Raw genomic sequence first — 55,969 nt, 5'->3', positions numbered from 1 at the left:
TGATGCTTGCTTTGTGTCTCAGCCCACCCTATCGGTAGCCATCAGAAAATTAGAGGAAGAACTCAACACGCAAATTTTTGAGCGTACGAATACTGAAGTTGCAATGACTAGTCTGGGCGCACTAATTGTCGATCAAGCTCAGAGAGTGCTTGAAGAAGCTAACTCCTTAAAACACTTAGCAAAGCACGGCCAAGATCCTCTATCAGGCCCACTGAGGCTTGGCGCCATCTACACCATCGCGCCCTACTTATTACCTAGCTTAGTGCGAGTTGCACGAGAGCGCTTGCCAAATGCCCCCTTATTTTTAGAGGAGAACTTTACCGTTCGCCTGCTAGAAGTCTTGCGTCAAGGGGCTTTAGATTGTGTTGTGATAGCAGAGCCCTTTGCGAGCACTGGACTCAATCAGATAGACCTGTATGACGAGCCATTTTTAGTAGCGGTACCTAAAGGTCACCCATGGGAAAACCGACCATCAATCCCGCATCGGGAGCTTAAAGAACAAAATACTTTATTGCTTGGTACTGGCCACTGTTTTAGAGACCATGTTCTTGGCGTCTGCCCAGAATTGAATCGCCTTGGATCTGGCGCAACGATTGGAGAGCAACGTAGTTTTGAGGGCTCATCACTGGAAACCATTCGACAGATGGTAGCCAGTGGTATTGGAATTTCAGTACTACCAAGAACATCCGCCTCTGATGCAGCCTCTTCAGATCAGCTCATTCGTTACATCCCATTTGAGGATCCCATTCCAACCAGACGAGTTTGCCTCGTCTGGCGGAAGAACTTTCCACGGGCAGCCGCAATGAATGAGCTAGCTGAAGTGATTCGTCAATGCGCCCTGCCGGGTGTTCAATACCTCTAGAGTCTATTACCTGCTTTAACTCAGATCGGAAACAAGTGAAGCTAAAGTTTCCGGAGACAGTGTCTGTACATGCATTGGGTAACCTTTATGGTCACAACCTACCATCATCTGAGCGCCCGCTTTTAATGCCATCTTCATATCGTTTGTAAGATCAAAGCGCATAAAGTGCACTGCAGAGGTTTTATCAGCGGTAGAACGCTCCAAGTCTTCATCAGCAATTGCATAAACACGCGGCTGACCTTCAACTTCGATAAACATTTGATGCTCAATACCTACCAACTTCGCAAGCGCAACCTTACGATCTGCCTCATTCGGGTATTCAATCATCATGGTAGCCTTGAAATCTGAGCCGCCTGGTACCAAAGAATTGTAGGCATTCAACTCATCCTCAATGCCATCCTCTTCGAATGTTTTTTCTACGCGCAACATCTCTTGAATTTGATAGCGCATTAAAAACTCATTCTCAAAAATCAGTGTTACGTGATCTCCAAGGTGAACAGTTCGGAGACGGCGCTCTTTGATTGCTTTTTCACGAAAAGCTGGACGCTCTTTGTGATAAGCCTCGAGACTTAAAAGACTATCGCGTGTAATGATTCCCATGCTGCTGTATTCCTATTAATAAATTAAAGACCGTATGCCTTAGCAAGCAAAGTTAATGGGTGAGCCATTTCTGATTTTGGTAGTCCAAGCTCTTCCATGCCTTGCTCAATATGATGACCTGCCAACTGGCAGTCAGAACTAATGTAGTTTGGCTCTTCTTCAGCCATTCTCCTAAATACCGGCTTACCAATTTTCATTGCAGTTTCATGAAACTCTTTCTTTACACCCCAAGTACCCGAGTGTCCTGAGCAGCGCTCAACCACATTCACCTCGGTACCAGGTACCAGCTTCAGAGTTTCTGCAGTCTTTTGGCCCACATTTTGTACGCGTGAGTGACAAGCCATGTGATAGCTAACGTGGCCCAACTCTTTACTGAAGTCTTTCTTCAGGAGTCCATCGGAGTTGCGAGCCATGAAGTACTCAAACGGATCCCACATGGCATCTTTTACCAATTGCGTATCAGCACAATCTGGGAACATGAGTGGCAATTCCTGTTTGAACATCAAAGTGCAGGAAGGGATTGGTGTCAAGATGGCATAGCCTTCACGTGCCAACTTCGCCAACTTCGGAATATTTTTTTCCTTGTTTTCTGCAACGGATTCCAAGTCACCGAGCTCCAGCTTAGGCATTCCACAGCAGGCTTCCTTGTCCACCAACTCATAAGGAATTGCATTGTGCTTCAGAATCTTAATGAGATCTTGACCAATGCCAGGTTCGTTGTAATTGATATAGCAAGTTGCATAAATAGCGACTTTTCCAGGCGTCTTAGGACCGTCCACTACTGGCAGGTCCTCAGATTTTTTAGCCAACTGTGGGAATGTCTTTGGAGCGTATTCCGGAATCCAAGCATTCTTATCCACGCCCAAAGCACCTTCCATAACTAAACGAGCAAGGCCAGTACTGTTCACAGCATTGACCGCTTGAGTCACAATCGGAATCCCAGCAAAGTGACCGAGCTTATCTGTCGAAGATAAAAGTTTGTCGCGGAAGCTTGCCTTGTCATCCTTAAAGTTCACAGCCTTTGCACGAAGCATCAGATGGGGGAAGTCGATATTCCAAGGATGTGGTGGAACATATGGGCATTTAGTCATGTAACAAACATCACATAGATAGCACTGATCAACTACCTTTTGGTAATCCGCCTTATCAACCTGCTCCATCTCCAAATCTTCGGTAGCATCCACTAAATCAAAAAGGGTCGGGAAGGATCCGCACAGGCTCACGCATCGACGACAGCCATGGCAAAGATCGAAGACGCGCTCCATCTCCGCTTCCAAATCAGCCTTGTCGTAGAACTTGGGATTTTGCCAATCCAAGGGATGCCTGGTTGGAGCCTCTAAACTACCTTCGCGAGTTGTCATGTATGTCCTCTACTGTTTATGCATATGCAGTGTGTAAATCTGATGCCGCTAGTTTAGGGCTCAGGCGATCGATAGCAAAATTGTATTAATTAACAATCTTCATAGAAAATACCTAATTAACGGCATTGCATTACCCAAAATAGGCCTTAATTGCTATAAAAATCAATAGCGCTCACTAACTTATTTGAAGATATCTGCATTTATTTGCTAAGGTGGCCTGAAATTACCGGCTTAGACCACCCAACCAGCGTTATATTTTATTAATTGATATTTGCTTATCAGTTGTTTTTAGCTATCAAGTCAATACAAAAATATGATTATTCAAATCCTCAGATTTGTTCATAATTCTCTTCAGGTGAACTTTTTAGGGCTTTTTATTTAGCTTAATCACCCAATTTCAACTAACCGTTTTTAGGAGTCAATCATGGCTAAATCCGTAAAAGGTACAAAGACTGAAGAGTCTTTGAAGGAAGCGTTTGCTGGTGAATCACAAGCAAACCGTCGTTATTTGTATTTCGCGAACCAAGCTGATATCGCTGGCGCAAATGATGTTGCAGCAGTATTCCGCTCAACAGCTGAAGGCGAAACAGGTCATGCCCATGGTCACATGGAGTATTTGATCGAAGGCGGTGCAGGGGAGCCAGGTACTGGCATGCCAGCTAAGACAGTTGCTGAAGCATTGCAAGCAGCTATCGCTGGTGAAACACATGAATACACAGATATGTACCCAGGTATGGCTAAAACAGCACGCGATGAAGGCTTTGATGAAATCGCTGACTGGTTTGAAACACTAGCTAAGGCTGAGCGTAGCCACGCTAACAAATTTACAAAAACATTAGAAGCACATTTGGCAAACGCTTAATTAGCTAAGCCATTTATTTGAAACCCCCGAATGAAAGTTCGGGGGTTTTTTTATTGCGTCAATCCACCCAAGTTGGATGCTTATCCATCACTGAATTAAACAACTCAGACTGAAGATGCTGATTAAGCCATCTTTTGAGCAAAGGCAATTGCAGACTCTCAAATAGCTGAGGATTTACTGCAGCAAGCTGTCTGATAAATGGAAAAATAGCAATATCAACCCAAGTTATTCGAGCGCCCATTAAGTAGTCGTTAGCTGCTAAGGTGGCCTCCATGGGTTTGAGCATGATCTCTTGCAACTGGTTCAGCACCTCAGCTTGCCTCAACTCAGGATGTCGATTGGGATACTTGTATTGATCCAACAAAGTCTTAAATGGACCATCATTTTTCTCAACCCATGCTTGAGCGATAAACTCATCAACTGGCGTCCAGCCATCTGGATCTGACTGCATCAGCGCCCAGTGCATGATCTCCAGACTCTGCTCCAGCACGCGTCCCTCGATAGACAAAACTGGAACGGTTCCCTTGGGCGATAAGAGCAACATCGATTCCGGTTTTTTCCTGAGCTCAATCTCACGATGCTCCACCTCAATGCCAGCATATTTCAATGACATGCGAGCCCTCATTGCATAAGGGCACCTTCGGTAGGAATACAGGATTGGCTTCATGAATATATTACTTGGTTACTCTCTGAGAATACTAAAGGAAGCTTACTGATATAACAAAAATGTCCCGGTATTTTCGGGGCATTCTCTTTTATAACGGTAAGAAATGCTTGTATTACAGCTTCTCTGCTTTTACTTTTACTTTTACTTTTGCTTGTGCTTGATGTGCCATCTGCAGTAACTCCGCCAGATGCTTTACCTTACGACCGGTTTCTTGCTCAATCTGCTCTCTACAACTAAAGCCATTGGTAAGGATGATCGTTTCTTGATCGGCAGACCTGATTGCTGGCAGCAATACTAACTCGCCAACCGCTTTTGATATTTCGACATGCTCTGGATTAAATCCAAATGAACCAGCCATACCGCAGCAACCACTATCAATGTAATCTGCCCTAGCACCCAAGGCAGTTAATAAGGCAACATCACCCTTGGTTCCAAACAAAGACTTTTGATGGCAATGCGAATGCACCAAGATATTGCGGTCTAAGGGTGGTGGCGTATAGCCCTGCTCATGTAAGAAATCACCCAGCAAATAGGTGCTGGATGCCAAGAGCTTCGCTCTAGGGTCATTTGGGAAGAACTTTAATAGCTCATCTTTAAAGACTGACATGCAGCCTGGTTCAAGGCCCACTACTGCGACAGGTGAATTTGGATCTGAGTTAATGTCATCTCCGATTGCATCCAAAATCTTCTCGAGCTTTTGCTTGGCCAGATCCAGGTAACCAAAGTCATACAAAGGACGACCACAGCATAGGGGCGTCTTTGGCAGTGTTGCCTCAAAGCCAGCATGTGCCAGCACCTCAACTGCCGCATTGGCAACTTCGGGGTGAAAATGTTCACAGAAAGTATCGACCCAAAGAATGACTTTCTTCTGCCCAATACTTGCGCTCTTTGACTTCTGAAATTGCTTTCTGAAGGATTGGTTTGCAAACTTCGGCAGGCTGCGCTCTTGCGCTACACCACCAAGCCATTTAGCAAGACTTGATAGGACCGGTGTTTGCATGACCCCATTAAGCAGCCAAGAGAACTTGCTGGCTAGAGGAGCCCAATCACCAATACGACCCATAGTCAGAGCCTGACGAGGCCGACTGTTGGTCTCGTGATAGTGAGATAAAAACTCCGCCTTATAGGAGGCCATATCCACATGCGCAGGACAATCGCTTTTGCAACCTTTACACGAGAGGCAGGTATCCAGAGCATCTTTAAGCTCTTTGCTTTCCCAGCCATCCTTAATCACTTCGCCCTGAAGCATCTCCCAGAAAAGGCGTGAGCGTCCACGAGTAGAGAAGCGCTCTTCTTTTGTGGCACGATAGCTTGGACACATGGTGCCGACTTTTTCACTGCGACACTTGCCCATGCCAACACAACGCTCTACCGCCCTCTGAAATCCATTACCCTCCTGGCTCAAGAAATTGAGGCGCGTCTTCATATTGACGACTTTGTACTCAGGTCCCATGCGGAGGTTTTCATCTACGCGATAGGGGTGAACTACTTTTCCTGGATTCAGTTTGTTTTGTGGATCCCAGATCCGCTTGAACTCATGCATCGCACCCATTAACTCTTCGCCAAACATAATGGGGAGGAATTCTGCTCTAGCTTGGCCATCGCCATGCTCACCAGTCAGTGAGCCGCCAAATTCAACAACTAAGGTCGCCGCATCCCGAATAAACGATCTAAATTTGGCAACACCTTCTGCAGAGCGCAAGTTAAAAGTAATGCGTGCATGAATACATCCATCACCAAAGTGTCCATAGAGTGAAGTCTGATAATCATAAGAATCCACTAGCTTCTGGAAAGCACGTAGGTACTCTCCCAAACGCGCTGGATCTACTGCAGCATCTTCCCAACCCACTACAGGATCAGGAGAATTGGGATCAATCGATAAATGGGTAGCTGAAGCACCATTTTCCCGAATTGACCAAATGCGTTTCTGTACTAGTGGGTCAGGCTCTAACCATGTAGATGGCCGCGGGCCTTTCGTTCTTGCCTTGAAATACGCTTCAGCCTTTTGAGCCTGAGCAATAGCACCTTCGATCGTATCATCACCAAACTCAACAACTACCCAAGCGTTGCCAGGGGGAAGCAAATCAATCTCCGCTTTAGCTAAATTACGCTCTTGTAAGCCACGGATAATTTTGTAATCCAAGCCTTCAATCGCTATTGGATTAAAACTTTGATACTCCGGTACCGCATCACCCGCAAGATAAATATCATCAAAGCCCAATACCAAGACTACCCGCTTTGAGGGGCTCTTTACCAAACGTACTTTTGCCGCCAGAGTCAGTGCGCAAGTCCCTTCAGTACCCACCAAGGCGCGCGCGACGTTAAAGCCATTCTCAGGAAGCAATTGATCTAAGTTATAGCCAGAAACACGTCGCTTAATATTCGGGAAACGCGCCCGAATCAAATCCGCATAGCGATCACGCAAGCTCAATAAGTCTTGATAGATTTGGCCTTTACGCCCACCAGCGGCAATAATGTCTTGCAACTCTTGATCTGAGGTTGGGCCAACCCAAAAGCGTTCACCGTCATAGGTCAGAATTTCTAAAGCTTCCGTATTTTCGAGCGTCTTACCCGCCATCACGGAGTGGGCGCCACAGGAGTTGTTAGCAACCATGCCGCCTAGAGTGCAACGGCTATGCGTAGATGGGTCTGGTGCAAAAGTAAGGCCATGCAGCTCAGCAGCATCACGCAATGAATCACAAATCACGCCCGGCTCAACAATGGCATTACCAGCAGTTGGATCTAAGGCGAGAATATGGTTACAGTACTTTGAGATATCAAACACCACAGCGTTATTGACTGTTTGGCCATTCATGGAGGTACCAGCACCACGCATGAGCACCGGCGCTTTATTGCGATGGCAGATCTCAATACCTTTTACAAATTCTTCAGTATTTCTAGGTGTAACAACCCCTATCGGAATTTGGCGATAGTTTGACGCCTCTGAGGCATATACCGCTTGATGGGCTGTATCAAAATGAACGGAGCTTCCAAGAGCTGCTGTAAGCTCAACATTGAGCTGCTCCCACTGAGAAATACTACCCATGATTGTGTCCCTTATACGTTCTAGCGCCCTTTTTGGGTCTCTGCCATTCTAGCAATTCTTTGCAATGTATGAGTTGTATGACTTCATACCAAATGCGGGACTCAGGAGAAGAATCCAGCAAAATGAGCTTCAGCAATATTTTTCAAGCTAATGAATAATCTATCTATGAATACAAAACCAAAAGTTCTTGCATTTGATGTATTTGGCACAGTAGTTGACTGGCATGGGTCCATAGCAGCCGAGGTCACTCGACTCGGGCTGTCAGTGGATCCCGATGCCTTTGCAACAGCTTGGCGACAAGGCTACAGGCCAGCTATGGCACGTGTTCGCTCTGGAGAACTGCCGTGGACCAAGATTGATGATTTGCACCGTATGATCCTAGATGATGTTCTCAGGACCTTCAAAATCAGCTCCTTATCTGAAACCCAAATACAAGACCTCAATCTCATCTGGCACCGACTGACCCCTTGGTCAGAGACAGTCGAAGGCCTACACAAACTGAAAGGTCAGTTCACGATCGTGACCTTATCTAATGGAAACCTAGGCTTATTGGCTGATATGGCAAAAAATGCGGGCTTGCCTTGGGACCTCATTCTTTCGGCTGAGGTTTTCCGTCACTACAAGCCGGATCCAGAAGCTTACCTAGGAGTAGCGGAGACTTTTAATATTCCGCCCGAAGAAGTGATGTTGGTTGCATCACATAAAGATGATCTAGAAGCTGCCCATGCCTGTGGATTACAAACAGCTTTTATTGAACGTCCATTGGAGTTTGGCAAGAATCACCTTCGCAATGATCTCCATATGGAGCAATTTACCAACTATCACGCAAAAGACTTTCTAGATCTTGCGCGCCAGCTAGGCGCATAAGATCTCAGTCTTCATTAAACGTATTCGGCAACCTCTACGAGATTATTGTCTGGGTCACGCAAGTAGACAGAGCGAATTGGCCCAAGAGCGCCACGTCTAGGTACTGGACCAACATCAATGGCAATGCCATTGCTCTGCAGATGAAAAATGAAGTCATCCAAGGGGATGGCTGAAATCAGACAAAAGTCACCAGAACCAATTGTAGGGACTTTGGCTTTTGTAGGCGTTTCTGTGTCTTTATCTTGCAGATTAATTTTTAATTGCCCAAAGCGCAATGAATAACGTGGCTGACCTTCTGGCCCAGTAAAAAACTCTCGCTCGAAACCTAAAGCTTTTTCATACCACTGTGTAGTGCGCTCAATATCTGTCACAGTCAGGACAATATGATCAATGCGATCGATAATATTTTTCAAAGCGGTCTCCAGGATGATTGGCAATAATTAATCCAATTGCAAAATTCATCATACCGAAGAATTTGCAGACTTGCCTAGACCGAGGTCTTGGAGATAAAGAAGGCCTTGGGAACCTCTGTGCACCAAACTACACCATCCCCCACCTGACCTGTTTGGCAAATAGTCACAATGCGATCCATAAAGACTGGTGCAATCTCATCATTACAGACGATTTCAACTTTCACCTTGGCAGAATAATCGGTTAACTCTTCTTTAATATTAAATTTACCGGTGCGGTTCGGGGCACTACAACCTTCTACCTTAGTGACGGTCATACCCGGAAATCCTGGAGTCTCCAGCAAAGCTGTTCTTAAAGCTGCTAATTTATTAGGGCGAATGACCGCCTTCACTTCCATCATGCTTCCACCTCTTTATCTTCAAACCATCTGTATAAGACAGGGAGTACGAGTAATGTTAATGCAGTTGATGTAATGAGACCAGAGATGACCACAGCCGCTAGCGGTCTTGTGACCTCAGAGCCTGGGCCGCCTGAAAACAGCATTGGTACTAAAGCCAACATCGCAACTGAAGCAGTCATCATAACTGGCCTAAAACGATGACCACATCCATGCAGCAAGGCATCTTCCATCGAGTAGCCGTCTTCACGCAACTGCTTAATAAATGAGATCAAGACCACACCGTTCAGAACGGCAATACCCCATAAGTTAATAAATCCTACCGCTGCTGGCACCGATAAATATTCACCAGCTATGAAGAGACCGACTACACCGCCGATCGACGCAAAAGGCAAGACCAAAATAATCAAAGCAGCTAATCGTATGGACTTAAATAACATGAAGAGTAAGAAGAAGATCGCTAAAATAGTCAGCGGAATAATAATCATCAAACGAGCCATAGCGCGTTCCATGTTTTCAAACTGGCCACCCCACTCGAGGGTATATCCCTCAGGCAACTCAACCTGTTTAGCAATTAGAGTTTGAGCCTCCTTCACAAATCCACCTAGGTCACGACCATCGACGTTGACACCAACGACTAAACGACGTTTACCTGCCTCACGGGAAATTTGCGCTGGACCATCTACTAAGGAAATTTCCGCTAGGTCACGCATGAGAACTTGAGCGCCATCAGGTGAATGCAAAATAATGTTTTCGATAGCGTCGACTTTATCTCGATAAGGAGCCGGATAGCGCAACATCAGCGGAAAACGTCTCTCACCCTCATAAACAATGCTGGCCTGCTTACCGCCAATCGCTGTTTCAATCACTTCATTGACATCGGATACATTAATCCCGTATCGAGCAATCGCATCTCGATCAATTTTGATGTTGAGATAATTTTGTCCGGACACTTGCTCAATTCGCAAGTCATTACTACCCTTCATCTTGGTTAAGATTTGACTGATTTCCGCCCCTAGATTCTGTAAGGTCAACAAATCATCGCCAAAAATCTTAATCGCTACCTGCGATCTCACGCCTGAAACCATTTCATCCACGCGTGCAGCAATCGGCTGTGAAATCGCTAATTCAATACCAGGCAGTGTTTTTAACTTATCGCGAATTACTTGAGCGATTTCTTCTTGACTTAAGCTGCGCTCACTCAAAGGTTTTAGGGTCACAATTGGGTCAGATTCGTTGGGTTGACCCGGATCTGCGGGAGACTCACCCCTACCTAGACGCGATACTGCCATCTTGACATCAGGGATCGTCATAATTCTCTTGATAGCCTCAAACTCGAGCTTGATAGACTCATCCAAAGAAATATTCGGCGCGCGCACAATCACAGGGGTAATCGAGCCCTCCTGCATCACCGGAATAAATGCTTTTCCTAAGAGCACAAAACCGACCAAACTTGCTGCTAAAGCCATCAATGATCTTTTAACAACTAACTTCGGATTGGCAAGACTCCAATGTAGCCAGCGATCATAGGGTGCACGAAGACGAGCAACCAGCTTAGTATCGTCCTCACTACCACCCTTCAAAATATAAGAACAGAGTGCAGGAGATAAGGTAAATGACAGGATCAAAGAAATCGCGAGTGCTATTGCAATCGTGATGGCCATGGGGGCAAACATCTTACCCTCCATCCCTTCTAAAGATAGTAGTGGCATAAATACCAAAATAATGATGCCCACACCGAACAGGACTGGGGTACCTACTTCAGAGGCTGCCTCCAAAATGATCCGGTTTTTCGATTCGCCCGTCTTAAGTCGCTCACCTAGCTTGGCAAAAGTATTCTCGACAACCACCACCGAGCCATCCACCATGATGCCGATCGCAATTGCAAGACCGCCTAATGACATCAAGTTAGCAGAGATGCCGTAACGATTCATCACGAGAAATGTCAGTAGCGGCGTCAAAATTAATGTAGCCACCACAATCAAGGAAGAACGAACGTCTCCCAGGAACAAGAAGAGCAAGATGATAACCAAGACCACACCTTCAATTAATACCTTCGCTACGTTAAACATGGCGGCATTTACCAGGTCGGTGCGATCATAAAAAGGTACGATCTGTAGACCATCTGGCAACAATTTACCTTCATTAATTTCAGCTACTTTTAACTTAATTCGGTTCACTACCTCGCGCGCATTACCACCACGAATCATCTGAATGATCCCCGCCACACTCTCGGTATAGCCATTTTTAATCGCAGCACCTTGACGGATTTCACTACCAATCGTGACTTCCGCTACGTTTTTCACATATACCGGAATCCCCTTGACCTCTTTCAGAATAATTTTGTCGATATCTTCTGGCTTGGTAATTAATCCAACGCCTCGAATCAGGTAGCGCTCTGCATAGGTCGGTAGCTGTCCACCCCCTGAATTGGCATTATTTCTGGCGAGCGCTTCATATACTTCGCGCAAACTTACTTGGTAGTGACGCAAGCGCTCCGGATTAACCAGCACTTGATATTCACGCGCATATCCACCTTGAGTATTAATTTCAGCTACCCCAGGTATTGAACGCAGCATCGGACGCACAATCCAATCCTGAATAGTCCGGCGCTCTTCAAGCTCATCTACCGTGAGCTCTCGGTCTCCATCAGAAGGATGATCTAAAGTGTATTGATAGATCTCACCTAAACCGGTCGAAGGTGGCGCTAGCACAGGCGTAATGCCAATAGGCATTCTGGAAGCTACTTCGATCAAACGTTCAGTAACTAACTGTCTCGCAAAGTAGAGCTCTGTCTTATCCGTAAATACCAAGGTAATGACAGAAATCCCATTACGGTTAAGAGAGCGCATCTCTGTAAGGCCAGGTAGACCAGTCATCGCCAATTCAATAGGAACCGTAACGAAACGCTCTACCTCTTCCGGAGATCGACCTGGAGCTTCGGACGCAATCTGTACCTGCACGTTAGTGACATCTGGAAATGCATCAACCGATAAACGCTTGGTTGCTAGCAGGCCTGCCACCATTAATACCAGTGCAATGATGGCGACTAAGAGTCGCTGCTGCAGGGAGAGGCGGACAATTTTCTCAATCATGCAACTTAACCACCGCTCAACTGTCTTTTGCGCTCAGCATTCAGATGAAAGGCGCCATTGACCGCAATATTTTGCCCCACCTTTAGACCCGAGATCACCGGACGATATCCTTTGCCTTCAGGTCCAAGCTTTACAGCAATCATGCGATAGATTTCATCATCTTCTTTAACAAATACATAATCTTTATTATCTTCACGAATAACTGCACTAGTAGGCACCAATAATTTTTCAGTCGGCTGACTCTCAATCATCATGGTTGCCAACATTCCAGGCTTAATCAAACCATCCTTGTTGGGAACTTCCATTCGCACCACCACCGTGCGAGTTTGAGTATTCACGATGGAATCGACGTGAGCAACAACACCTTCTATCTCCGCATTACGCAAAGCTGGAATAATCAAGCTGACCTTCTGACCCTTATGAATTAAATAAGAGTTGCTTTCTGGAATTTCAGAGACCGCCCATAAGGTATTCAAATCAGCCACTGTAAATAAAGCATCAGCAGGCTGCACTACCTGACCCTTATTGATCTTTCTCTCCACAATCTCACCAGGAATACTGGCGATTACGTTATTCGTAGATTCAATCACGCCGGACTTTGCTAAGCGATCGATACTAGGCTGATCCATGCCTTGGACACGCAATTGATCATTTGCCGCGCGATATTCCGCCTTGGCACTACTTGCCTCAGCCTCACGCTTTTGCAGCTCAGCCAAAGCAATCACATCCTCTTTGTACAAAATCCTAGCTCGATTAGCCGCCTGGTCGGCCAATTGACTTGCACTCTTAGCCTTCAGAAAAGAAAGTTGGGATTGCGTTAATTCAGTAGAAGTAATTTTGGCCAAAATGTCACCCTGCTTCACCTTTTGACCTGGAACGGCGAGAATATCTGACACGCGGCCTGTTACGTTCGCACCAATACGAGATAAAAACATCTCATTAAAGTCCACTCGACCAGAAGCACGCAGCTCTTCAACAAATGATCCAGTGTGAACCTCTCCCTCGGTAATCATGTTGCGCAGGTCATCATTCACGATCACCACATTACGATCTTGAACAGACTTGATAGTCGGGCCGCGATCAAAAACATTGAAGTAATTCAAAATGATTAGAAATAGGCAAAACCAAGGAAGGTAAAAAAGTCCTTTTTGCGTCCAGGGAGGAGCTTTATCGTATTGCTGGGCTACGCGCGGCAAGTGGGTAGTAAACCACTCATGGGTCAGTACATACAAATCATTTTGGGCTTTAATGACGATAGCAATCCATTTCTGCGCATAGACTTTTGCAATCGCCATGTAACGGGAGTAGAACTCCTTTAATTTAGTCTTGATATCCGTGAACTCTTGCTTCATTGCTTTCCACTCTCAATTTTTGCAATCCACTCTGGGGTTGCTCTTAAACGCTGAATCTCAGTAACAACTGAAGCTAAGTCAAAGCGGGCTTTGATCAAATCATTACGAGCCAATCTAAATGTTCTTTGTGCATCTAAATACTCGAGCATGCCGCGCTCGCCATAACGATACGAAACTTCAGCAATCCGACGTGCGCTCGATGCCAACTGAACAACATCTTGATCCAGAATTTTTACCTGGTAACTAGTCATCTGATAGAGCTTATATGCTGTCTCCAACTGCTGTTCGAGACTTTGGCTTTGGGCATTCAGTTGATTCTTAGCCTTAGATGCATTAGCTTCTGCTTCCGCAATCTGACCGCCCTTGAAGTCCCAGATAGGAATGCTTACCACCAAGCCATATAGGCGGTCAGTGAAGTTAGGGTCGTTATATTGCTGCGCCTTAATAGATAGCTTTGGTAAGCGAGAGTTCTGCTCAAAGCTCAACTTCGATTCAGTCGCTTCGACCTCTGCTTTTGCCCGCTGCAATTCAGGGCTCTGTGCATGCAATTCACTGAGCAAGATTGGCAAAGCAGGCAAAGGCTCGATCTTGAGAGGCTGAGAAATAACTTCATAGTCTGCTGGCAAGTTATGTCCAACCACCTGCCTTAATTGACCCTTGGCCTGCTCAACTCTGAGCTTGCTAGATTCAGTATTAATTTGCGCATTCAGAAATTCTGTCTGTGCACGAATTAATTCAAATCGAGCGGTCTCACCAACGTCATAACGAATTTGCATGCGATCACGAATTTGCTTCGTCAAACTTAAATCCTCTTCAGCAGCTTTTAATTCTGCATCGCGACGCATCAACTCATAAAAACGTTGTTGCACTCTAGAAATCATTTCAATTTCAAAAGCAATACGAGTCGCCTCGGCAGCTTTTAAATTTGCTTCAGCTGCATTCACACGAGGATAGCGGGTATAGGGCATATCTAGCGGCTGGGTCACAGACCACGATGACACATTGCCAGTAGTCAGCGGTCCAGATACTGATCTTTGTTGGCCAGTATTGAGCTCAAACTCAGGATTCGGAATTGCACGAGCAGAAGAGAGTTGCCCCTTGACTGCCTTAGTTTGATCACGTGCCGCCAGCACTTGAGGGCTCGACTCTAAAGCAATACCAATCAATTCATTTAGCGTCAGTGATTTTTGAGTTTGCGCATTGACTCCGCCTGCAAAAAAAATGCACACAATAAATGTCGACAGAGCCCTTAAAAGATTCATTAACGCAATTTTAGAGAAAAAATAAGATCTTTGATTATCCAGAGCCATAAAGGCTAAAGGGCAACAAATTCCCCAAATCAGGGATTTGGGCACGATTTTTGGAGGGTAAATCAAAGATTGGGGCTGTAAATTCAAAATATAACCATTTATAAAAATTTAAATGGTCTTGCCTTGATGTTAACTCACCCATATACCGGGCCAAAAGGCCGAATTGACGATATATAGGACTCAGATGACTGAGCAGGCTACTCCCCACATGTACAGCTTCAATTAGATCATACCTAGGGCAAATGGATCTAATTAGATCTAACTAGCTCATATATAGACATTTTTGGAAAATCGCCCATATTGCTGACTTTTATGAAGCGCCTTCTGAATCAGCTTATAGGTTCTCTTAAGACACATTTCAAGAGCCGTCCGCCTATCTCTTGCAGTCATACTTACCTCAATTTGCCGATGATCAAATGTCTCTAGGCTAATCAGGCAGTTTTGATTGCAAGAGGCCTTGTCGGGCGAAACAGCAGAATATCGAATCTTAATTTTCCGCACCATCCAAACTAGTCGCTTCAGGGAAAACTTAACCCTATTCTCTGTAAAGACTTTAAATTCTGGCTCAACCTCTTCTTTAGTCTCCAAAATCAGATTCATCATTGTTTCCTCCGTTAAACACAAGCTCAGAATAGATCACATTTCATTCCTGATAAATATGAATTAAATTGACTTTGTATCAGTTTTTAACTGAATATTAATGATCAAATAAAAATGCCCTCAATCTGAGGGCGAAACGAGGACTGAGTTATTAGCTATTTAGTTAGTTGTGGCTATTCATAGACGGGGTAAGCCTGCTATCCAGCGCACGTCTACTAGCTATGTAGCCGCTGATGAGGACACCAAGTACAACGACTACTTGAATCACGTACTCCAAAGCTGGGCTCTGAGATGCAAGCCAATCTTTCGACATCGGCTCAGAAATGATCATCTTTGCAGCAGTCCAAGCCAGCACTCCAGCACCCAAGTAAATGACTGATGGGAAGCGCTCAACTAATTTAAGTATTTGTGTGGAACCCCAGATCACGATAGGAATGCTAATTAATAATCCGAGTACAACGAGCACATAACTACCGTGTGATGCGCCCGCTACCGCGAGAACATTATCCAGTCCCATAATGGCATCTGCGATGACAATAGTTTTCATTGCACCCCAGAAGGTAGTAGAGGCTTGTCCATGCTCATCTTTATCTTGAGAAGGGCTGAGTAAACGATAAGCAATCCAAACCAATAGTAAGCCGCCTATTAGCATCAATCCTGGGATCTTTAGTAGATACACCACTACAAGAGTCATCGCGCTTCGAACTGCAATAGCGCCGATGGCACCCCATAAAATCGCTTTTTTCTGAAGGTGTGCCGGGAGATTTCGTGCGGCCATTGCAATCACAATGGCGTTGTCTCCTGCTAGTACCAAGTCAATCACGATAATTGCCAATAATGCCGAGAAAAATTCCGGACTAAATAACTCCACTTTTGTCTCCTAAATGAATTACCCCTGAACTCCATGGGCTTTAATAGGTCTAATGTAGGCGGATTTGCACTATACTAAAAGCAGATAAATATTGATAATAACTTCGTAAAAAACTGACAATTAAAATGGTTTATAGCTACCGTCATTTGTACTATTTCTGGGTTGTAGCCAAGGAAGGCAGCATGTCTAAGGCAGCTGAGCGCCTGAATATTGCAATTCAGACCATTAGTGCCCAAGTGCACGAATTAGAAAAATCTCTGGGCTATCTACTATTTAAACCAGCAGGCAGAGGGATAGCGCTCACCGAATCTGGCTTTGCGGCATTAGAAATTGCCGATCAAATTTTTCTTTTGGGAGAGAGGCTTCCAGAAGCGGTAAGAGAAGCAGCAAGCTCAAAAAAAATAAAAATAACGGTTGGTGTATCCGATGGTCTACCCAAGCTCGTGACCAAACAACTACTGGAACCCATCCTTGAAAAAAATGATGTGCAACTGATTGCGCATGAAGGGGAGTTTGAAGACCTCTTGGCAGACCTTGCTCTGCATAGATTAGACATCGTGCTTGCCGATAGGCCTGCACCGATCAATAAAAATCTGCACGTCTATAGCGAAGAGTTGATGAAATCATCAATTGCCTGGTTTGGCCCTAAGAAATTACTCAAGCAATCTAAAAAAGCTTTTCCTGCATGCCTAAATGATCTACCCATCCTATTACCAACCTCACACTCAAAAGTTCGATATTTGATTGATCAATGGTTCGAGCAAAATGGCATCAATCCCAATATAGCCGGGGAGTTTGAGGACAGCGCTCTACTAAAAACCTTTGCAGCTAGTGGCTTAGGAATCTTCCCGGCCGGAGAGAGCATCAAAAAGGATTTAAAAGAAACCTACCATATTGAAATGATTGGTAAGTGCGAAGATATCTTCGAATATTTTTATGCCATTCGCTCAGAAAAGAAAATTCAGCACCCACTGGTAGAGGCAATTATTAAGCGTTAGTCGATGGCAAATTTTTTAGATCCAGCAATTCTATTTTTTATATTTGGCGCATTTGCTGGCGCCGTTAAATCAAACCTAGAAATTCCACAGCCGATTGCTCGATTTCTATCGCTCTACTTATTAATGGCGCTAGGTCTCAAGGGAGGCTTTGCTCTACATAAGTCTGGGTTTACAGCAGAGATTGCACTTTCTCTTGGTCTTGCCGTATTCCTAGCCATCCTCATTCCCATCATTGGCTATCAGATTCTAAGGACTAAATTGAATGCGTTTGATGCAGCCGCTATTGCCGCCACCTACGGGTCTGTCAGCGCCGTCACATTTATTACGGCTACTCAATATTTGGATCAATTTAATATTAGTTATGGCGGTCATATGGCGGCAGCTATGGCACTCATGGAGTCTCCAGCAGTCATCTTTGCAATTGTTTTGGCAAATAAGGCGCGATCTGCGCAGGCAAGCCAGCATCAATCTAGCCAGCAACAACCTGGCCTCTCAAAAATACTGCATGAATCCTTTACTGATGGCGCACAACTTCTACTGTTAGGGTCGATGGTAGTTGGCTTGGTAAGTGGCGATGCCGGTCAGAAGCTGATGGCACCATTCTCGATTGACCTTTTCAAGGGAATGCTCGCTTTTTTCCTACTAGATATGGGCCTCATGGCAGCTCGAAATATTAAAGGCTTGCGTGGCAAACCTCCTATCACCCTGCTCTATGCAATTGGCTCACCGCTTTCGCATGCACTGATTGCACTAGGACTTTGTAAACTCATTGGACTGCCATTAGGAAATACCATCCTGCTGATGGTTCTTGCATCCAGCGCCTCTTACATTGCCGTGCCCGCAGTTTTGCGTCATGCACTACCCGAAGTAAATCCAGGCCTGTATATGGGAATGTCGCTAGGCATTACATTCCCATTCAATATTATTCTGGGCATTCCTCTTTATGCCATGATTGCCAAGCTGGCAATGTAAATCGTCTAGCTGGGCTTCTTTTTCAGATTTTGTTTTGCAGCACTACTCTGTGTAGCTGAAAACTGACTCATATTTTCTACGCTCTTCTCAAAGCCCACAAATGAGTCTGCCATTGCTGCGCGGATCAACTCAAAATTCTGAAGTGCGTTGCTAAACGAGGTTTTGAATACAGAGGTGTATGGCTCAATTCCTGCCGGAGCATTCTGAGTAGCCTCATTCACAAAGTGAATTAAATCGTGCTGAGATTCTTTAATCATCGATTCTGCTATTTTCGCCAGTTCTTTATTTCCACTAGCCAGGGCTTGAAAAAGCTGAGCCTGATAGTCAGCCACTTCTTTTGCGGCATCTTGCAAGACTTCCGCGTGGACATAGTCAAATGCTGCTTTAGGGTCTTGTGTTTTCATCAGCTCGGCAACTTTAGCTTGCAATCGAGTAGATAACTCTTGGGCAGCTCGCTGATTTAACTGAGCAATTTCCTGAGCGCTAGTCAACGCTGCCTGGCCAACTGCTTGCGCAGCCTTCATACCTTTAGTCTGACTTGCCATTGCGCCTAAATCAAATGGATTCTTGCTCATTTATGACCCCTTATTTAATCGGTGATGATTTAATCTACTCCCGAATTACCGGTATGGAGATAGAGAAATACCACTAGAGGGATAGTGGAAATGCAAAAGAGCGCCCTGAGGCGCCCTTTTTAATAACTTAGCTTTATTTAGCGTACAACGATATTTGCTCCCTGACGCAATTCTGATAAGAACTCAAATTGCTTCTTCTGCATTAAACCCTTACGAATAGCTGCCTTGGCCTGCTCAAAAGTTGGCGGCTTGCTAGATTTTTTATCTTCCAATTTAATTAAATACCAGCCTTGTGGCATCTGAATTGGCGCAGGTGAAACCTGTCCTTTAGAGAGCGTTACGAGAGCACTGGCAATTTGCGGTAAGGTCTGGCCTGCTTGTACCCAGCCGACAGCCCCACCCTGCACTTTGTTGGGTGCCAGCGAAACACTCTTAGCTACCTTATCGAAAGACTCACCTTTTTTAATTCTAACTAGGGCAGCTTGTGCATCAGCCTCAGTGGCAACAGCAATATCACTGACCTTATATTCAACAATCATGCCTTGTGGACCCAATGAAGCAACCTCACGGTTGTACTCTGCCTGGACATCAGCATCAGTTACTGGATTTTTTGAAATATAAGTAGACAACTCTAAATCCGCTAAATAATTTTGGCGAATGAGGGCCAGCTGACTATTGGCTCTTTCAGAATCTGCAAGGCCGTCTTTTTCAGCCTGCTGGGAAAGAAGAGAAATCTCAATCATCTTCCCTAACACTGCTTTGCGAAGTTCTGGAGAATCCTTTTGACCTTGAGACAAAGCTGCTTGGATCCCCTGTTCAACAGCATCATTTGAAATGATCACTCCATTAACAGAGGCGGCAGCATTAATCGGCAATGAATTTTGCGAATGTGCGGCAGTAACAAAACCTAATGCCATTACAGCACTGATAAAAAAACGAATGGGGTACAGTTTCATAGGGGCTCTTTTCTAAAATATAGGGGCAATATTAACAGCTAGGCCTTGCTAGAAAGTAATGGTGGCAGGAATTGGCTCAAACGGAGCGGCTGATTCAGCACCCTGCGCTTCCGCCTGCTCTTCACCCTCTGGATTTTTAATGTAGCGAGAATCCAATGGCACATTCGGCTTCTGGCTGACCGGCGGCCTCTCCATATACACCGGGCCCGCAGGAGTCTCTATCGGTGCTAAAGGCTGATTATTAAACTCCTGTATTTGCGCAGGGGTGTAAGGCGAATATGTTTGTGCGATTGCGGTCATTGGGAACACAAAAATCAAAGTAAGCCCGCCCACTAACATCGCTTTAACTTGTAAAGAAATATTCATAAACCTTTCTTGTTTCCACTTAGGCCAGTAAGCCGTCAGCAATTAATTTAATGCTTGCCACTAGCAAGAAGAATTGGACAACGATGTAGTACCACTTGGCTGAAATCTTTATGGCTAAATAAAATCCTAAATAGACTCCTACTGGGACTAATGGCAATAGCAGGATTGAAGTAGCTAATTGATTGAAATTGAGTAAATCGAGATGGGCATAGGGTAGCAACTTCCCAAAATTAATCACAGTAAAAAAAATGCCCAAAGTTGAGGTATAAACCATGGGTGCGACTTTTTCTCTCAACATATAGATTGTGATGGGAGGGCCACCAATGTGGGCAACAAAAGAGGTAAACCCAGATACACCACCCATTAATCTTCCAAGCCATGGGAATGGTTTAGCCTCTTGCAAATTCAAACGCGACATCACTAGGTTCTGAATTAAAAATAATAAGGTGAAGATGCCAATTGAGAGTGAAAGAATTTTGGGGGTAATCACAGAGAAAAAGAGGTAGCCCAACAACATGCCAAATGCAGCAGGTAACAGAACTAACTTTAAGATTCGCCAATCGGCATTTTTCAAAAATCTCCTCAAGCCCACTAAATCAATTGCAATCAAGAGTGGCAATAAGATTGCCAGAGCCTCATGAATACTTGACTGACTTGCCATTAGCGGCAATGACAGCACTCCCAAGCCTGCACCAAAGCCGCTTTTAGAGATCCCCACAATGACAACGCTGATAGCAGCCAATATAAAAAAGACTGCAGAGTGGTCATTAAAGGCCTGAGCCAATGAAATCATGAGGGGGTTTTCAAATACAGAATCAATGTGAGTTCATTTTAGAGTTAAAGCTGCGATTTAATATTAATGGGATAAAGCCAATCAATAGCCCACCCAAACCGAGAAGGTTGGTTAATAAATCAAATGTGGGGATGCTGTAGAGAGCAATAAACACCATAAACAACGCAGACATCAGGGGCCAAAGTACATATCCAAAAGCGCTCCCAAACCCAGCGTACATTTTGTGACGATAGTGCCATGCACAAGCAAACCCTGCGAGACTCATATAAAAGCAGATCTGAAACCCAATAGCCAGAATGGAGCTCGATAGAATGACTTTCACTGAAGGCATATATGAAGAGGTAAAGAGCAATAGCATGCCCATAGCCCAGATCACTACCGTTGCCATCCAAGGCGTTTGCCACTCTGGATGAATCTTGGCATACCTAGCGTGCAACATCCTATCTCTCGACATTGAAAAAAGGCTGCGGCTAAATTGCAGAATCTGCGTCTCAATAGTTCCCACAGTACTTAAGATCGTACAAAAGACTGCAAGATAGTTCCAAGGCTCCGGAAAGAGTTTAGTAGCCACGGCAAATAGGACATTGGTATCTGCATTCGCAATTTCTGCGTCTGTCAGCACAATCAATATAACGACGATCATGATCGTAAAAAACAGCATCATATTTAATACAGACCAAAATGCGCCGGTACTTGCGGCGCCGGAAACTTGCTTAGCGCTGGATTTACTCTCCTCGCTCAAGTTCATAGTTACATCCCAACCCCAGAAAAAGAAAATAGCGGTTAATGCTCCAGTTGCAAATAGTTGGGGTGAGAATGAGAACGGTGAAAACCAAATCACCGAAGGCGGGTGCGCCGGTGCGTCCCAGTAATGAACGAAACCCCCAATAATGAGTGCAAGTAATATAGCCGTTTCAAAAATAGTAAATGTGATTTGTACATAACTTGAATGCTTAATGCCGCGGGTAACTACAGCGGTAATTAAGGTTAACCAGATGGCTGCGACTCCAGCAACCGCTTCGGTATTTTCTGTATATGCTGGCGCAAGCAACAGAAGTGTTGAGGTAGCTGCAGGAATAGTCGCCGAGACCATAAAAAACACTGAAGCGATTAAAAGCCCCCAGCCTGCAAAAAATCCCCAAGTTGGACCAAATACATGACCCACCCAGGCATACGCGGCTCCAGCATTCGGCGTGATCTTGCTTAAGTGAATAAAGGCTAAGGTAATGCCAAACATGATGAGGCCACAGTAGAGGACGCTAGCGACCGATAAAACGCCCACTGCAGACACAATGGTTGCCGTTGTGACCGCAACACTAAAAGCTGGCGCAGTCCCAGCAATGCCCATCACAAAAGACTCGAAACCACCGAGGGTATTTTTTGCTAGTTCTGGGTTCTCAGGCATATTACGTGATGCTTTATACAAGTAAGTAATGGGGGTATCCTAAACCATCGCACTATATTGAGTGGGTATCCATGAATCTACCGGCAAGTCATACAGATAAGTTACATCCTTTAGGTAATGGGAAAACGTATGCGATTCGCCCAATTCATCCGGACGATCGCGATCGAATCATTGATCTATTCAATCACCTCTCACCTGAAAGTCGCTACCTCCGATTTGCCCACGCAATCTCTAAACTGCCAGATGCATTTCTGGATGACATTTTGCATTTAGACTACGTAAAAGAAATGGCTCTAGTTGCAGTCATCCCAAGTCAAAACGGTGATGAAGAGATTATTGGCATTTCACGTTATGTGACTCCACCCAATAAAAACGTTTGTGAGTTCTCGCTTAGCGTAAGCGATCACTATGCAGCACATGGAATTGGTACGCATTTGATGCTTGACCTAATCTCATATGCAAAAGAAAATAAATTGAAAGAAATGCTTGGGTATGTCCTGAGCAAGAATCTAAAAATGTTGCATCTGGTTTCTGAGTTGGGCTTTCAAGTTAGCAATCTTGATGATGATCCCGACTTTAAAACTGTCAGCCTTCTACTGTGAGCCCAATAATGAAAACATCCCATCAAATTCATGCAGAGTCATCCACCCTAATCCTGATTGATTTGCAGGGGCGTCTGATGCCCGCAATTGATCAAGGTGAGTTGGTGCTAAATCAATGTATCCGTAGTGCCAAAATTGCCCAACTCCTCGGGATTCCAATTATTGGCACCGAACAAAGCCCAAAAAGCCTAGGAAGCAATATTGAATCTATTAAATCTTTTTGCAGCCAAACAATCAGCAAAGAGCATTTCAATGCCTGTGCAGATGGCCTTACTGCAGCCATTCCGACCAATCGCCAGCAATGTATTCTGATGGGATGCGAGACCCATGTGTGCTTAATGCAAACCGCACTGAAATTAATCGATGAAGGTTATGACGTATCCATAGTGGTGGATGGAGTTGGCTCACGCCGAGCGCTCGATAAACAAATCGCTCTTGATCGACTGAGTGCTGCTGGAGCCAGACTGATTACTGGAGAGATGTTGGGATTTGAGTGGTTAAAGAGCGCTCAAAATCCAGTCTTCAAAGAAGTTCTAGCCCTACTGAAATAATAGCGCTGGGCTAGCGAGAGTTTATTTGCTATTCTGCAGCATCACTTAAAGGATTCCTATGACCAATGACACTCAAACCCAAAACGACGAAGATTTTGACTATGGGTGCGAATGCGCCATGACACTCTTAAATGAGCCCACAGAAGATTGTCTCAACGACCTGATTGATGAGCTTGATGAAGATGGCATGATCGCTACTGAAGTGGTTTATGGCTTATTAGCCACCATCCTCATGAGCATTACCTCGGAAGATGAAGAGGATGAAGAAGTTCAGTAAAAAGAATTAAGCTTGAACTTGTAAAGCATATCGATCCATGGCGCTTGCCATGGCGATATCAAGCTCAGTCAAAGCCTTCATGGAATGGGTGCTCAAACGTACTGACACCCTATTCCAAGAATTAGACCAATCGGGATGATGATCCAGTTCCTCGGCAAAGTTTGCGCAGAGCGTCATAAATTCAAAGGCCTCTTTAAAGTCTTTAAACTCAAATACTCGAGTTAACTCCTGAGCGTTCTGATTCACCTGCCACTCGGGCAGTATTTTTTCAAAATCAAAATCGCTTGCAACTAGCTTTGGCTTAGGCACTAGGGGCATCCACACTCTTAGAGAGCTTCTGTATATCTTCTGGATAAAGCCAACGCCATTCACCTTCCTTCAAATCGGCAGGCATACGGTATTGGCCGATTTCAGTACGGTGTAGTTTGGCAACATGATTGCCTACCGCAGCCATCATTCGTTTGACTTGATGGTAGCGGCCCTCAACGATAGTCATAGCCAAAGTATTCTCACTAAGCTGTTTACAAGCTGTCGCATAACAGGGCTTTGGGTCATCGTCCAGTAAAACGCCACTTAACAAGTGGTCCATCTGCTTTTGAGTAATGGGTTCAGGCGTAGTTATCCCGTATACCTTGCCAATATTTTTCTTTGGCGTAGTCATCTTATGAATAAACTGGCCATCGTCCGAAATCAAAATCAGGCCAGTGGTATCAAAATCCAAACGCCCGACGCACTGCAAGCCCCGCTCTACAAACGGCTTTGGTAACAAACTGTAGACGCTGGGGTGATGTGTAGTTTTATGAGAGCACTCATAGTTTGGTGGCTTATTAAAGGCAATATAGGCTTTTTCATGAAACTCCCAATCTTTGCCTTCTACATTGAGCATCAAACCCTCAGTCGCAATACGCTCCTCGGGATCTTCTGCCAAAACACCATTGACTTTGACTAGGTCAGCATAGACTAAATCGCTGCAATAGCGCCTAGTGCCAAATCCTTGGCTAAATAATATTTTTTCGAGAGAAATCGGTTTGGCCATATGATGCCGAGAATACTACAAAGCAGGCTGACTCCGCGACAGTGAAATGAAGCCGTTATGATTAAGGCATACCATCTCTTAGCCTCTCACTTACCACCGCCATGCTCTCAACTCCAGCAAACAGAAATCCACTCCATACTCGTGAAATTACTTTTCAGGGTTATGCCCGAGAGGACGGCTTATGGGATATAGAAGCCCATTTACGAGACTTCAAATTTCACCCCTTCACTACCGGCGGGAAAACCTGGGAGCCAGGCCAAGCCTTTCACGATATGTGGGTTCGCATTACAGTCAATACTGAATTAGTGATCCTAGCAATCGAGGTATCCATGGATAGCCACCCTCATCCAGAATGCCCTCAAGTAATCCCCCCAATGGATGCGCTGATTGGTGCGCGCCTTGGTAAAGGTTGGCGCAAAACTATTAATGAACATCTTGGAGGGATTAAGGGCTGCACACACCTGCGAGAGCTTCTCAGCAATATTGCCACTGCCGCATTTCAATCGATTCCTGGAGCACTCTTTGATCCGGATGACAACAAGCCACCACTGTATTTGGGAACTTGTAAATCTTGGGACTTTGACGGGCCAGTAGTCATGCGCGTCTATCCCAAGTTTTACAAATGGAAACCTACGGTCTAGATTGCTTTAAAACTCACCGCGGTGAACACTGAAAGCATTAAAACCTTGCTGTACTGGCATCATCTCTACCAAATTAATATTCATATGGCTTGGCAAGTTAGCAGACCAGTAAATTGCCTCTGCCACATCATCTGCACTTAATGCCTGAACACCACTGTAGACCTTGCCCGCTTTATCGTCATCACCCTTAAAGCGCACATTTGAAAACTCTGTACCTGAACTCATCCCAGGCTCGACACAGGTAACACGAACTGGTGTACCCACTAAATCCGCCCTCAGGTTCAAACTAAATTGCTGCACAAAGGCTTTGGTTCCGCCGTAGACATTGCCACCCGGGTAGGGATAGCTCGCTGCCACAGAGCCTAAATTAATGATGTGACCACATTTACGCTCCACCATTCCAGGCAAGAAAGCGCGCGTCATGTGCACCAGCCCCTTGATATTGGTATCAATCATTCGATCCCAATCCGAGAGAAAGGCTTGATGCGCTGGCTCTAAACCCAAAGCCAATCCAGCGTTATTCACTAGTACTGTTACCTTGGAAAATTCTGCTGGCAATGTTGCCGCAAGACCATCAACCTGTACGCTGTCACAAACATCCACAGCCAAGGTGAGTAATTTTTTCTGCTGCTCTACAGGAAGGGATGCCCTTAAAGCTTCCAAGCGCTCCACTCTTCTGCCTGCAGCAATTACTTTATGGCCATGGGCCAGAAAACGTCTAGCAGTTGCCTCTCCAAAACCAGCAGTAGCGCCAGTTACCAAAACGGTATGTTCCATAATTTCCTACTTATTTTTGTAATTGACCGATTCATTTATATTACTGCGTATATGGCATTGTTGCGGATTTTCACCTACATCTTCACTTCATTGATTCTGCTGGGATCAATGGGAGGAGTTTTGGCTGATGAAAGCAAGTTCTCAGGGGGCTTTCTTGACCTAGAAAAAGCATCGGATCAGTATTCAAGTCAGCGGGTTCTGGAATTTTGGGGCTATCACGATACCTTTGGGGAGCAAACTCAAGCCGACACTCTAAAGTTGCGTTACTACCAGCCACTCCACTTTGATCAGTGGCGCGGAACCATGCGGCTCGATACTTCCTACGTTTCAACTTATGGCCCCGAACTTCCGCAGCATCGCACTGGCACTTATAGCGCCGGCAACACGATGCTCACCGTCTGGGGAAATCATCCCAATGTTCTGAAAAACTGGGAAGGGACACTAGGCGGTCGAATTGTCTTTCCTTTTGGCAATTACGGGCAATGGGCAGTAGGCCCTCAAATCGGCACTGCGTACATACCCCGCCCAGGAAGTAATTCACGCCTCTCAGACTTTTCTCCGCTCTTACGATATATGTATGGATTTGATACCAAGAGCAATTCTTTTGCGAATAACCCCAGCCAACCACCCCTAGTTCGCAATCTCAACATTTTTCCGACACTGGGATTTAACCTCTCTCCCGACACGCAACTTCGATTGTGGGATGAGAATGGAGTCGTCTGGAATACGGGTGGAGGTGGTGGCTGGTTTGTTCCGCTCGATGCGATGGTGACCCACCGCCTCAATAAACATTTCCTATTTGCAGTAGGCGCGAGCAAGCAGGTGGTACAAAGTAATCCTGTTTACGACTGGTCGTTTTATGGGAAGCTATCGTTTAATTTCTGAGGTTTAACTTCTGTGCGGCACTTCAGTCAAGATTCATTAAACGATCACTCTCAATTGCCGCTGCCTTCGATTTCACTAAAGCTTGTATCAGCCAATCTTCAAAATCCTCGCTACAGAGATTCATTTGCTTACGAATACTCTCTAGTGCTGGCGTACCTGCAATCCAGCTCTTGACCACTGACATCTCTTTACTGCGCCACTCCAACAACTTGTACTTGAGCAGCACCTTGGCACCGTGACGCGCATTACGTTCAGCGTCGCCTGAAAGATAGTCAAGCCGAGATTTTGCAGTGTCGATCGACTTCTTTACATCAGTAAAAGGTTTTCCATGTCCTGGTATCACCAAGGCAACTGGAAGCTCTTCAATTAACTCTAAGGTCTGCACCACTCCTTCAAAGCCACCCTCACCCCAGAGCTCAGGAAAGATGACTCCAAAGCCCTCCTCCCATAAGGCATCGGCAGAGATCAAGATTTGATGTTGCGCTTGATAGAGCATGACTGAATGGTTGTCATGACCAGGAGCCGCAAGAATTTGCCAACGATAAGGACCTAAATTAATTTCTTTGCCAGGCACGAGTAGATCATGGTGAGTAAACTGCGGGCACTCCTGTCCCAATTGCTGAAAGCTGAGTAAATTTTCATCCCAGTCTTGCACAGCAATTGCCTCAGCTTCTGGTATCCAGATCTCGCAATCAAACTCTTGTGATAGCGCTGCATTGCCACCACAATGATCTGAGTGCAGATGTGTATTAACTAATTTATTGAGACTGCTTAAATTGTGTTGCTTGAGTGCATAGGAAACCAAATCCACCGTCATTTGCTGATGTGTGCAATACCCGCTATCAACAAGGGAAACATCATCTTCACAAAATAAAAAAATATTATTCGCTGATAACCAACCACGCTCGAAGATTTCAATTCCAGGTGGGAGGCAATAATTGCCAATGCGCCTTTCAGACACCTTAGTTCTTCTGGGAAGTGAGTTCGAGCTTTTGAATATCAAATTGCTGCTGCTTTAGGCGCTGCAATAAATCAGCATAGACTGTTGGATCAATTTGAGGTGTTCTCGATAAAACCCAAAGGTATTCTCTTCTCGGATCACTGACAGCTGCCACTTGATATTGAGGATCCAAATCGATCACCCAGTAATCACCCCAGACCATAGGCAGAAATGAAAGCCACTCAGGAGCAAAACGCACCTCTAACTTTGGTGAGTCCTTGACACCAATTTGGCGAGTTAAGCCTTCTGCTTCCGAAGTCTCTCCGCTTGCAGTTTTGCAGCTATTGAGCACTCGCAGGTTGCCATCAGGTTTAGCAGAATATACAGCCTTGGTATTAGAAACGCATTTCTTCTGAAACCAGTTTGGAAACTTGGCAATCTCGTACCAAGTTCCTAGGTAGCGCGGAACATCTAAGGAGGCTATGGTTTTGACAGCCTGATCAGCTTGCTGAGCGTTAGCCTGGACAGATCCAAGGCAAATCAACAGAAAACCCAATGTGGAAATAAATGAAGCACGAAATGATGAAAACGATGTCATGGGATTAATGATCTTAAATAGTGAATTGCTTGCTTAAGAGCTTGCGGATATAAGGAATCCTACAAGATAACAGCAATACCAAAACGATCGCATAAATTGTTACCGTATCAAGATCATTCTTACCGGCTTTATGCCACCAATAGTGAAGGATCACAGTGCAGGCAATGAAATAAATAAGTCGATGCAGTTGAGCCCATCGACGAGCTAATTTTCTTTGAGCCCAATGGGTGGATGTCAGTGCTAGCGGAATCAACAGAACAAAGCTAATGAAACCCATAGTGATAAATGGTCGCTTCACCACATCCTTGAGCATCTCAACCAAATCAAAATCCTGATCTAGCCAAAGCCAAATCCCAAAATGCAGACAGGCATAGAAAAAGCTAAATAGGCCCAACATCCTGCGATACCGAATCCAAGCCGCAGTATTCGTCAGCAAGCGCAATGGCGTCATCGCTAAGGTCAAGCACAAAAAGACTAATGCCCAAGTACCCGTTGAACGGGTAATCAATTCAACTGGATTGGCACCTAAGCCATCATTGAAACCCAGCCAGATTAGTCGCCCTAAGGGCAGTAGTGCCAGCAGAAAAACCAATACCTTCATGAAAACCAAGCGTCTAAGATCAATTAGTAGAATTTCTTCAAGTCCATGCCGGTATACATACTGGCAACTTGATCAGCATAACCATTAAACATTTGCGTTTTCATTTTGGGTGCGAAGGCTGCTTTGAAATCGCCAATCCGACGTTCAGTTGCTTGGCTCCATCGAGGATGATTGACTAAAGGATTGACGTTAGAATAAAAGCCATACTCTCGTGCATCAAACTGACTCCAGCTAGTCTTAGGCATCTCTTCAGTCAAACGAATTGTGACAATCGACTTAGCACTCTTAAAGCCATATTTCCAGGGCACCACGATTCGAACCGGAGCACCATTTTGCTTGGGCAATACTTCGCCGTACAAACCAAATGTCAAGAGCGTCAATGGGTTCATGGCCTCATCTAAACGCAAGCCTTCACGATAGGGCCAATCAATGATTTGACTCCTTAAGCCAGGCATTTGTTTGCGATCTGCGAGTGAAATAAACTCAACGAACTTTGCTGAACCCAATGGCTGAACATAATTTAGCAACTTAGAGAGCGAGTAACCATCCCAAGGAATCACCATAGACCAGCCTTCAACACAGCGCATCCGATAAACCCGCTCTTCCATTGGAGCCAGTTTTAGAAGAGTATCAATATCCAAGGTGACTGGTTTTTTGACTAAACCCTCAATCGTGACAGTCCATGGACGGGTCTGCAAAGAGCCCGTATTGGCAGCGGGATCCGATTTCTCGGTACCAAACTCGTAAAAATTGTTGTAGCCCGTAACATATTGATAGCCGGTAGATTCATCTTTGAGAATGAAGTTTGGGTTCGGTGTTGCGATTAACTTTTGCGGGCTGCTTGCAAGAGCCTCGCGTGAGAACCAGGGCGCAAGTGCCAAGCCAAAGGCTCCAGCAGCGGCACTTTTAATCAAGTCTCTGCGCCCCTCAAAAACTGCCTTAGGGGTGATTTCACTGGCAAGTAACTTCGGCAGATGGGTGCGCATAAATACCTTTTGGGCTACATTGTGAAAAATTGAACTTAGAGACATTCTCCTACGGTTGGCAATTTATTGCTCAGCCCCTCATTGGGTAATAGGGTTACATCCAATAGCTGACTAGCTCATACGGAGTTCAAATGAGGGTTTATTTACCCTGAAAGGGCAATATGGCCTGGATCCTAGTGGCATGTGCCATTTTCCTGTTAGGCGTGTATCAAAGTCGCCAAGGGGTTCTACTTCAACCCCGTCTTCGTAACCTCTTTTTGGTCTGCATTCTTCTGCTGGCTGTCGCTTGGAATATTCGCGCCCACCTACCGAATAGCAATCTCGATAACTTAATCGATCTATCCTTCCACTTTTTTGGTGCTTCATTACTGGTTGCTTTGTTTGGCTTCTGGAGTGCGATCACACTGCTCTTTATCGTATCCCTAGTTGGGGTCTTAAGCGTCAGTGGTGACTTGGTAGAGGCCACTCAGCACTATGTCATGGTGAGCGTCATTCCCGCCATCTTTGCTTACTGCGTAATTAAGGCAGTGGATCGACTGCTGCCCAAGCATTTATTTATTCTGATTTTGGGGCATGGTTATTTGGCAGCTTTTCTGAGCACCTTTGCGACCGGCGTCTTAATCTACGGCCTACAACAAGCATTCAATATCACCTCATTTGCTAGCAATGATCCGGTGGGTTGGTTTTTAGGCTTACTCATTCTGTCATTTATGGAGGGCTCGCTCTCCGGTATGTTGTTGGCTATGTTGTTAATTTATAGGCCGCAATGGGTAAGCACTTACCAAGAAGATCAGTACATGAATGCCTAGAGCCATTAGAGGAGCACCAAGCTGAACGATTTAAAAAAGATCTGAGAGCAAGAAAAAAGGCAAACCTACTGGTTTGCCTTTTTCATATTGCGAACTTCACTAAGTGAAGTAAAACAAGCTTAAGCTACTGCCGCTTTCTTCAAGATTTCGTTCAATGTTGCGCTTGGGCACATTACTGCTTTGAACTTAGCTTGGTCAGGCATGAAGTAGCCGCCAATATCAGCTGGCTTACCTTGTACCGCTTTGAGTTCGTCAATAATCTTTTGCTCGTTCTCAGTCAATGCTTTTGCGATCGGAGCAAAGTGCGCTTGTAGCTCTTTGTCTTCGGTTTGCGCAGCTAAGGCTTGAGCCCAGTACATCGCCAAGTAGAACTGGCTACCGCGGTTATCCAACTCACCAGTGCGTGGTGATGGTGACTTATTGTTGTCTAGCAATGTACCAGTTGCTTCATCTAGAGTGCGAGCCAAAATCTTCACTTTTGGATTGTTGGTCTTGTCGCCAATATCCTCCAATGAAACAGCCAAGGCCAAGAACTCACCCAAAGAATCCCAACGCAAATGATTCTCTTCAAGCAATTGTTGAACATGCTTAGGAGCAGAACCACCGGCACCAGTTTCAAAGAGGCCACCACCTGCCATCAAAGGCACAATAGACAACATCTTGGCGCTAGTGCCAAGTTCCATAATTGGGAACAAGTCAGTGAGGTAATCACGCAAAATATTACCTGTTACAGAAATCGTATCTTTGCCACGAATCACACGCTCTAATGTAAAGCGCATTGCACGAGTCTGAGACATGATCTGAATATCTACGCCAGTTAAGTCGTAATCCTTCAAATAGGTTTGCACCTTTTTGATCAACTCAGCTTCGTGTGGACGGTACTCATCTAACCAGAATACTGCTGGAGTATTAGAAAGGCGTGCACGGTTTACTGCCAACTTGACCCAGTCACGAATCGGAGCATCTTTAACCTGACACATACGCCAGATATCGCCCTCTTCCACATTCTGTTCGAGCAAGACTGTGCCGTCATCTGCAACAATGCGGGCAACACCAGCTTCAGGAATCTCGAAGGTCTTGTCATGTGAGCCGTACTCTTCAGCCTGCTGAGCCATCAAGCCCACGTTTGGCACTGTGCCCATGGTTTTTGGATCAAAGTTACCGTGAGTCTTACAGAAGTTAATCATCTCTTGGTAGATACGGGCGAAAGTACTTTCTGGAATCACTGCCTTCGTGTCATGCAAACGACCATCCGCGCCCCACATCTTGCCACCAACACGAATCATGGCTGGCATGGATGCATCTACAATCACATCACTTGGTGAATGGAGGTTGGTAATGCCTTTAGCAGAATCCACCATCGCCAATGCAGGACGGTGCTCATGGCAAGCGTGCAAGTCTTGAATGATTTCTTCGCGCTTAGATTCTGGCAAGGTTTTGATCTTGTCATACAAGCTGCTCATTCCGTTGTTTGGATTAACGCCCAACTCTTCAAACAATTTACCGTGCTTTTCAAATGCATCTTTGTAGAAAATCTTGACTGCATGGCCGAACACGATCGGGTGGGATACCTTCATCATAGTTGCCTTCACGTGCAAGGACAACATCATGCCAGTCTTGTAAGCATCTTCGATTTCTTTTTCGTAGAACTCGCAGAGCGCTTTCTTGCTCATGTACATGCTGTCGATAATTTCACCAGCAAGTAAAGAGACTTTTGGCTTGAGAACAATGGTCTTGCCACTCTTCGTTACCAAATCCATCTTCACATCACATGCCTTCGTCATGGTCATTGACTTCTCACCTGCGTAGAAGTCGCCACCATGCATATGGGATACGTGTGTACGGGAGGCTTGGCTCCACTCACCCATAGAGTGTGGGTTCTTGCGGGCATAACGCTTTACTGCATTCGGTGCGCGACGATCAGAGTTACCTTCGCGCAATACTGGGTTTACTGCACTACCCAAGCATTTGGAATAACGGGTGCGAATCGCTTTTTCAGCATCGTCTTTAGGATCTTCTGGAAAATCAGGGATCTTGTAACCCTTAGACTGCAATTCCTTGATAGCTGCGAGCAACTGAGGCACTGAGGCACTGATATTCGGCAGCTTGATGATGTTGGTATCCGGCAATAAAGTCATGCGACCCAGCTCGGCTAAATTATCAGGAACTTTCTGTTCGGCAGTTAAGCAATCAGAGAACTCTGCCAAGATACGTGCCGCAACAGAAATGTCGCTTTCTACAACCTGCACTCCAGCCGGTGCTGTAAATGTGCGAATGATTGGTAAAAATGCACAGGTCGCCAATAAAGGCGCTTCGTCTGTCAGCGTGTAAATGATCTTTGATTTCTCTGAAGCCATTGATGTTTCCTCGATATGGATAAATATTAGGGCTCGGCCTTTACCGAACCACTCTCGCATTCCGCACGCAACACTTCAGGCGCTTTTGGCTGTCTTAGGTGTAATTCACGCACTGGACCGAGATATCTATTTTAAATCATCGACCCCAGCAATTTGAGGGGATTTAAGCCCCAAATTGGCCGAAGTGGGTCAATTTAAGGGAATCCACCGAGCCGAGCCAATGTGCACTTAGATCGTAAACTGTGGCGGATGACCCATAAGCACCCCCTGCTCAATAAAAACCTGGTCCTGCTGATCCTCTGTCAGGGCTTGTTTTTGACCAATAATGTGACCTTTATTGCCATTAATGGCCTAGTTGGCCTGAGTCTGAGCCCAGTCGCCTGGATGGCCACCCTACCCGTCATGGGCTATGTTGTTGGCGGAGCCTTCTCCACCTCAATCGTCGCCAAAACTCAAAATTACTTTGGTCGGAAGCTTTCTTTTCAGCTGGGCCTATTGGTAGCAGTCTTATCCGCCCTTCTTTGCGCCTATGCCGCCATTTCTAAGAATTTCTGGCTCTTGGTGCTGGGCACCTTTATTGCAGGCTATTACAGCGCTAATGGACAACTCTATCGGTTTGCTGCTGCTGAGCTGACTGTTGTCAGCCAGAGGGATAAGGCGGTCTCTTGGGTGCTGGCTGGCGGAATCCTTGGCGCCGTCATTGGACCCAACCTTGCCTCTTGGACCAAGGACTTCTTTGATACTGCATTTTTGGGTGCCTATCTCACCCTTTCGATAGCTGGCTTGATTGGCATCATCGTAATGCAATTCATCCACTTTCCAGAAGAATTCAAGACGCGGCATTCACTGTCCGATGGCAGAGATCTGAAGACCATTCTTAGCCAGCCCGTCTTTATGGTTGCAGTGATCGGCGCATCCCTGGGTTATGGCGTCATGAACCTCCTGATGGCAGCAACTCCACTCGCTATGCAAATTTGTGGTCTACCCTTCTCTGATACTGCCCTGGTTTTAGAGTGGCACGTAATCGGAATGTTCGCGCCTGGATTTTTTACTGGTTCACTCATTCAACGCTTTGGCACCCTCAAGATCATGGGTGTTGGTGTCATCCTCAACCTCTTGTGCATTGCCATCGCACTTTCTGGTACCGACTTGCATCAATTCTTAATTGCCCTATTTTTATTGGGCGTTGGTTGGAACTTTTTATTTACCGGCTCGACCTCATTGGCGATGACAGCTTACCGACCGGAAGAGCGCGACAAAGCTCAGGCGGCAATTAACTTCTTTGTGTTCGGCACTATGGCGTTTACCTCTTTTGGCTCTGGGGCACTCATTACCTCGCAGGGCTGGAATATTCTGAACTGGGGCTCACTACTTCCAGTTGCCGTCACAGCTGGCGCCTTGATTTGGCTTAGCGCCAATCGCAAGAAATTAGGAAGCTTTAGCTAAAGGTAAATTGAAGAGCAGGTTTTGTGGCTTCAGCTTGAGTTGCTTTTCATCATTCATAGCAATAGCCATATAAACCGGTTTTCCAGCCTGCGATTGAGTCACAGCAGCCTCATCGATAAAGTCGAGGCGGAATAAACAGATCACCCTCTCAAGCTCATCCGCATCTACAGGCTCTTTTTTGTAGAGCTTATTGAGAATATCGCTTGCAGCAGCATCTAGACCAACATGCCAAGACCATTTGGGATCACTGATTTGCTGCATTGGAGTAACGCGTACCTGAGCACCTAAAAAGTGTTGCACCCATTTTTCAAGGACGCGACAAAAATGATTAATGGGTGCTTGGCCAAAATTCAGTTGAATCGCAAAGTCATGGTCCTCGCTTTTCTCCCAGTAAAGATCGGCATTTTCTTCATGCAGCACATCTAAATCAATCGAGCGCATCGACATCGACTTATTCTTCAGGAGATCCAGAATGTTGCCAGTCTCCCCTGCCTGCGCATTGCGCGTGACCACCTCATCATCCGCACCCATCACGACACCGTCTTCTAGCACGGTGATCTTCTGAGTCCGAAAGAAGATCTCGCCCATGCGAGCATCTAAAGGATGGCAATCTTCGCCCAAAATATGGCGAATAAATATTTGCGCCAACTGAGCAATAAATAGCGGTGGAACATCTACACCTTCACCCTTAAACAAACTCATGTAGAAGTTTTCCAAAGAACTAGCTGCCAATAACTTGGCTCGATACCTCAGCCAAACTTGATAGTTCACCTGGATATCTGGATCTGCCATTGCAGCAATATCTTGATCAGAAATGACGGCACGAGGGTTCTCACTTAAACGTTGATGCAATGCTCGCTCTGCATCGCAGGATTCAGGAACGAGATTTAACTCTGGGCGCAATAAGTAAGTACGCAGAAAATCATCCGTCACCAGCAATTGATTGTCCGAGCCCACCGTCAGGGTTTGGTACGCAGAATGGGGCCAAAAGTTTGTCATGTGAGTTTGCTCGAACAAAAAGATTACGCTCAGAATATACTAGCCCTTCAATTTCAGCTAAAGAGGGAGATAAACGTGAGCGAACTGCAAAAGATAGATACCGTTGTTGGCGATGGCAAAGAAGCAACTGCTGGCAATCATGTAGATGTGCATTACACCGGGTGGCTTTTTGATGAGAAAGCTCCTGACCACAAAGGTCAGAAGTTTGATAGCTCCTTAGACCGCGGCCAACTCTTTAGCTTTCCTTTAGGCGCGGGCCATGTCATTAAAGGCTGGGACCAGGGCGTTCAAGGCATGAAGATTGGCGGTAAGCGCACCCTGATCATCCCTTGCGAAATGGGCTATGGTGCACGTGGGGCTGGTGGTGTAATTCCCCCAAATGCAACGTTGGTATTTGATGTAGAACTGCACGGAGTCAATTAATTCGAAAGCTGCATCTGCAAGTAATAAGGCCACTCAATGTAACTGAGTGGCCTTTATTTTTTTCCAAAGAAAAACTCGATGGTCTAGGAGCGCAAATCTTTACCATTCAAAGTTAATTTACTTTGCGTGGTTGGTTGGCACAAACCAATCAAACGATTTCTCTCAGCCATGACTTTATCGGTATAGCCGCCATCATGCTCTGCATTTGCCGCACCAACATAGTATTTCAAGCCATTACGCAATGAGCCACTAGTCGCTATCAAATACTTCAAGATATAAGCACCTATCCGAATATTCACTTCTGGCTTAACTGCTTCACTTGCCCCACCATACAGGGCATATTTATCTTGGTGAATTGCGGTCATCACCTGCATCAAGCCTTCAGCACCTGCATGACTTTTGCTGAGTGGGTTGAAGTTGGATTCCACGGAGATCACGGCAAGCAATAGGACTGGATCAATATTGACTTCTTTTGCAATCAATACCGCGTTAGATACATACTCTTCAATCTTGGCGCGATCTAGCCTGTATTTCTTCTCAAAGAAGTCAGCTACTGCGCGTTGATTTTGAATCGACGTCATTAATTTGGAATCAAGTGCCTGTGGATCTATTTTTGAAACTGGAATGCGATCCGATAAGTGGGAGATTGGCTTCACCTGTGCATGAGCTACTGATGGCATCAGGAGGGCTACTGTTTGCTGTCTAGCACTGGTCAGACCGACATGAGAGTCGGTTGAAGCCTTGCCATAAATCACATTGGCGATTTCTTTATCGGCCAGGGCCTTTGCAGTCTCATCTTGATACTGATCACCCACGCCAAAACCGTTTTGCCAAACCATCTGACGAGCTTCATCTGGAACCAAGATACGAGCCAAATCAAATGCACCCGCTTGAGTGCCATTGCCGGAGAGCCAGAGCCCCACGATCATGAAAACCGTCACGATCAATAAACCATTGAACACCCGAGAGACGGGTGAAAGTGCATGAGTCAACAACTGAAAAGCCTTACCGCCTTCTGGCTGGGCTAGTTGTAAGTCACTCGAATCTGCAGAAAAACATTTAATCATTCATGGTCTTGCACCACACCTAAAATCAACCTTCTGATTTATGTTGCAATGCAATAAGTAAAAAACATGAGCCATCCTAAGAAGGTTCTTATATCAAGTCAAGAATAAAGAAAGGTATTTCAATAACTTATAGGTCTTGAAATAAGCCTCCCCTATAGTCAGCTCCTGATTTTTAATATTTTATTGTTTAAATTCAATAACTTATAAAAGTTAGTGTGTACTTATTTCATATCATAAGAAAGTGCCGAAAATCCAAGTTTTTTACTCTTTCAGAGCTTCTGCAAGAGCTGCAAACCCATACATCTAGTATTTGCAGCACCTTTATTTTCTACAGGTAGTGTTATCTGAATCATTGAATCAAACTGCAGATCCATTGACCTTCATGCTTTACAAGCCCTTCGATAGTTGAGGCCTTGGGCTCTAAAACCCTGATCAGTACTAGCTCTAGAGCTAATCCGATCACACAATAGGCGCAATACTTTAAGCGCCTGATGACGAACACTCATTACACTGAGATGCAATGAATTTCCTAGTAAAACTTTTCGTATTGAGCTCGCTTTGGCTGCCACTAAGCGCATCCGCCCTCTTCGATCAATGCAAAGATCTTTTCCCATCCCAGCAAATACCCAGCACTTCCCAGGTAGGGCGAGACCTTTGCTTTGATGATTTTGCAATCTATTACTCCCCTGCGGATAAAAAGCCCATCTATACCGTCGAAAAGTTAAATGGTGAGCAACTTCAAGCGCCTCGCCCCCGGCGCACCAATCAGTTTTACGAAGAAGCTAGACTGCCTATCAATGAACGCGCCCTACTGGCCGACTATCGGGGCAGTGGCTATGACCGGGGACACAACGTACCGGCTGGTGATATGACGCGCGAACGAGGGATGGCACAGTCATTTTCCCTGGCAAATATGATGCCGCAGGCTAGGCAAAATAATCAAGGCATCTGGGCAAAGCGGGTCGAAGAGCCTACCCGGATGTATATCAAGCGGGCGCAAGGTGATGTCTATGTCTTTACCGGCTCAACCGGTCATGCCGGCAGCATTGGTAAAAGTAAGGTCACCATTCCAAGTCATCTCTATAAACTGGTCTATGACCCCAGTAAAAAATTGGCTTGGGCTTATTGGGTTGAAAATACTGATGCAGCTCAAATGCATCCACCAATCTCTTATGCCGAACTGATTCAGAAAACTGGTATCGACTTTCATTTGCCTGTAGAAAATAGTGAAAACAAGCCTCTTGCGCAAGTTGATAAAGGCGCAACTGATTCTAGACAAGCACTGGGTGGCTGGTATCCGATCTTTTTTGATCAATACTCACCCGAAAAGATTTCAGCAATTATCTCCAATATCAAGGCGGGAAGGGTTGCCAGCATAGAGCTGCAATATGACCGCAATCTCCAGTTGGCTCAGAGTCTGGCACAGGAGATTGAGGCGCAAACTCACATGCAGGTCAGGCTCTCGCAAAGCAGTCCACCCGATTCACCCAATGTGAGCTACGAACGCAATCGTGTCGTGGCGATAGTGCACTCAAAGTAAGTCTACTGTTCGCGAGTGCGAGCAGAAATTCCATGAGCCCTCTGAATCGGGGCTAACAAACCTCTCAAGCCATTGTGATCCAGGGTGTGCATTAGCTCCAGCAACTGACCAAGCTCGCCCTGAGGAAAACCTTCGCGCGCAAACCACGCCAAATAATTTCCAGGCAAGTCTGCAAGCGCGCGGCCAGCATGCTTGCCAAAAGGCATCTTCATCGTGACCAGCTTCACTAGGGCTTCTGAATCCATAGCCCTGATCTTACAAGCCCCAGCAAGTTCTCAGTCAAATCTCAACACCAAGCTAAACAGGGTCATTTTCTCAATTGAGAATTATTCTCATTTACTGTATATTGAGAATCATTCTCAATAACTTTCATTCACCAACTACCATCACCATGAAACTGACCATCAAAAGACTCGTAGCCTTCAGCATCCTATTAGCCACCGCCTTGCACTTCTCATTCGCCAATGCGGGCGAAGGTGCGTTTGGGTGGATTTACACCCTCGATCTCCAGCCAAAAGGAAAGCTCGAGTTTGAGCAGCGCTTACAACTCAATAAACAGCAAGCTGCAGGTACCTACGATGCCTGGACTGCTAGAACTGAGCTTGAATATGGCGTAACTAATGATTTGCAAATCGCTGGCTACATCAACTCTTATTACACCAGTGCAAATCAAAATTACACCAACCCTGAGGCTTGTGGTGATGCCGCAAGTTGCACAGGTGGATATGGAGTGCCATCTAGCCATGATCCCGCTACCCCCTATAGAAAAAGTGGTATTGAGGGCGGCTCCTTAGAGGCCATTTATCGACTCACCAATCCAGTGACATCTCCTGTTGGAGTGGGACTATATCTAGAGCCCACCTGGGGTAGAAACAAAGATGAAATTGAGGCTCGGCTGTTATTGCAATCCAATTTTATTGATGATCGCCTAGTCTTAGCGGGCAACGTAGTAGTAGCAAATGAGCGTTTGAAATTTATAGAGAACGGGAACGTTCCCGAATCTATGCTCGATTTTCTTGTAGGGGCTAGTTACCGATTTGCACCCAAATGGTCTGCCGGTGTTGAAGCGCGCTTTCACAATGACTACTCAGAATTGAATTTACGAAATCAAGTACAGCGAGCAACCTTTGTTGGACCAAACATGCACTACGCCGCAAAAGACTGGTGGGTTACTGGCGCATGGCGCTATCAGTTAAAGGGTGGGAATTGCATGGGTGGCGGAGAAGCAGAATGCTCCAATGCCCGAGTTTGGGATAGCCACTCTGTTAATGAATTCATTGTCAAAGTTGGATTTCCTTTGAACTAAGGAAGAGAGCATGAACTGGAAAGCTAACCCCCTACTCATCATTGGCCTTGTTGCAGTAACAACACCGATAGTTGCACATGCCAAGATTTATGTATCCATTGAGCAAGCCCAAAAGATACTCGCACCAAATAAGCCTCTAGCGAAAAATCCCATCATCATCACCGATGAGTTACAAGACAAAATGCGTGCCGCTTCAAGCATTCGCCACCCCTTTCAAGGTGATCGCATTTGGAAGGTGTCTGATGGAAGTTGGTTCATCGTAGATGAGGTGGTTGGCAAACATGAAATGATTACCTATGCAGTGGCACTCAGCCCATCAGGCGCGGTGACTGGAATCGAGGTTCTGGAATATGTTGAATCCTATGGCTACGAAGTGGCAGAAGACCAGTGGCGGCAACAATTTATTGGCAAAACGGCTGCGGACCCCATTAAGCTGAACAAGGATATCCAAAACATCGGTGGCGCCACCCTTTCTTGTAAACATCTGACTGATGGCGTCAAGCGGGTTGCCGTCTTATACGACATCGCCTTAAAACATCAAACCTCAATTCCAAAAGCAAAATGATTCGCTGCAAGCCGCTTTTAGGTACCTTCGTAGAAATCAGAATTGAGGATGAATTGCAATCTTCGAAAGTACTTAACGAAGCCTTCCTAGCCATTGAGCAAGTGCAATCCTTAATGGGCTTTCATAATCCTGAGAGCGAGCTTTCTCAAGTAAATGCCAGCTCATATTTAGAGCCTCTTCAAATCCACCCCTGGACTGCTGAGGTGCTTTCGATTGCCAAAGACATTTTCCAACTATCAAATGGCCTATTTAATTGCGGAGTTGGGCACCTATTAGTAGAGGCAGACCTACTTCCCAAGCATGTCTGCTTGGGTGCTCATGCATTTGGAGGCATTGAAGATGTCCTATTTCTCGAGCCAAACTTGGTGTACTCCACGGTCCCACTCTGCCTTGATCTTGGGGGGATTGCTAAAGGCTATGCTGTGGACAGGGCAGTGGAGATCTTATTAGCTGGCGGTATCCAATCAGGATCCGTTAATGCTGGTGGGGATTTACGAGTTTTTGGCGATTGCAGTCAAGACATTCACATTCGTAATCCAGCAAATCCCCATGAACTCATACAGATTGGCAACATCAGGAAGGGTGCGATCGCAACTAGCAGCCTCTATTTTTCAAAGCGCGATGCTGATGCCAAAAGCTATATGGTCAATCCCTTCAATCAAGAGCATCTTGAATTTTCAGAGTCTTACTCAGTGATCGCAAATCAATGTGTCTACGCAGATGCCTTAACCAAGGTAGTAAGCATTTCTGGGGATACCCAACACCCCTGCTTGAGTCATTTTTCTGCCCAAGCTATCAAAATCCCCAACGCCCTTGCCTCATGAAAAATTCCAGTCGCCTTGGCAAAATGCCGGCCTGGCAAAGATATTTTGTACTGATTGCGATGTTGAGTTGCTCCCTTACTGGCACAGCCTATTTAATTGGCCACGAATTTCATATTGAACGCGCTGTATTGGGTGCCCACTCCGTATTAATGTGGCACGGCATTGCTGCTATGGTGGCCACGATGGCACTGGGCTCCATTTTCCCATTTCACCTGAAGGCAGGCCTCAAGTCCAGGCGAAAGTTGTGGAGTGGCCTTAGCCAATTAGCCTTTTTAAGTGCTTTATTACTAACGGGGGTCTTGTTGTATTACGGGCCAGAAGTAATTCGAGATGCTATCATCACAAGCCACTGGGTGATTGGCATTGCCTTCTTTGCCATATTTTTACTGCATGGGGTTTTTACCAAAAAGTGTGAGCGCTAGATGGCAATAAGGCGCATTGAGTGTTATTTCTCAATACGCCTTAATCAAACTAAAGAAACTTAATTACAGCAAGAATCTTTTCCAGATGAAGTTCCGCAAGAATTGATTCTCAATAATGGATAGGCTGGGCAGAAACGGAAAATTCCAGTAGCTAAAGGAATTAGCCCAAGCCAGCCCCACCAACCTACAATACCGTTGGCTGCAAGCGCAACAAGCACAATGCCTACTGAGATTCTTAAGATACGATCGATACCGCCGACGTTACATTTCATATTGAACTCCCTTTAAAAACAATTAAATGATTCCTGGCAATTACTTCTTACAGTAATGCTTGTAGAGCAAACTCATGACTGCTACAGCAACCTGGCTTGATAGGGAGTAGTAAATTTGCTTACCATCTCTACGTGTTTTGACCAGCTTTTCTTTACGTAACACAGTGAGCTGTTGCGAGAGCGTGGGTTGATGTAAATCTAAGGCAGTCTCTAGCTCACTAACGCATTTTTCCGCTTGGCCGATTTCGCATAAGAGCATCATGCGATCTCGGTTAGATAAGACCTTCATCAGCCTGCAAGCATCATCTGCAGATGACTGCATCTTCTTTAATTCGGCTTTCGAGATAGGCATATTCATCGTCATATTCCAATCAGAGTGCATTCAATGGAATTTTGAGATAAGCAACGCCATTGCTATCCGCTTCAGGAAAATGGCCAGCTCGAATATTGACCTGAATAGAAGGCAATATTAATGTTGGCATATCTAGGGTTTTATCTCGTGCGGTACGCATCGCCACGAATTGCTCCTCAGTTACACCATCATGCACATGAATATTGTTTGCCTTCTCATCAGCGACAGTGGTAACACCAGTCGCAGGTCTGTTATTTGGTGGATAGTCATGGCACATATATAGCTTTGTCTCGCCAGGACAGGACAAGATCTTCTGAATCGAGCGATACAGCGTCTTTGCATCACCGCCTGGGAAATCACAACGGGCTGTGCCGACATCCGGCATAAATAAGGTATCACCTACAAAGATCGCATCACCGATTTCATAAGCCATGCAAGCTGGGGTGTGGCCTGGTACAAAAAGGGCTTTTAAAGACAGGTTTCCAAAAGGGAGTGACTCGCCCTCTTTGAGCAATTGATCGAACTGAGTGCCATCCACTTTAAAGTGCTCATCTAAATTGAAAACCCCTTTAAATACCTTCTGTACATGAGCAATGTGATCGCCGATAACCAATTTGCCACCTAAGTGACTTTGCAAGTAGAGGGCAGCGGTTAAATGGTCTGCATGGGCATGGGTCTCCAGAATCCAAGTGACTTGGAGCTGATGCGCCTTCACGAAGGCAATGACTTCATCAGCAGACTTAGTGGTGGTTCTGCCTGATTTAGGGTCATAGTTCATGACTGAATCAATAATGACGCAAGGACTGCCTTCACCCTCATAAACTACATAGGTATAGGTCCAAGTTTCTGGGTCGAAAAAGTCCTTAATGAGTGGCCTATGTTTTGAGTTCACGATATTTTCCTGTCGAATAAATATAATATATATTTATATACTATATTAATATAAAATAAATTGCAATGGACTACGCAAACCTCATCAGCCCAGCGCTAGGCATCCTAGTGGGCATCCTTATGGGCCTGACCGGCGCTGGGGGTGGTATCTTGTCTGTCCCACTCCTGGTCTTCTTTTTGGGATTACCCATTGCTGAAGCAGCCCCTATTGCACTGTGCGCCGTAGCTCTTGCCTCTAGCATTGGAGCCATCTTGGGTCTCAAAAACAAGATCTTGCGCTACAAAGCAGCTGGGTTTATGGCGATTTTTGGTTTGGCACTTTCGCCATTGGGCCTTTGGCTCGCACCCCAAATTCCTAATGCGCCCCTGCAGATCCTATTTAGCCTAATTCTCTTGTATGTTGCCATTCGCTTACTGAGCCAAGCTCGCAATGAACTGAAAGGCATTTCTGAGCCCAATCGTAAACCTCCACCTTGTTTAATTCATCCAGAGATCGGAAAACTTCAGTGGACTATGCCTTGCGCCCGCGCACTCACGCTCTCCGGCAGTCTTGCAGGTTTTTTATCCGGCCTATTAGGGGTTGGTGGTGGCTTCATTATTGTTCCAGCCCTGAAACGTTACACAGACCTACCCGTGAAGTCCATCGTAGCAACCTCGCTTGGAGTGCTCGCGATTGTCACTGGTGGTGGCGCTATATTCTCCGCCGCTTCCGGCAACCTTAATCTCATCGTTGCTGCACCATTCTCTCTAGCTGCGCTAGTTGGCTTATTACTTGGACAACTCTTAGGCAAAAAAATGAGCGGCCCCAATGTCCAACTCATCTTTGCTGTTTTTACCCTATTGATAGCAATCAGCTTATTAATTAAGGGTGCACTTAATACACATCTTGATGTTTTCTTAAAATAAATGAAGCGGCCGCTAGCCTCTCTTCTGATTCTCTTTCTCGTACTACTGGGAGCCCTATTTATGACCGTTAAACCAAGTTCATTTTTAACTAGCTCAGTGAGCGCTATTTCAGGGACTGTCAGCAATCTGAGTAAAGGGCTCTTGGAATACGTTAATCCTGAAAAACCAACCCACGATCATTCCTCTGTGTATTACCAGCGTTTTTATATATCAAGCTTTAATTTAGGCGATCAAGCTATTCAAGCAAAGTTCTCTTCGCCAATGAAGATTGGCGATGGCGATAGCGTGACAGTTTCGGGGTATCCGACAAATACGGCATTTCAAGTTCTGGCGTACCGCAACCAGACCCAAGAAGTTACAGGCGCAGAGAACTGGGTCATGTTGGTACTGGGTGCACTATTCTTTTTAGCAGTGGCAATAGGGCTACTGAATTCAGAATTAGTGAGCGAAGGCGCCTTAATACCAAAACTATTCTTATCGGGATTTGTACTTGTTGCCATCTATATGGCTTATCGTGCGCTCCTCATTCGGGAGGCTATTGGGCTACTACAGCCCTAGGTCAGGAATCACAAACTGCTTGTACTTTCGGCTTATCTGCCTCCAGCACAAGCAGGAAAACTTATAACTGATTAATGCTGGTCTTTGCTATCTTTGTAAGAAAGATAGAAGTCATACACCGCCAAACCAATACCAAAGGTGAGCAATAGCAATAAATCAAATTGCTTAAGCTTGAGGATGTAGGCTAAAAAGAAAAATAGCAATAAACCTAATGCTAATAAAGGTGGGAATAATTTTTTCATATTCAATAGTTCCAGTTATTGATTGAAGTGATTTAAAAACCAACGCGCCGTCCTTAAGAGACGAGCATCGTCGAATTGTTTACCAGTCAGCTGAACTCCCAAAGGAAGTCCTTTGCTTGATTGCAAAATCGGTAGGCTAATCGTCGGCATACCAGTAACAGCCCAAAGAGAATTTGCCAAACTACTAGGTCTTGCAGTTTCAGATTTCAATGGTGCAAAGCCTAAGCTTGAAGGCGTCAAAATACAGTCAAAGCGATCAAAGAATTCATCAAAACTACTCGATACCATTTCAATGGCATTCAGAGCTCGGAGATACTCTTGAGCGGTGATCTTCGAGCCCGCCTTGATCATGTCAGCAATTCTCTTAGGAGGCTTTTTAGAGATTTGACGCTCTTGTGTTTCTAAGGCTTGAGTGAACTCCGCCTGCGCAATAAGTTCATGCCACTCTTTTGACTGAATCGTAGACTCCGGCAAATCAATAATTGTGATTTGATCGGCAAGTTCTTCAAGTAAAGCCTCGATCGCTTCTTTTGCCTCGGGATCCATATCAACCCAGTCTGGCGTTTTCAAGAAAACAAAGTTGGGCTTAAAAGGAATCTCTTCTTTGCAAATTGCCAAGAGCGGTCTTGGGAGTACGCCTTTAGTATCTGGATCTTGCTCATCAGAACCCAAGACAATCTCAGCTAGTAGAGCGGCATCCTCTACAGTCTTACTAAAGATGCCAACTTGCTCGAGTGACTTGGAGGCACGAAAGATTCCCGATTGAGAGATCAAGCGACTGCTAGGCTTAAATCCCACTACACCACAATAAGACGCAGACTCTGCAATCGATCCTAGAGATTGCGTACCCACTGCAACAGGCACGATACCGCTAGCGACTAAAGCAGCTGCAGCGCCAGCAGCCAAACCAACCTGTCGTTCGAGGTCCAATGGATTGCAAACTTCGGGGGCTTGACCTAAATTAAATTCGGCAACCTTCGCTTTACAAAAAGTAATAGCGCCATCATCTCTTAAGCGTTTTACAAGAGAAGCATCCCAACGAGGATGACGCCCCTCTAATAAAGGTGATCCGATAGTGGAGAACATATCAATGGAATCAATGTTGTCACTCAGTGCAACCGGAACACCTTCAAGCCTAGCCGAGTGATTTAAGCCACGTGCGTGACCATCATCAACTAAGGCCGCTTGTCGCAAAATGGCTTTGGGATGAAAAAAAGCGAGCGCAGTAATTTTTTCATCGATTCCCTTTGCCTGTTGGCAAAACAAATCGGTGAGCTCAACACAGCTAGATGACCCAGTCGAGATAAGCTCTCGAATTTTGGGGACATCCAACTGGTTTAAGGTAATCACTGCGTCACTCATCTCTTATTACTTACTCATTAAGAATTCAGGGTTCACTGCGCTAGGATCATTTGGATCATAGGGAGCAGATACATCCTCATTGCTATAGAGCATGTCTGGCAACCAATTGACCAATGCTGGCTGCGCATATACCAGGATTAAGGTGACCAATACCATTCCCAGGAATGGGAAACATCCCTTGAAAATCGTCCACAAAGCCAACTCTGGCGGCGCCACACCTTTGAGGTAGTAGGCCGACATGGCCATGGGCGGCGTCAAGAAAGAGGTCTGCAAGTTTACGGCGATCAAAATACCAAACAGCAATGGATCGACATTAAAGTGCGCCAAAAGTGGCAAGAAGATCGGAACGAAAATAATGATGATCTCACTCCACTCTAGTGGCCAGCCCAAGACGAAGATGATTAACTGAGCAATGATGAGGAACTGAACAGTATTTAAATCCATTGACATCATGAAATCTTTGATGATGTGCTCGCCACCGAGATAAGAGAACACGGATGAGAATGTCCATGAACCTACGAACAAGTAACACACCATCGCCGAGGTCTTCGCAGTCAAGTAAACAGACTCACGTAGACGTTGCCATGTAAATGCCTTGTAGGCTACTGCCAACATTGTTCCGCCCAGTGCGCCCATTGCCGCTGCTTCGCTCGGTGTTGCCAAACCAAACAAAATGGAACCTAGAACTGCCAAAATCAATAAGGCCAATGGGAAAAATGCGGTTACCAGTAATTTAAAGCCATCCCAAAAACCGACGTTATCCACATCTTTTGGCTTAGGCGCTAATGATGGGTTGATCACGACGCGCACAATGACATACACCAAATATAAGCCTGCCAATAAGAAGCCAGGAACCATAGCGGCAGCGTAGAGCTTCACCACAGATACACCAGCAGTTGCGGCATACACAATCAACATGATTGATGGTGGAATCAAAATACCCAATGTACCGCCGGCAGTAATAACACCCGCTGCCAACTTTTGGTCGTAACCCGCTTTAAGCATTGACGGCAAAGCTAGTAAGCCCATCAAAGTCACGACCGCACCCACAATACCGGTAGCAGTAGCAAACAATGCGCAGGTAATCAAGGCAGCAACTGCCATTGATCCAGGCACGTGCCTTAAGGCAGTTTGCAAGCTCAAAAAGAGTCGGTCCAAAATATTGGCACGCTCAATGATGTAACCCATGAATAAGAACAGGGGTATCGATATCAAGACATCGTTATTCATCACACTAAATGTGTTTTGCACAAATAGATAGAAGATGCGGTTATCTAAAAATGAGAGGACTGGATCGTAATAGGCGTAAAAACCAAAACCGATACCCATTGCCATCAAAGTGAAGGCAATTGGAAATCCCAGAAAAATAAAGACAATAAATAAGCCCAACATAAAGAGGGCGATGACTGGATCACTCATTATGTGCTTTCCACTTTAGTTGAATGGGTTTCAATAAGAACTTCTTCGAGTTCTTTGACATCTTGATCTCTAAAAGGCCAGCTGCCAGTTTTAATGCAGATGAGGCAACGACATACTTCAGCTGTTCCAGCCATAAATAGACCTAAACCTGCAAAGAAGATGATCATCTTGAGTGGCCAAACAGGCACTCCAACCGGACTATTAACACTAACCTCACGAATCATCATGGCATCAAAACCATAGCGACCGCCAATCACAATCAGAGCCAAAATGCCAGGGAAGTAGAACAAGAAATACAAGACAAGATCAACCTTGGCTTGTGTAGTCTCTTTCCAGGTGCGATATAAAAAATCGCCACGGACCATGGCGGCCTTGGATAATGTGTATGGTCCTGCCATCATGAATAATGCGCCGTAGAACATATAGCTCATATCAAATGCCCAATCCGTTGGATTATTGAGCACATAGCGCATAAACACTTCGTAACAGGTTCCCAGGGTCAACAGGACTACCGTCCATCCAAAGGCATGGCCTATGGATTTCGAGAGGCCATCAACCCACTTGATATAACCCAGCATTGCTTTCTCCTCAGTACGCTTTTAGCGCTTCTGTTTTTTGTACTAATACCTCTAATACTGATAAATATTAGAGGTATTGTTCGTTACTGCAAAAAAGGCCGCTAATAAAGCGGCCTTTCTTTATTACTAGATCAGCATTTTATACTGGAAGCTTAGTTTTGAATACATACTCGTAAGCTGCCTTGTAGTCTGCGTCATTCAAGAAGCCATAGTAAGCAACGCGCTTAGCCCAGGCCAATTGAGAATCTGCACACTTCTTGAAGAATGGGTCTTCTGCATTCAATTTAGCAGTCAACTCAGCCCAAGCCTTGAGCTGTGCTTCCATAATGGATTTTGGTGTACGTGTAACTTTCACCTTGTCCTTAGTGATCAGCTCTTGCAAGTCCTTAGAGTAGTAATCCTGAGCCATCCAAGTATTTGAAGATGAAGCTGCTTCAGCTGCGTACTTGAGGATTGCTTTATTTTCAGGAGACAAAGAATCGTACTTAGTCTTGTTGAAAATGATTTCAAAGAATTCCATCGCTTGGTGGAAAGAACCCATCACATAGTTCTTGGCCACGTCTTGAGCACCGAAACGACGGTCAGAAGTTGGGTTGTTGAACTCAAATGCGTCAATCACACCGCGCTCCATCGCTGGAACAATCTCGCCACCTGGCAACTGAGTTACTTTCATACCCATGCTTTGCATCAAGTCAGCTGCAAGGCCCACGGTACGATATTTGTAACCAACGAGCTCTTGAGCATTCTTTGGTGGAGTCTTTTTAAACCAGCCTAATGGCTGAGTTGGCATTGGGAACGCAAAGAAACCTTTGATGTTCAGGTTCAACTTTTGGAGCAACTCTTGATAGAGCTGATCGCCACCGCCACGCTGAATCCAACCGAGTGTCTGCTCAGCATTAGCACCTGTAATTGGGCCAGAGCCAAACAATGAGGCTACTTTAGACTTACCGTACCAGTAAACCGCAACTTGGTGGCCACCGTCTAGAACACCCTTACTAACCGCGTCAGTCACTTCGAATGGCTTAACTACTGAACCGCCAACAAGGTAATCAATCTTGAGCTTACCGCCAGACATTTCGTTTACTTTTTTGACATAGTCTTCAGCCATTTCGTTGAAGACGTCTTTTGCACCCCAAGCACCTTGCATTTTCAATACAACAGGAGCTTGAGCTACAGAAATCATTGGGAAGCCAGCCAGTGGAACAGCTACAGCAGCAGCACCTGCTTTGCTGAAAAACTTTCTACGGGATTGACTTGTGTTTTCTTCTTGAACAACTACTGGGGCTGCATCTTTGGCAGTAATAGACATCGAATATCTCCAATTCTTTTTTTATTAATCGGCATAACAACAACACGATCGTATTCCTCCCTACAAGTATCTCAATTGGGGTTTACGCTAATTTCTCCATGAAAATGGTTCACCCTAAAACCCTCCTTCAGACCAAGGCATTTACTTCAAGGGTTTGCTGGCCCTGGTTAGCTCTGGAGCTAGCAGATGGAGCGCCTCAAGCTACCTTAACCACTTTAATAATGGGTTTAATCCCAGCTGGTGCTTAGGGCGTGCCGGTATAAATCGCCAGCCAAATCACTATAGGTAAATAGATCACCGACAGTAGATGCCCCACCATGACAATTGAGGCTACTTTTTGGGGTTCTTGATTATGGCGATCGGCCAAGATGTAATTAAATACCGCTGGGGGCAAGCCAGCAAAAATGATCAGCGCACCCTTCTGAATGGACTCCAAAGGCAATGCCCATATCACTAAATAGGCCACCAGCAGGCGCAAAAAAATAGATAGCGCAGTCGCAACAACCCCAGCTTTGACATGCTCGATTTTCCCTTCGGCTAGGCGAGTCCCCAGTGAGATCAACATCAAGGGAATCAAAATAGTACTGACCATAGTGACCGAGGTATCCAACCAGTCCGGCAAAGTCATCTGAAAGTGACCAAACCACAGTCCCAGACCCATCGACCATACCAAGGGGCTGGCGTAAATACTTTTGGCATCCATCTTGCCGGTCATCACTGCCGAGCCTAGCGAGAAAATTAAAATATTGGAGAGCACCATCAGCAAGACCGACGGAGCTAAACCGTCCGGCCCAAATGCAAGTACCGTGAGCGGAATACCAATTGGGCCAACATTGGTAAACATGATGGATGGCAATAAGGCTTTAGCTCCCGTGCCGGAATATTTGGCAAAAGGCAAAGCCAATAGACCTGAAAAAACGACTATCAATACTGCCGCCAATACCAAATAGCCAGCGCTTGTGAAATCCAGTGGCTTAGCTGAGAGAGATACAAAAATAAAACACGGCAAAGCTAAATCAATAATGGTGTGATTGGCACCACTCATATCGGGTTTTTTATAGCGAGCGTATACAAAACCCGCAAACACAATCGCAAAGATTGGCAGGGTAATGCCCAGAATACGCAGGATCATGAGCAAATACTCATTGATTAAGCATTACGACGTTGAATCACTTCAATATGGGTATAGGCCATCTTGATTAAATCGCAGTCTAATTGCTTTGCCTGTGCCTTATTGATCATCTCGAGCAAAATATGCCCATGCTCTGTTTTATTGCCAGCGTTTAAATCTCTTAACATCGATGCAGTCATTGGCGATCCGCTTGCCGTAAGCATCTCAATCGATTTAGTTTGCACGCCAGCTGCAATCGCAAATCCATGTGCCTCTGCAATGGCACAGCATTCTTGATACATCGTGCGGGTTAAGCTATCACCATAGGGGGTAGTAACAATCTCACCAATAGAGCCATTACATAAGGTGGTCATTCCCGCTAAAGTACTCAGAAAGGTCCATTTATCCCATAGGGCTTGTTCGATGTTCTCGCTGTAAACCGCATTAAAGTCCGTCTTTTGGCACAACTCATAAAATGCTTTTGCTAGCGCCTCTTGACTTGGTGTGCGCGCACCGACGGTCAGAACATGCAAATCCGTTAATTGCTTTACTGCGCCTGTATCAGTAATCGTGGCAGCAATATGCGCAATACCACCCAACACACGGTCGCGACCAAAGCGTTCATCCAATTGCTCAATATGCGCTAAGCCATTGAGGAAAGGCAATATCAGGCCTTGGGTAGAAGCACCAGCAATTGATTGCAAAGAGTCTTCAAGATCAAAAGCTTTTGGCGCCAAGATAATCAGGTCGTAAATAGGCTTTAATTCTTGGGCGGTGACAGTTTGAGGATGTACCGTATAACTACCCTTTGGTGTCTCAACGACTAAGCCATGCTGATCAATGAGTGCTTTGCGCTTTTCACGCAATAAGTAAGTAACATCCGCACCCGCTTGCATTAATTTTGATCCGTAAAATCCACCAATGCCACCCGCGCCCACAATTAATATCTTCATGATTTCCTCAAAGAATGTTTTGTGAACGATAAACCATAAATCGTCCCTAGGTAGCCGACCATCACCAAGGCCGCAGCTAAAAACTTCCACCCAGGCAGCGACTCTCCTAAGAAAATCGCTGTCGCCCCCATACCAAAGATAGGCACCAGTAAAGGAGCTGGAGCCACTAGAGCAGCAGGGTGCTTGGATAAAAGCCAAGCCCAGGCAGCATAGCCAAATAAAGTATTGGCCCAAGATTGCCAAAAGACACCAACCCAAGCACCCCAAGGTGCCAACTCTAATGTCGAGATTAAGTGGGTATAGCCGCCCTCAAAATACAAAGACAGCCCCAACAGCGGCGGAATAGAAAATGCACTAGCCCAAACAACATAGGCAAACATATTGATAGCGCCCGCTTGTCGGCTCACGGTATTACCTGCCCCCCAGGCACAGCCCGCACAGATGACTAATCCGATTCCGAGCAAACTGGTTTGATTGTCAATATGACTTGCAATCACCAAGAGGCCGATCATCGCAATTCCAATGGAGATGGCTTGATGCCAGTAAAGCCGCTCTTTAGCAAAGATCATCGCAAAGCCAATAGTGAAAAACACTTGGGTTTGCACTACCAATGAAGCCAAGCCTGGCGTGATGTGGCCATTGATCGCATAAAACAAGATGCCAAATTGCCCCACTCCAATAAAGATTCCATACATTGCCAAGTTGAGCCAAGAGACATTTGGCCGTTTGACAAAAAAGATCGCAGGCAATAGAGCAAAAACATAGCGCAGTGTTGCAAACAAAAATGGCGGAAATGCATCGAGTGATTTTTTGATCACCACAAAATTAGTGCCCCAAATGGCCACAATAGCTAGCGCCAACAGAAGATGACTAAGGGGTAATCGATCGGGTAGCTGATCAGACAGCCGAATAGACGGTTGATTATCTGAGTTACTCACCGCAGAGCAATTCTGTTGCGCGCTGCGCAATCATCATGGTTGGCGCTGCTGTATTGCCAGAGGTAATCGTGGGCATTGCCGAGGCATCCACTACTCGCAAATTACTTACTCCCCTTACCCGCAACTCTGAATCGAGTACTGCCATAGGGTCATCATCACGCCCCATCTTGCAGGTACCTACCGGATGAAAAATTGTTGTCCCAATATCACCTGCCGCTCGCACCAGCTCTTCATCTGATTGATAGGCCTTACCGGGTTTGTACTCCTCTGGCATATAGGACCTTAAAGCAGGACTTTGCACTATCTTGCGAGTGAGACGCAATGCATCTATCGCCACTTGGCGATCAGCATCGGTAGATAAATAGTTGGGAGCAATCACCGGTGGTGCATGGGGGTCCTTTGAATCAATATGCACGCTACCACGCGACGTAGGGCGCAAATTACAGACACTGGCCGTAATGGCATCAAAGGTATGCAGATCCTCACCAAACTTCTCTAAAGATAAGGGTTGCACGTGATACTCCACATTAGGCGAAGTGTGCTCTGAAGAGCTGTAGGCAAAAGCACCTAACTGTGATGGCGCCATCGACAACGGTCCACTGCGCTTGAAAACATACTCCAAACCAATTAATAACTTACCCAATAATGAATTAGCCTTAGTGTTTAGAGTCTGAATGCCCTTGACCTTGTAAATCATGCGTAACTGCAAATGGTCTTGTAAGTTCTCACCGACGCCTGGCAAATCAGCAATCACATTAATACCTAAGCGATTGAGATGAGCTGCACCACCAATGCCTGAGCGCTCTAAAATTTGGACACTCCCAATAGAACCCGCACTCAGAATCACTTCACCTGGCTTACCTGCATCTGCAGATTGGCAGTGAGCCTCGCACATTTTTCCATCTTTGATGTATTGCACACCAAAGCAATTTTTACTCACCGGATCAATCAAGAGCTTATTCACAACAGCTTTGGTAATAACCGTAAGATTAGGCCTATTAGTAGCCTCACGTAAGAATGCTTTAGCAGTATTTAAGCGCCAACCTTTACGTTGACTGACATCAAAATACCCTACCCCAAAGTTATCGCCTCGATTGAAATCCTCTGATTCTGGAATACCTGCTTCAATAGCAGCTTGCTTAAAGACATCCATAATGGGCCAGCGTAAGCGTTGCCGAGATACTGTCCACTCTCCGCCTTTGCTATGCCATTGATTGGAATTACCGTGATAGTCCTCAAAAGACTTATAACGACGCAAAGCATTTTCCCAAGCCCAAGCATCATCACCCGTTGCGCGCACCCATGTGTCATAGTCACCAACTTGACCACGCATATAAATCATGCCGTTAATGGAAGAGCATCCACCTAAGACTTTGCCACGGGGGTAAATCAATGAGCGGCCATTTAAGCCTTTTTCTGCAGCAGTCTTAAAACGCCAATCGGCCCTGGGGTTATCAATGCAGTACAAGTAACCCACTGGAATATGAATCCAAATATAGTTGTCATGTGACCCCGCTTCAAGTAATAGCACCCGCTTGGCGGGATTCTCGGTCAGGCGCTTGGCCAGCATGCAGCCCGCACTACCTGCGCCAATGATGATGAAGTCGTAAGAGCCTACTTGAGTCATAACCTAATCTGGATGAATTGCTTTAACTCCATTATTTATCAATACAAAAATTCAGGTATTTCTTGGTATTTTTATTGATTTGTTATAGAATCAATTTTGATCTAATATTAGATCATGAGAACCACCTTTAAAAAAGCATTTGCTCAATTTGTAAAAAAGGCTTCGAAGCCGTTGCAATTAGAGATTGAAATGAGAGTAGCGGAAGTTTGCAATAACCCAAGAATAGGCCAGCAAAAGCTGGGAGATCTCCAAGGGGTATTAGTTCATAAGTTTCGATTTAATACGCAAGAATATTTAATGGCTTACAAGTTAGATCATCTTGCAAGTGGACTCGAAATAACTTGGATTGAATTTAGCCAAATTGGGCCTCATGAAAATTTTTACAGGCAACTAAAAAGATCGATTGGATTTAAATGAAAAACCCTATTTGCTTCAATAAAGAAAGTGAGGTCAATACATGACTCAATACATGACCGCAGAGGATCTATTTGCTCACGTACAAAAAATGCCTTCAAAAGAACGTATTAAATTTTTTTCTTTGGTTGCAATTAATGCATTCCAAGATACTGAATATACGCATGAGCAAGTATTTGGACATCTCAGAAATGCGCACTTTTCAGCACAAGAAGCTGCAGAGTTTTTAGAGATCTCCATTCCTACTTTACGCAGGTATGTTCATGCTGGCAGATTAAAACCGGCTTCAATCCTAGGCAGAAGTCAGCTTTTCTCCAGCACCGATCTGAAATTACTCAAACAACAATTGAGCAAACAATAAACGCAGGATCACGAAAGGTCCTTGAAACTCCATTACCCGTCTAAAATAGACCCATGCATATTAATGAGAAGAATCGCACTCCCAAGCTAGCCGAGGCCGATGAAGGGCCTAGTAAGTCAGAGCTTAAGCGCCAAATGACGGAGCGCCAGAAATTGGCTGAAGTGCTAGCGGCTCTCAGTAGTGATGCCTTAAAGACCATTCCACTTGATGAGCCTATTAAAGCTGCGATTGCAGAAACAAACAAAATCAAAAGTTTTGAGGCCATACGTCGTCATAAACAATACCTTGGAAAACTGATGCGCTTTTTAGATGAAGAGGAATTAGATGCCATTCAGAAGCGTCTAGATGCAATCCAAGGCGTTAGCAAAGCAGAGACTGCCAAGCTGCACCATTTAGAGTCTTATCGCGATCGACTGATTGCTGATGATGCCGCTTTCACCAAAATGATTGAGCAATATCCTGATATGGATATTCAGAATATGCGAACTCTTATTCGCAATGCACGAAAAGAGAAAGAGCAAAATAAGCCACCAAAGGCTTACCGTGAGATCTTCAGAGTTCTCAAAGATATGGGAATATAAATTGCTCCTACCAAGACTCAGGCTTTTGGATTCTTGAAGATATAGCCATTTTCGCTGTGTTGACAAATTGTCATCCG

Annotated in this window: 61 protein-coding genes (1 of these 61 running past the window's edge); 23 read left to right on the top strand and 38 right to left on the bottom strand. The window is 45.3% G+C overall.

Annotation, left to right across the window (positions count from 1 at the left end; genetic code table 11):
* Positions 1–862, top strand: the 3' portion of a protein-coding gene (locus tag A2X74_RS06030; protein ID WP_293624445.1) for a LysR substrate-binding domain-containing protein. Its footprint begins 65 nt before the window's first position; 862 of the gene's 927 nt are visible here — the last part of the coding sequence; its start codon lies off the left edge, out of view; its stop codon occupies positions 860–862.
* 15 nt (positions 863–877) lie between these two features.
* On the opposite strand, the gene A2X74_RS06025 is transcribed toward A2X74_RS06030, so the two are convergent.
* Both A2X74_RS06025 and A2X74_RS06020 read right to left on the bottom strand, forming a co-directional pair.
* Entirely contained in the window at positions 878–1,462 is a 585-nt protein-coding gene (locus A2X74_RS06025) for a DUF3501 family protein (protein ID WP_293624443.1), read from the bottom strand.
* A 23-nt stretch (positions 1,463–1,485) separates the two neighbouring features.
* Complete coding sequence (locus A2X74_RS06020; protein ID WP_293624441.1) at positions 1,486–2,823, bottom strand: heterodisulfide reductase-related iron-sulfur binding cluster; 1,338 nt, start codon at positions 2,821–2,823, stop codon at positions 1,486–1,488.
* 424 nt (positions 2,824–3,247) lie between these two features.
* On the opposite strand from A2X74_RS06020, the gene A2X74_RS06015 reads away from it, so the two are divergent.
* Entirely contained in the window at positions 3,248–3,685 is a 438-nt protein-coding gene (locus A2X74_RS06015; protein ID WP_114652135.1) for a rubrerythrin family protein, read from the top strand.
* A 58-nt stretch (positions 3,686–3,743) separates the two neighbouring features.
* Here the strand turns inward: A2X74_RS06015 and A2X74_RS06010 are convergent, their stop codons facing one another.
* Together A2X74_RS06010 and A2X74_RS06005 are read right to left on the bottom strand one after the other, a co-directional pair.
* Positions 3,744–4,352: a glutathione S-transferase gene (locus tag A2X74_RS06010; protein WP_293624440.1), complete on the bottom strand. Its 609-nt coding sequence runs from the start codon at positions 4,350–4,352 to the stop codon at positions 3,744–3,746.
* Positions 4,353–4,464: 112 nt separating this feature from the next.
* Positions 4,465–7,398 carry an FAD-binding and (Fe-S)-binding domain-containing protein gene (locus A2X74_RS06005; RefSeq protein WP_293624438.1) on the bottom strand — a complete coding sequence of 978 codons (2,934 nt, stop codon included), beginning with the start codon at positions 7,396–7,398 and terminating at the stop codon, positions 4,465–4,467.
* Between the two features lie 165 nt (positions 7,399–7,563).
* Here A2X74_RS06005 and A2X74_RS06000 point away from each other — a divergent pair, with 165 nt between their 5' ends.
* Positions 7,564–8,265, top strand: a complete 702-nt coding sequence (locus A2X74_RS06000; RefSeq protein ID WP_293624436.1) for a haloacid dehalogenase type II — start codon at positions 7,564–7,566, stop codon at positions 8,263–8,265.
* Between the two features lie 14 nt (positions 8,266–8,279).
* Here the strand turns inward: A2X74_RS06000 and A2X74_RS05995 are convergent, their stop codons facing one another.
* The 6 genes from A2X74_RS05995 to A2X74_RS05970 form a co-directional block, all read right to left on the bottom strand.
* On the bottom strand, positions 8,280–8,678 hold the full coding sequence (locus tag A2X74_RS05995) for a VOC family protein (RefSeq protein ID WP_293624434.1): 399 nt from the start codon (positions 8,676–8,678) through the stop codon (positions 8,280–8,282).
* A gap of 74 nt (positions 8,679–8,752) precedes the next feature.
* Positions 8,753–9,073, bottom strand: coding sequence for a P-II family nitrogen regulator (locus A2X74_RS05990; RefSeq protein ID WP_299764867.1), 321 nt, complete (start codon positions 9,071–9,073; stop codon positions 8,753–8,755).
* Positions 9,073–12,168 (bottom strand): CusA/CzcA family heavy metal efflux RND transporter, encoded by a 3,096-nt coding sequence (locus A2X74_RS05985; protein WP_293624430.1) that lies wholly within the window; start codon positions 12,166–12,168, stop codon positions 9,073–9,075. The genes A2X74_RS05990 and A2X74_RS05985 overlap by 1 nt, the downstream gene beginning before the upstream one ends.
* A 5-nt stretch (positions 12,169–12,173) precedes the next feature.
* The gene (locus tag A2X74_RS05980; protein WP_293624428.1) at positions 12,174–13,520 is read right to left on the bottom strand and encodes an efflux RND transporter periplasmic adaptor subunit; all 1,347 of its coding nucleotides are present in this window, start codon (positions 13,518–13,520) and stop codon (positions 12,174–12,176) included.
* The gene (locus A2X74_RS05975; protein ID WP_293624426.1) at positions 13,517–14,782 is read right to left on the bottom strand and encodes a TolC family protein; all 1,266 of its coding nucleotides are present in this window, start codon (positions 14,780–14,782) and stop codon (positions 13,517–13,519) included. Before A2X74_RS05975 ends, A2X74_RS05980 begins: the two co-directional genes overlap by 4 nt.
* An 811-nt stretch (positions 14,783–15,593) precedes the next feature.
* Complete coding sequence (locus tag A2X74_RS05970; protein ID WP_293624422.1) at positions 15,594–16,301, bottom strand: TerC family protein; 708 nt, start codon at positions 16,299–16,301, stop codon at positions 15,594–15,596.
* Positions 16,302–16,426: 125 nt separating this feature from the next.
* Between A2X74_RS05970 and A2X74_RS05965 the strand changes: the two genes are divergently transcribed.
* The gene (locus A2X74_RS05965; protein WP_363925332.1) at positions 16,427–17,299 is read left to right on the top strand and encodes a LysR family transcriptional regulator; all 873 of its coding nucleotides are present in this window, start codon (positions 16,427–16,429) and stop codon (positions 17,297–17,299) included.
* 3 nt (positions 17,300–17,302) lie between these two features.
* A complete protein-coding gene (locus tag A2X74_RS05960; protein ID WP_293624420.1) occupies positions 17,303–18,271 on the top strand; it encodes a sodium-dependent bicarbonate transport family permease in 969 nt (322 codons plus the stop codon).
* 5 nt (positions 18,272–18,276) lie between these two features.
* Here the strand turns inward: A2X74_RS05960 and A2X74_RS05955 are convergent, their stop codons facing one another.
* From A2X74_RS05955 to A2X74_RS05935, 5 genes are all read right to left on the bottom strand, one after another.
* Entirely contained in the window at positions 18,277–18,846 is a 570-nt protein-coding gene (locus A2X74_RS05955; protein WP_293624418.1) for a phasin family protein, read from the bottom strand.
* Positions 18,847–18,983: 137 nt separating this feature from the next.
* A complete protein-coding gene (locus tag A2X74_RS05950) occupies positions 18,984–19,802 on the bottom strand; it encodes a peptidyl-prolyl cis-trans isomerase (RefSeq protein ID WP_293624416.1) in 819 nt (272 codons plus the stop codon).
* Between the two features lie 48 nt (positions 19,803–19,850).
* Entirely contained in the window at positions 19,851–20,168 is a 318-nt protein-coding gene (locus tag A2X74_RS05945) for a hypothetical protein (RefSeq protein WP_293624414.1), read from the bottom strand.
* 19 nt (positions 20,169–20,187) lie between these two features.
* Complete coding sequence (locus A2X74_RS05940) at positions 20,188–20,961, bottom strand: sulfite exporter TauE/SafE family protein (protein WP_293624412.1); 774 nt, start codon at positions 20,959–20,961, stop codon at positions 20,188–20,190.
* A 22-nt stretch (positions 20,962–20,983) separates the two neighbouring features.
* Positions 20,984–22,366, bottom strand: coding sequence for an APC family permease (locus A2X74_RS05935; protein WP_293624471.1), 1,383 nt, complete (start codon positions 22,364–22,366; stop codon positions 20,984–20,986).
* A 71-nt stretch (positions 22,367–22,437) separates the two neighbouring features.
* Between A2X74_RS05935 and A2X74_RS05930 the strand changes: the two genes are divergently transcribed.
* Genes A2X74_RS05930 through A2X74_RS05920 form a run of 3 tightly spaced genes read left to right on the top strand, consistent with a single transcriptional unit; the run spans position 22,438 to position 23,796 of the window.
* Entirely contained in the window at positions 22,438–22,968 is a 531-nt protein-coding gene (locus tag A2X74_RS05930) for a GNAT family N-acetyltransferase (RefSeq protein WP_293624410.1), read from the top strand.
* An 8-nt stretch (positions 22,969–22,976) separates the two neighbouring features.
* A complete protein-coding gene (locus tag A2X74_RS05925) occupies positions 22,977–23,519 on the top strand; it encodes an isochorismatase family protein (RefSeq protein ID WP_293624408.1) in 543 nt (180 codons plus the stop codon).
* Between the two features lie 58 nt (positions 23,520–23,577).
* Positions 23,578–23,796, top strand: coding sequence for a hypothetical protein (locus A2X74_RS05920; protein ID WP_215302665.1), 219 nt, complete (start codon positions 23,578–23,580; stop codon positions 23,794–23,796).
* Positions 23,797–23,802: 6 nt separating this feature from the next.
* Here A2X74_RS05920 and A2X74_RS05915 read toward each other — a convergent pair whose 3' ends face one another.
* Both A2X74_RS05915 and A2X74_RS05910 read right to left on the bottom strand, forming a co-directional pair.
* The gene (locus tag A2X74_RS05915; protein WP_293624407.1) at positions 23,803–24,105 is read right to left on the bottom strand and encodes a 4a-hydroxytetrahydrobiopterin dehydratase; all 303 of its coding nucleotides are present in this window, start codon (positions 24,103–24,105) and stop codon (positions 23,803–23,805) included.
* Positions 24,098–24,832 (bottom strand): 16S rRNA pseudouridine(516) synthase, encoded by a 735-nt coding sequence (locus A2X74_RS05910; RefSeq protein WP_293624405.1) that lies wholly within the window; start codon positions 24,830–24,832, stop codon positions 24,098–24,100. Before A2X74_RS05910 ends, A2X74_RS05915 begins: the two co-directional genes overlap by 8 nt.
* 101 nt (positions 24,833–24,933) lie before the next feature.
* Here A2X74_RS05910 and A2X74_RS05905 point away from each other — a divergent pair, with 101 nt between their 5' ends.
* Positions 24,934–25,473, top strand: a complete 540-nt coding sequence (locus tag A2X74_RS05905) for a DUF2889 domain-containing protein (protein ID WP_293624403.1) — start codon at positions 24,934–24,936, stop codon at positions 25,471–25,473.
* A gap of 6 nt (positions 25,474–25,479) precedes the next feature.
* Here A2X74_RS05905 and A2X74_RS05900 read toward each other — a convergent pair whose 3' ends face one another.
* Positions 25,480–26,250, bottom strand: coding sequence for an SDR family NAD(P)-dependent oxidoreductase (locus A2X74_RS05900; protein WP_293624401.1), 771 nt, complete (start codon positions 26,248–26,250; stop codon positions 25,480–25,482).
* Between A2X74_RS05900 and A2X74_RS05895 the strand changes: the two genes are divergently transcribed.
* Entirely contained in the window at positions 26,242–27,135 is an 894-nt protein-coding gene (locus tag A2X74_RS05895) for a hypothetical protein (RefSeq protein WP_299764854.1), read from the top strand. The two genes, A2X74_RS05900 and A2X74_RS05895, sit on opposite strands and share 9 nt — an antisense overlap.
* Positions 27,136–27,157: 22 nt before the next feature.
* Here the strand turns inward: A2X74_RS05895 and A2X74_RS05890 are convergent, their stop codons facing one another.
* Genes A2X74_RS05890 through msrP form a run of 4 tightly spaced genes read right to left on the bottom strand, consistent with a single transcriptional unit; the run spans position 27,158 to position 30,260 of the window.
* Positions 27,158–28,096 carry an MBL fold metallo-hydrolase gene (locus tag A2X74_RS05890; protein ID WP_293624397.1) on the bottom strand — a complete coding sequence of 313 codons (939 nt, stop codon included), beginning with the start codon at positions 28,094–28,096 and terminating at the stop codon, positions 27,158–27,160.
* A 1-nt stretch (position 28,097) separates the two neighbouring features.
* On the bottom strand, positions 28,098–28,673 hold the full coding sequence (locus A2X74_RS05885) for a lipocalin family protein (RefSeq protein ID WP_293624395.1): 576 nt from the start codon (positions 28,671–28,673) through the stop codon (positions 28,098–28,100).
* 13 nt (positions 28,674–28,686) lie between these two features.
* Positions 28,687–29,274: a protein-methionine-sulfoxide reductase heme-binding subunit MsrQ gene (locus A2X74_RS05880; RefSeq protein ID WP_293624393.1), complete on the bottom strand. Its 588-nt coding sequence runs from the start codon at positions 29,272–29,274 to the stop codon at positions 28,687–28,689.
* Positions 29,275–29,297: 23 nt separating this feature from the next.
* The gene (msrP, locus tag A2X74_RS05875; protein WP_293624391.1) at positions 29,298–30,260 is read right to left on the bottom strand and encodes a protein-methionine-sulfoxide reductase catalytic subunit MsrP; all 963 of its coding nucleotides are present in this window, start codon (positions 30,258–30,260) and stop codon (positions 29,298–29,300) included.
* A 161-nt stretch (positions 30,261–30,421) separates the two neighbouring features.
* On the opposite strand from msrP, the gene A2X74_RS05870 reads away from it, so the two are divergent.
* Positions 30,422–31,069 (top strand): energy-coupling factor ABC transporter permease, encoded by a 648-nt coding sequence (locus A2X74_RS05870; protein ID WP_293624389.1) that lies wholly within the window; start codon positions 30,422–30,424, stop codon positions 31,067–31,069.
* A gap of 119 nt (positions 31,070–31,188) precedes the next feature.
* On the opposite strand, the gene A2X74_RS05865 is transcribed toward A2X74_RS05870, so the two are convergent.
* Positions 31,189–33,426 (bottom strand): NADP-dependent isocitrate dehydrogenase, encoded by a 2,238-nt coding sequence (locus A2X74_RS05865; RefSeq protein WP_293624387.1) that lies wholly within the window; start codon positions 33,424–33,426, stop codon positions 31,189–31,191.
* Between the two features lie 249 nt (positions 33,427–33,675).
* Here A2X74_RS05865 and A2X74_RS05860 point away from each other — a divergent pair, with 249 nt between their 5' ends.
* Positions 33,676–34,872, top strand: a complete 1,197-nt coding sequence (locus A2X74_RS05860; RefSeq protein ID WP_293624469.1) for an MFS transporter — start codon at positions 33,676–33,678, stop codon at positions 34,870–34,872.
* On the opposite strand, the gene A2X74_RS05855 is transcribed toward A2X74_RS05860, so the two are convergent.
* Positions 34,855–35,871, bottom strand: coding sequence for a DUF6352 family protein (locus A2X74_RS05855; protein WP_293624385.1), 1,017 nt, complete (start codon positions 35,869–35,871; stop codon positions 34,855–34,857). The two genes, A2X74_RS05860 and A2X74_RS05855, sit on opposite strands and share 18 nt — an antisense overlap.
* A 75-nt stretch (positions 35,872–35,946) precedes the next feature.
* Between A2X74_RS05855 and A2X74_RS05850 the strand changes: the two genes are divergently transcribed.
* Positions 35,947–36,294 carry an FKBP-type peptidyl-prolyl cis-trans isomerase gene (locus tag A2X74_RS05850; protein ID WP_293624383.1) on the top strand — a complete coding sequence of 116 codons (348 nt, stop codon included), beginning with the start codon at positions 35,947–35,949 and terminating at the stop codon, positions 36,292–36,294.
* Between the two features lie 83 nt (positions 36,295–36,377).
* Here the strand turns inward: A2X74_RS05850 and A2X74_RS05845 are convergent, their stop codons facing one another.
* Positions 36,378–37,361, bottom strand: coding sequence for a lytic transglycosylase domain-containing protein (locus A2X74_RS05845; protein WP_293624381.1), 984 nt, complete (start codon positions 37,359–37,361; stop codon positions 36,378–36,380).
* 520 nt (positions 37,362–37,881) lie between these two features.
* On the opposite strand from A2X74_RS05845, the gene A2X74_RS05840 reads away from it, so the two are divergent.
* Positions 37,882–38,901 (top strand): DNA/RNA non-specific endonuclease, encoded by a 1,020-nt coding sequence (locus A2X74_RS05840; protein WP_293624379.1) that lies wholly within the window; start codon positions 37,882–37,884, stop codon positions 38,899–38,901.
* A gap of 2 nt (positions 38,902–38,903) precedes the next feature.
* On the opposite strand, the gene A2X74_RS05835 is transcribed toward A2X74_RS05840, so the two are convergent.
* Positions 38,904–39,146, bottom strand: coding sequence for a DUF3820 family protein (locus tag A2X74_RS05835; RefSeq protein WP_114652078.1), 243 nt, complete (start codon positions 39,144–39,146; stop codon positions 38,904–38,906).
* Positions 39,147–39,292: 146 nt separating this feature from the next.
* Between A2X74_RS05835 and A2X74_RS05830 the strand changes: the two genes are divergently transcribed.
* The 4 genes from A2X74_RS05830 to A2X74_RS05815 are packed head-to-tail and all read left to right on the top strand — an operon-like array spanning position 39,293 to position 42,018.
* Entirely contained in the window at positions 39,293–40,207 is a 915-nt protein-coding gene (locus A2X74_RS05830) for a DUF6662 family protein (RefSeq protein ID WP_293624377.1), read from the top strand.
* Positions 40,208–40,217: 10 nt separating this feature from the next.
* Entirely contained in the window at positions 40,218–40,772 is a 555-nt protein-coding gene (locus A2X74_RS05825) for an FMN-binding protein (protein WP_293624375.1), read from the top strand.
* Entirely contained in the window at positions 40,769–41,596 is an 828-nt protein-coding gene (locus A2X74_RS05820; protein ID WP_293624373.1) for an FAD:protein FMN transferase, read from the top strand. Before A2X74_RS05825 ends, A2X74_RS05820 begins: the two co-directional genes overlap by 4 nt.
* On the top strand, positions 41,593–42,018 hold the full coding sequence (locus A2X74_RS05815; protein WP_293624371.1) for a hypothetical protein: 426 nt from the start codon (positions 41,593–41,595) through the stop codon (positions 42,016–42,018). The genes A2X74_RS05820 and A2X74_RS05815 overlap by 4 nt, the downstream gene beginning before the upstream one ends.
* A 59-nt stretch (positions 42,019–42,077) precedes the next feature.
* Here A2X74_RS05815 and A2X74_RS05810 read toward each other — a convergent pair whose 3' ends face one another.
* Genes A2X74_RS05810 through A2X74_RS05800 form a run of 3 tightly spaced genes read right to left on the bottom strand, consistent with a single transcriptional unit; the run spans position 42,078 to position 43,534 of the window.
* Positions 42,078–42,290 carry a DUF2892 domain-containing protein gene (locus A2X74_RS05810; protein ID WP_293624369.1) on the bottom strand — a complete coding sequence of 71 codons (213 nt, stop codon included), beginning with the start codon at positions 42,288–42,290 and terminating at the stop codon, positions 42,078–42,080.
* A gap of 40 nt (positions 42,291–42,330) precedes the next feature.
* Positions 42,331–42,642, bottom strand: coding sequence for a metalloregulator ArsR/SmtB family transcription factor (locus A2X74_RS05805; RefSeq protein WP_293624467.1), 312 nt, complete (start codon positions 42,640–42,642; stop codon positions 42,331–42,333).
* Between the two features lie 19 nt (positions 42,643–42,661).
* On the bottom strand, positions 42,662–43,534 hold the full coding sequence (locus tag A2X74_RS05800; RefSeq protein ID WP_293624367.1) for an MBL fold metallo-hydrolase: 873 nt from the start codon (positions 43,532–43,534) through the stop codon (positions 42,662–42,664).
* 65 nt (positions 43,535–43,599) lie between these two features.
* Between A2X74_RS05800 and A2X74_RS05795 the strand changes: the two genes are divergently transcribed.
* Both A2X74_RS05795 and A2X74_RS05790 read left to right on the top strand, forming a co-directional pair.
* A complete protein-coding gene (locus A2X74_RS05795; RefSeq protein WP_293624365.1) occupies positions 43,600–44,439 on the top strand; it encodes a sulfite exporter TauE/SafE family protein in 840 nt (279 codons plus the stop codon).
* A gap of 60 nt (positions 44,440–44,499) precedes the next feature.
* On the top strand, positions 44,500–44,997 hold the full coding sequence (locus tag A2X74_RS05790; RefSeq protein WP_293624363.1) for a hypothetical protein: 498 nt from the start codon (positions 44,500–44,502) through the stop codon (positions 44,995–44,997).
* A 71-nt stretch (positions 44,998–45,068) separates the two neighbouring features.
* Here the strand turns inward: A2X74_RS05790 and A2X74_RS05785 are convergent, their stop codons facing one another.
* The 9 genes from A2X74_RS05785 to A2X74_RS05745 all read right to left on the bottom strand — a co-directional run bounded on the left by A2X74_RS05785 (position 45,069) and on the right by A2X74_RS05745 (position 54,536).
* Entirely contained in the window at positions 45,069–45,239 is a 171-nt protein-coding gene (locus tag A2X74_RS05785) for a hypothetical protein (protein ID WP_162785842.1), read from the bottom strand.
* A 15-nt stretch (positions 45,240–45,254) separates the two neighbouring features.
* A complete protein-coding gene (locus tag A2X74_RS05780) occupies positions 45,255–46,601 on the bottom strand; it encodes an amidase (protein ID WP_293624357.1) in 1,347 nt (448 codons plus the stop codon).
* Between the two features lie 6 nt (positions 46,602–46,607).
* A complete protein-coding gene (locus A2X74_RS05775; protein WP_293624355.1) occupies positions 46,608–48,020 on the bottom strand; it encodes a TRAP transporter large permease subunit in 1,413 nt (470 codons plus the stop codon).
* Positions 48,020–48,598, bottom strand: coding sequence for a TRAP transporter small permease subunit (locus A2X74_RS05770; protein ID WP_293624353.1), 579 nt, complete (start codon positions 48,596–48,598; stop codon positions 48,020–48,022). The genes A2X74_RS05775 and A2X74_RS05770 overlap by 1 nt, the downstream gene beginning before the upstream one ends.
* A 139-nt stretch (positions 48,599–48,737) precedes the next feature.
* Positions 48,738–49,907, bottom strand: coding sequence for a TRAP transporter substrate-binding protein (locus A2X74_RS05765; protein ID WP_215302609.1), 1,170 nt, complete (start codon positions 49,905–49,907; stop codon positions 48,738–48,740).
* 244 nt (positions 49,908–50,151) lie between these two features.
* The gene (locus A2X74_RS05760) at positions 50,152–51,039 is read right to left on the bottom strand and encodes an AEC family transporter (protein ID WP_293624349.1); all 888 of its coding nucleotides are present in this window, start codon (positions 51,037–51,039) and stop codon (positions 50,152–50,154) included.
* A 17-nt stretch (positions 51,040–51,056) separates the two neighbouring features.
* A complete protein-coding gene (locus tag A2X74_RS05755) occupies positions 51,057–51,971 on the bottom strand; it encodes a 2-dehydropantoate 2-reductase (protein WP_293624347.1) in 915 nt (304 codons plus the stop codon).
* Entirely contained in the window at positions 51,968–52,909 is a 942-nt protein-coding gene (locus A2X74_RS05750; RefSeq protein ID WP_293624345.1) for an EamA family transporter, read from the bottom strand. The genes A2X74_RS05755 and A2X74_RS05750 overlap by 4 nt, the downstream gene beginning before the upstream one ends.
* Entirely contained in the window at positions 52,902–54,536 is a 1,635-nt protein-coding gene (locus A2X74_RS05745; protein WP_293624343.1) for a GMC family oxidoreductase N-terminal domain-containing protein, read from the bottom strand. Before A2X74_RS05745 ends, A2X74_RS05750 begins: the two co-directional genes overlap by 8 nt.
* Before the next feature lie 114 nt (positions 54,537–54,650).
* Here A2X74_RS05745 and A2X74_RS05740 point away from each other — a divergent pair, with 114 nt between their 5' ends.
* Genes A2X74_RS05740 through yjgA form a run of 3 tightly spaced genes read left to right on the top strand, consistent with a single transcriptional unit; the run spans position 54,651 to position 55,892 of the window.
* On the top strand, positions 54,651–54,953 hold the full coding sequence (locus tag A2X74_RS05740) for a type II toxin-antitoxin system RelE/ParE family toxin (protein WP_293624341.1): 303 nt from the start codon (positions 54,651–54,653) through the stop codon (positions 54,951–54,953).
* Between the two features lie 40 nt (positions 54,954–54,993).
* Positions 54,994–55,311, top strand: a complete 318-nt coding sequence (locus tag A2X74_RS05735; protein WP_293624339.1) for a helix-turn-helix domain-containing protein — start codon at positions 54,994–54,996, stop codon at positions 55,309–55,311.
* Positions 55,312–55,364: 53 nt separating this feature from the next.
* A complete protein-coding gene (gene yjgA / locus A2X74_RS05730) occupies positions 55,365–55,892 on the top strand; it encodes a ribosome biogenesis factor YjgA (protein ID WP_293624337.1) in 528 nt (175 codons plus the stop codon).
* Positions 55,893–55,969: the final 77 nt, after the last annotated feature.

Origin of the sequence: Polynucleobacter sp. GWA2_45_21, assembly GCF_001830325.1 — a bacterium.
GTDB lineage: Bacteria > Pseudomonadota > Gammaproteobacteria > Burkholderiales > Burkholderiaceae > Polynucleobacter.
The sequence above is the reverse complement of the archived record's forward strand: the minus strand, read 5'-3'. Positions and strand labels throughout refer to the sequence as shown.

What these genes read in the sequence shown, in the direction of transcription:
- A2X74_RS06025 (WP_293624443.1), bottom strand. Translation starts at nt 1,462, where the DNA reads ATGGGAATCATTACACGCGATAGTCTTTTAAGTCTCGAGGCTTATCAC.
- A2X74_RS06020 (WP_293624441.1), bottom strand. Translation starts at nt 2,823, where the DNA reads ATGACAACTCGCGAAGGTAGTTTAGAGGCTCCAACCAGGCATCCCTTG.
- A2X74_RS06015 (WP_114652135.1), top strand. Translation starts at nt 3,248, where the DNA reads ATGGCTAAATCCGTAAAAGGTACAAAGACTGAAGAGTCTTTGAAGGAA.
- A2X74_RS06010 (WP_293624440.1), bottom strand. Translation starts at nt 4,352, where the DNA reads ATGAAGCCAATCCTGTATTCCTACCGAAGGTGCCCTTATGCAATGAGG.
- A2X74_RS06005 (WP_293624438.1), bottom strand. Translation starts at nt 7,398, where the DNA reads ATGGGTAGTATTTCTCAGTGGGAGCAGCTCAATGTTGAGCTTACAGCA.
- A2X74_RS06000 (WP_293624436.1), top strand. Translation starts at nt 7,564, where the DNA reads ATGAATACAAAACCAAAAGTTCTTGCATTTGATGTATTTGGCACAGTA.
- A2X74_RS05990 (WP_299764867.1), bottom strand. Translation starts at nt 9,073, where the DNA reads ATGGAAGTGAAGGCGGTCATTCGCCCTAATAAATTAGCAGCTTTAAGA.
- A2X74_RS05985 (WP_293624430.1), bottom strand. Translation starts at nt 12,168, where the DNA reads ATGATTGAGAAAATTGTCCGCCTCTCCCTGCAGCAGCGACTCTTAGTC.
- A2X74_RS05980 (WP_293624428.1), bottom strand. Translation starts at nt 13,520, where the DNA reads ATGAAGCAAGAGTTCACGGATATCAAGACTAAATTAAAGGAGTTCTAC.
- A2X74_RS05975 (WP_293624426.1), bottom strand. Translation starts at nt 14,782, where the DNA reads ATGAATCTTTTAAGGGCTCTGTCGACATTTATTGTGTGCATTTTTTTT.
- A2X74_RS05965 (WP_363925332.1), top strand. Translation starts at nt 16,427, where the DNA reads ATGGTTTATAGCTACCGTCATTTGTACTATTTCTGGGTTGTAGCCAAG.
- A2X74_RS05960 (WP_293624420.1), top strand. Translation starts at nt 17,303, where the DNA reads ATGGCAAATTTTTTAGATCCAGCAATTCTATTTTTTATATTTGGCGCA.
- A2X74_RS05955 (WP_293624418.1), bottom strand. Translation starts at nt 18,846, where the DNA reads ATGAGCAAGAATCCATTTGATTTAGGCGCAATGGCAAGTCAGACTAAA.
- A2X74_RS05950 (WP_293624416.1), bottom strand. Translation starts at nt 19,802, where the DNA reads ATGAAACTGTACCCCATTCGTTTTTTTATCAGTGCTGTAATGGCATTA.
- A2X74_RS05945 (WP_293624414.1), bottom strand. Translation starts at nt 20,168, where the DNA reads ATGAATATTTCTTTACAAGTTAAAGCGATGTTAGTGGGCGGGCTTACT.
- A2X74_RS05940 (WP_293624412.1), bottom strand. Translation starts at nt 20,961, where the DNA reads ATGATTTCATTGGCTCAGGCCTTTAATGACCACTCTGCAGTCTTTTTT.
- A2X74_RS05935 (WP_293624471.1), bottom strand. Translation starts at nt 22,366, where the DNA reads ATGCCTGAGAACCCAGAACTAGCAAAAAATACCCTCGGTGGTTTCGAG.
- A2X74_RS05930 (WP_293624410.1), top strand. Translation starts at nt 22,438, where the DNA reads ATGAATCTACCGGCAAGTCATACAGATAAGTTACATCCTTTAGGTAAT.
- A2X74_RS05925 (WP_293624408.1), top strand. Translation starts at nt 22,977, where the DNA reads ATGAAAACATCCCATCAAATTCATGCAGAGTCATCCACCCTAATCCTG.
- A2X74_RS05920 (WP_215302665.1), top strand. Translation starts at nt 23,578, where the DNA reads ATGACCAATGACACTCAAACCCAAAACGACGAAGATTTTGACTATGGG.
- A2X74_RS05910 (WP_293624405.1), bottom strand. Translation starts at nt 24,832, where the DNA reads ATGGCCAAACCGATTTCTCTCGAAAAAATATTATTTAGCCAAGGATTT.
- A2X74_RS05905 (WP_293624403.1), top strand. Translation starts at nt 24,934, where the DNA reads ATGCTCTCAACTCCAGCAAACAGAAATCCACTCCATACTCGTGAAATT.
- A2X74_RS05895 (WP_299764854.1), top strand. Translation starts at nt 26,242, where the DNA reads ATGTTCCATAATTTCCTACTTATTTTTGTAATTGACCGATTCATTTAT.
- A2X74_RS05900 (WP_293624401.1), bottom strand. Translation starts at nt 26,250, where the DNA reads ATGGAACATACCGTTTTGGTAACTGGCGCTACTGCTGGTTTTGGAGAG.
- A2X74_RS05885 (WP_293624395.1), bottom strand. Translation starts at nt 28,673, where the DNA reads ATGACATCGTTTTCATCATTTCGTGCTTCATTTATTTCCACATTGGGT.
- A2X74_RS05880 (WP_293624393.1), bottom strand. Translation starts at nt 29,274, where the DNA reads ATGAAGGTATTGGTTTTTCTGCTGGCACTACTGCCCTTAGGGCGACTA.
- msrP (WP_293624391.1), bottom strand. Translation starts at nt 30,260, where the DNA reads ATGCGCACCCATCTGCCGAAGTTACTTGCCAGTGAAATCACCCCTAAG.
- A2X74_RS05870 (WP_293624389.1), top strand. Translation starts at nt 30,422, where the DNA reads ATGGCCTGGATCCTAGTGGCATGTGCCATTTTCCTGTTAGGCGTGTAT.
- A2X74_RS05865 (WP_293624387.1), bottom strand. Translation starts at nt 33,426, where the DNA reads ATGGCTTCAGAGAAATCAAAGATCATTTACACGCTGACAGACGAAGCG.
- A2X74_RS05860 (WP_293624469.1), top strand. Translation starts at nt 33,676, where the DNA reads ATGACCCATAAGCACCCCCTGCTCAATAAAAACCTGGTCCTGCTGATC.
- A2X74_RS05855 (WP_293624385.1), bottom strand. Translation starts at nt 35,871, where the DNA reads ATGACAAACTTTTGGCCCCATTCTGCGTACCAAACCCTGACGGTGGGC.
- A2X74_RS05845 (WP_293624381.1), bottom strand. Translation starts at nt 37,361, where the DNA reads ATGATTAAATGTTTTTCTGCAGATTCGAGTGACTTACAACTAGCCCAG.
- A2X74_RS05840 (WP_293624379.1), top strand. Translation starts at nt 37,882, where the DNA reads ATGAATTTCCTAGTAAAACTTTTCGTATTGAGCTCGCTTTGGCTGCCA.
- A2X74_RS05835 (WP_114652078.1), bottom strand. Translation starts at nt 39,146, where the DNA reads ATGGATTCAGAAGCCCTAGTGAAGCTGGTCACGATGAAGATGCCTTTT.
- A2X74_RS05830 (WP_293624377.1), top strand. Translation starts at nt 39,293, where the DNA reads ATGAAACTGACCATCAAAAGACTCGTAGCCTTCAGCATCCTATTAGCC.
- A2X74_RS05825 (WP_293624375.1), top strand. Translation starts at nt 40,218, where the DNA reads ATGAACTGGAAAGCTAACCCCCTACTCATCATTGGCCTTGTTGCAGTA.
- A2X74_RS05820 (WP_293624373.1), top strand. Translation starts at nt 40,769, where the DNA reads ATGATTCGCTGCAAGCCGCTTTTAGGTACCTTCGTAGAAATCAGAATT.
- A2X74_RS05815 (WP_293624371.1), top strand. Translation starts at nt 41,593, where the DNA reads ATGAAAAATTCCAGTCGCCTTGGCAAAATGCCGGCCTGGCAAAGATAT.
- A2X74_RS05810 (WP_293624369.1), bottom strand. Translation starts at nt 42,290, where the DNA reads ATGAAATGTAACGTCGGCGGTATCGATCGTATCTTAAGAATCTCAGTA.
- A2X74_RS05805 (WP_293624467.1), bottom strand. Translation starts at nt 42,642, where the DNA reads ATGCCTATCTCGAAAGCCGAATTAAAGAAGATGCAGTCATCTGCAGAT.
- A2X74_RS05795 (WP_293624365.1), top strand. Translation starts at nt 43,600, where the DNA reads ATGGACTACGCAAACCTCATCAGCCCAGCGCTAGGCATCCTAGTGGGC.
- A2X74_RS05790 (WP_293624363.1), top strand. Translation starts at nt 44,500, where the DNA reads ATGACCGTTAAACCAAGTTCATTTTTAACTAGCTCAGTGAGCGCTATT.
- A2X74_RS05785 (WP_162785842.1), bottom strand. Translation starts at nt 45,239, where the DNA reads ATGAAAAAATTATTCCCACCTTTATTAGCATTAGGTTTATTGCTATTT.
- A2X74_RS05780 (WP_293624357.1), bottom strand. Translation starts at nt 46,601, where the DNA reads ATGAGTGACGCAGTGATTACCTTAAACCAGTTGGATGTCCCCAAAATT.
- A2X74_RS05775 (WP_293624355.1), bottom strand. Translation starts at nt 48,020, where the DNA reads ATGAGTGATCCAGTCATCGCCCTCTTTATGTTGGGCTTATTTATTGTC.
- A2X74_RS05770 (WP_293624353.1), bottom strand. Translation starts at nt 48,598, where the DNA reads ATGCTGGGTTATATCAAGTGGGTTGATGGCCTCTCGAAATCCATAGGC.
- A2X74_RS05765 (WP_215302609.1), bottom strand. Translation starts at nt 49,907, where the DNA reads ATGTCTATTACTGCCAAAGATGCAGCCCCAGTAGTTGTTCAAGAAGAA.
- A2X74_RS05760 (WP_293624349.1), bottom strand. Translation starts at nt 51,039, where the DNA reads ATGATCCTGCGTATTCTGGGCATTACCCTGCCAATCTTTGCGATTGTG.
- A2X74_RS05755 (WP_293624347.1), bottom strand. Translation starts at nt 51,971, where the DNA reads ATGAAGATATTAATTGTGGGCGCGGGTGGCATTGGTGGATTTTACGGA.
- A2X74_RS05745 (WP_293624343.1), bottom strand. Translation starts at nt 54,536, where the DNA reads ATGACTCAAGTAGGCTCTTACGACTTCATCATCATTGGCGCAGGTAGT.
- A2X74_RS05740 (WP_293624341.1), top strand. Translation starts at nt 54,651, where the DNA reads ATGAGAACCACCTTTAAAAAAGCATTTGCTCAATTTGTAAAAAAGGCT.
- A2X74_RS05735 (WP_293624339.1), top strand. Translation starts at nt 54,994, where the DNA reads ATGACTCAATACATGACCGCAGAGGATCTATTTGCTCACGTACAAAAA.
- yjgA (WP_293624337.1), top strand. Translation starts at nt 55,365, where the DNA reads ATGCATATTAATGAGAAGAATCGCACTCCCAAGCTAGCCGAGGCCGAT.